The sequence below is a fragment of the Pseudomonas sp. TJI-51 genome, from assembly GCF_000190455.2.
Lineage (GTDB): Bacteria > Pseudomonadota > Gammaproteobacteria > Pseudomonadales > Pseudomonadaceae > Aquipseudomonas > Aquipseudomonas juntendi.
The window spans coordinates 1-41289 of record NZ_AEWE02000007.1 but is presented as its reverse complement, the minus strand read 5'-3'; the positions used below and the strand labels follow the sequence as shown (position 1 = coordinate 41289).

At 62.0% G+C, this 41289-nt stretch carries 37 protein-coding genes; 6 read left to right on the top strand and 31 right to left on the bottom strand.

The annotated features are described in order from the left end of the window. Positions 1 to 58: 58 nt before the first annotated feature. Positions 59 to 1063 carry an amidohydrolase family protein gene (locus G1E_RS01810; protein ID WP_047149581.1) on the bottom strand — a complete coding sequence of 335 codons (1005 nt, stop codon included), beginning with the start codon at positions 1061 to 1063 and terminating at the stop codon, positions 59 to 61. Between the two features lie 117 nt (positions 1064 to 1180). Here G1E_RS01810 and G1E_RS01805 point away from each other — a divergent pair, with 117 nt between their 5' ends. Next, entirely contained in the window at positions 1181 to 2044 is an 864-nt protein-coding gene (locus tag G1E_RS01805) for a pirin family protein (protein ID WP_009684695.1), read from the top strand. A 103-nt stretch (positions 2045 to 2147) separates the two neighbouring features. On the opposite strand, the gene G1E_RS01800 is transcribed toward G1E_RS01805, so the two are convergent. The 4 genes from G1E_RS01800 to G1E_RS01785 all read right to left on the bottom strand — a co-directional run bounded on the left by G1E_RS01800 (position 2148) and on the right by G1E_RS01785 (position 5866). Then, on the bottom strand, positions 2148 to 2873 hold the full coding sequence (locus G1E_RS01800) for a dienelactone hydrolase family protein (protein ID WP_009684696.1): 726 nt from the start codon (positions 2871 to 2873) through the stop codon (positions 2148 to 2150). Positions 2874 to 2936: 63 nt separating this feature from the next. Further along, complete coding sequence (htpG, locus tag G1E_RS01795; protein ID WP_009684697.1) at positions 2937 to 4841, bottom strand: molecular chaperone HtpG; 1905 nt, start codon at positions 4839 to 4841, stop codon at positions 2937 to 2939. A 69-nt stretch (positions 4842 to 4910) separates the two neighbouring features. Beyond that, a complete protein-coding gene (locus G1E_RS01790; protein ID WP_009684698.1) occupies positions 4911 to 5393 on the bottom strand; it encodes a PaaI family thioesterase in 483 nt (160 codons plus the stop codon). Then, positions 5390 to 5866: a PaaI family thioesterase gene (locus G1E_RS01785; protein ID WP_009684699.1), complete on the bottom strand. Its 477-nt coding sequence runs from the start codon at positions 5864 to 5866 to the stop codon at positions 5390 to 5392. Before G1E_RS01785 ends, G1E_RS01790 begins: the two co-directional genes overlap by 4 nt. A 152-nt stretch (positions 5867 to 6018) precedes the next feature. On the opposite strand from G1E_RS01785, the gene G1E_RS01780 reads away from it, so the two are divergent. After that, positions 6019 to 6282: a hypothetical protein gene (locus G1E_RS01780; protein ID WP_009684700.1), complete on the top strand. Its 264-nt coding sequence runs from the start codon at positions 6019 to 6021 to the stop codon at positions 6280 to 6282. 65 nt (positions 6283 to 6347) lie between these two features. On the opposite strand, the gene G1E_RS01775 is transcribed toward G1E_RS01780, so the two are convergent. The 11 genes from G1E_RS01775 to sdhC all read right to left on the bottom strand — a co-directional run bounded on the left by G1E_RS01775 (position 6348) and on the right by sdhC (position 20402). Next, a complete protein-coding gene (locus G1E_RS01775) occupies positions 6348 to 7097 on the bottom strand; it encodes a DUF599 domain-containing protein (protein ID WP_009684701.1) in 750 nt (249 codons plus the stop codon). A 217-nt stretch (positions 7098 to 7314) separates the two neighbouring features. Further along, positions 7315 to 8628 (bottom strand): branched-chain amino acid transport system II carrier protein, encoded by a 1314-nt coding sequence (brnQ, locus tag G1E_RS01770; protein WP_009684702.1) that lies wholly within the window; start codon positions 8626 to 8628, stop codon positions 7315 to 7317. Between the two features lie 421 nt (positions 8629 to 9049). Beyond that, entirely contained in the window at positions 9050 to 9934 is an 885-nt protein-coding gene (sucD, locus tag G1E_RS01765) for a succinate--CoA ligase subunit alpha (RefSeq protein WP_003254203.1), read from the bottom strand. Then, positions 9934 to 11100 carry an ADP-forming succinate--CoA ligase subunit beta gene (gene sucC, locus G1E_RS01760; RefSeq protein WP_003254205.1) on the bottom strand — a complete coding sequence of 389 codons (1167 nt, stop codon included), beginning with the start codon at positions 11098 to 11100 and terminating at the stop codon, positions 9934 to 9936. The genes sucD and sucC overlap by 1 nt, the downstream gene beginning before the upstream one ends. Before the next feature lie 172 nt (positions 11101 to 11272). Continuing rightward, positions 11273 to 12709, bottom strand: a complete 1437-nt coding sequence (gene lpdA / locus G1E_RS01755; protein WP_009684703.1) for a dihydrolipoyl dehydrogenase — start codon at positions 12707 to 12709, stop codon at positions 11273 to 11275. Positions 12710 to 12805: 96 nt separating this feature from the next. Next, positions 12806 to 14041: a 2-oxoglutarate dehydrogenase complex dihydrolipoyllysine-residue succinyltransferase gene (odhB, locus tag G1E_RS01750; RefSeq protein ID WP_047149580.1), complete on the bottom strand. Its 1236-nt coding sequence runs from the start codon at positions 14039 to 14041 to the stop codon at positions 12806 to 12808. A 42-nt stretch (positions 14042 to 14083) separates the two neighbouring features. Continuing rightward, complete coding sequence (locus G1E_RS01745) at positions 14084 to 16915, bottom strand: 2-oxoglutarate dehydrogenase E1 component (RefSeq protein WP_029886713.1); 2832 nt, start codon at positions 16913 to 16915, stop codon at positions 14084 to 14086. Between the two features lie 246 nt (positions 16916 to 17161). Continuing rightward, entirely contained in the window at positions 17162 to 17866 is a 705-nt protein-coding gene (locus tag G1E_RS01740) for a succinate dehydrogenase iron-sulfur subunit (RefSeq protein WP_009684708.1), read from the bottom strand. 11 nt (positions 17867 to 17877) lie between these two features. Continuing rightward, positions 17878 to 19650 carry a succinate dehydrogenase flavoprotein subunit gene (gene sdhA, locus G1E_RS01735; protein WP_009684709.1) on the bottom strand — a complete coding sequence of 591 codons (1773 nt, stop codon included), beginning with the start codon at positions 19648 to 19650 and terminating at the stop codon, positions 17878 to 17880. Between the two features lie 3 nt (positions 19651 to 19653). Then, positions 19654 to 20022 (bottom strand): succinate dehydrogenase, hydrophobic membrane anchor protein, encoded by a 369-nt coding sequence (gene sdhD / locus G1E_RS01730; RefSeq protein WP_008091903.1) that lies wholly within the window; start codon positions 20020 to 20022, stop codon positions 19654 to 19656. Beyond that, positions 20016 to 20402: a succinate dehydrogenase, cytochrome b556 subunit gene (sdhC, locus tag G1E_RS01725; RefSeq protein ID WP_008091902.1), complete on the bottom strand. Its 387-nt coding sequence runs from the start codon at positions 20400 to 20402 to the stop codon at positions 20016 to 20018. The genes sdhD and sdhC overlap by 7 nt, the downstream gene beginning before the upstream one ends. Before the next feature lie 352 nt (positions 20403 to 20754). Between sdhC and gltA the strand changes: the two genes are divergently transcribed. Beyond that, positions 20755 to 22044 (top strand): citrate synthase, encoded by a 1290-nt coding sequence (gene gltA / locus G1E_RS01720; protein ID WP_029886714.1) that lies wholly within the window; start codon positions 20755 to 20757, stop codon positions 22042 to 22044. 124 nt (positions 22045 to 22168) lie between these two features. On the opposite strand, the gene G1E_RS01715 is transcribed toward gltA, so the two are convergent. The 13 genes from G1E_RS01715 to G1E_RS01655 all read right to left on the bottom strand — a co-directional run bounded on the left by G1E_RS01715 (position 22169) and on the right by G1E_RS01655 (position 35488). Continuing rightward, positions 22169 to 23629, bottom strand: a complete 1461-nt coding sequence (locus tag G1E_RS01715) for an efflux transporter outer membrane subunit (protein ID WP_047149579.1) — start codon at positions 23627 to 23629, stop codon at positions 22169 to 22171. An 11-nt stretch (positions 23630 to 23640) separates the two neighbouring features. After that, positions 23641 to 25773 (bottom strand): glycosyltransferase family 2 protein, encoded by a 2133-nt coding sequence (locus G1E_RS01710; protein WP_047149578.1) that lies wholly within the window; start codon positions 25771 to 25773, stop codon positions 23641 to 23643. A gap of 1 nt (position 25774) precedes the next feature. Then, a complete protein-coding gene (locus tag G1E_RS01705; RefSeq protein WP_009684715.1) occupies positions 25775 to 27016 on the bottom strand; it encodes a hypothetical protein in 1242 nt (413 codons plus the stop codon). Next, complete coding sequence (locus tag G1E_RS01700; protein ID WP_225785725.1) at positions 27013 to 28206, bottom strand: HlyD family secretion protein; 1194 nt, start codon at positions 28204 to 28206, stop codon at positions 27013 to 27015. Before G1E_RS01700 ends, G1E_RS01705 begins: the two co-directional genes overlap by 4 nt. Before the next feature lie 329 nt (positions 28207 to 28535). Next, positions 28536 to 29141, bottom strand: a complete 606-nt coding sequence (locus tag G1E_RS01695; RefSeq protein ID WP_009684717.1) for an START domain-containing protein — start codon at positions 29139 to 29141, stop codon at positions 28536 to 28538. Between the two features lie 33 nt (positions 29142 to 29174). Beyond that, positions 29175 to 29429, bottom strand: a complete 255-nt coding sequence (locus G1E_RS01690; RefSeq protein ID WP_009684718.1) for a YkgJ family cysteine cluster protein — start codon at positions 29427 to 29429, stop codon at positions 29175 to 29177. Between the two features lie 132 nt (positions 29430 to 29561). Next, positions 29562 to 30017, bottom strand: coding sequence for a hypothetical protein (locus G1E_RS01685; RefSeq protein WP_009684719.1), 456 nt, complete (start codon positions 30015 to 30017; stop codon positions 29562 to 29564). 64 nt (positions 30018 to 30081) lie between these two features. Beyond that, a complete protein-coding gene (locus G1E_RS01680; protein WP_009684720.1) occupies positions 30082 to 31524 on the bottom strand; it encodes a PLP-dependent aminotransferase family protein in 1443 nt (480 codons plus the stop codon). Between the two features lie 196 nt (positions 31525 to 31720). Then, entirely contained in the window at positions 31721 to 32533 is an 813-nt protein-coding gene (locus G1E_RS01675; RefSeq protein ID WP_009684721.1) for an OmpA family protein, read from the bottom strand. Further along, positions 32530 to 32883 carry a DUF4398 domain-containing protein gene (locus G1E_RS01670; protein ID WP_009684722.1) on the bottom strand — a complete coding sequence of 118 codons (354 nt, stop codon included), beginning with the start codon at positions 32881 to 32883 and terminating at the stop codon, positions 32530 to 32532. Before G1E_RS01670 ends, G1E_RS01675 begins: the two co-directional genes overlap by 4 nt. A 9-nt stretch (positions 32884 to 32892) precedes the next feature. Then, on the bottom strand, positions 32893 to 33714 hold the full coding sequence (locus G1E_RS01665) for an ABC transporter substrate-binding protein (RefSeq protein WP_009684723.1): 822 nt from the start codon (positions 33712 to 33714) through the stop codon (positions 32893 to 32895). Positions 33715 to 33808: 94 nt separating this feature from the next. Then, positions 33809 to 34738, bottom strand: a complete 930-nt coding sequence (locus G1E_RS01660) for an electron transfer flavoprotein subunit alpha/FixB family protein (protein ID WP_009684724.1) — start codon at positions 34736 to 34738, stop codon at positions 33809 to 33811. Beyond that, a complete protein-coding gene (locus tag G1E_RS01655; protein WP_009684725.1) occupies positions 34739 to 35488 on the bottom strand; it encodes an electron transfer flavoprotein subunit beta/FixA family protein in 750 nt (249 codons plus the stop codon). A 532-nt stretch (positions 35489 to 36020) separates the two neighbouring features. Between G1E_RS01655 and G1E_RS01650 the strand changes: the two genes are divergently transcribed. After that, the gene (locus G1E_RS01650) at positions 36021 to 37703 is read left to right on the top strand and encodes an electron transfer flavoprotein-ubiquinone oxidoreductase (RefSeq protein ID WP_080709229.1); all 1683 of its coding nucleotides are present in this window, start codon (positions 36021 to 36023) and stop codon (positions 37701 to 37703) included. Positions 37704 to 37761: 58 nt separating this feature from the next. On the opposite strand, the gene G1E_RS01645 is transcribed toward G1E_RS01650, so the two are convergent. Together G1E_RS01645 and G1E_RS01640 are read right to left on the bottom strand one after the other, a co-directional pair. Continuing rightward, positions 37762 to 39087, bottom strand: coding sequence for an MFS transporter (locus G1E_RS01645; protein ID WP_009684727.1), 1326 nt, complete (start codon positions 39085 to 39087; stop codon positions 37762 to 37764). A gap of 58 nt (positions 39088 to 39145) precedes the next feature. Further along, complete coding sequence (locus G1E_RS01640; protein WP_009684728.1) at positions 39146 to 39625, bottom strand: response regulator; 480 nt, start codon at positions 39623 to 39625, stop codon at positions 39146 to 39148. 296 nt (positions 39626 to 39921) lie between these two features. On the opposite strand from G1E_RS01640, the gene azu reads away from it, so the two are divergent. After that, the gene (azu, locus tag G1E_RS01635; protein WP_009684729.1) at positions 39922 to 40371 is read left to right on the top strand and encodes an azurin; all 450 of its coding nucleotides are present in this window, start codon (positions 39922 to 39924) and stop codon (positions 40369 to 40371) included. Between the two features lie 135 nt (positions 40372 to 40506). Next, positions 40507 to 41289, top strand: a 783-nt coding sequence (locus G1E_RS01630) for an efflux RND transporter periplasmic adaptor subunit (RefSeq protein ID WP_047149577.1), incomplete at its 3' end; no start/stop codon positions are given.

Here is a 41289-nt window from a genome sequence, read left to right as displayed (position 1 = left end):
GCCCTGATGCGATCCCTGTGAGCTGGCTTGCCTGCGATAGGTCAGTACTGGTAAACCCTTACTTCTGCCTGGGCAACACAGCCAGGAAGTTCTCCTTGGCTACCTTGTTCGCCACCCCCTCCGGCAACGCATCCAGAAACGGCTTGAACCCGTGCATCTGCTCGCCCAGGCTGCCAAACTGCCCCACCACATCCGACCCCAGCATGAACCGCTCCGGGTACTTCTCGACCAACGCCAGCCATTCCTTGCGCGGCACACCCTTGTCATCCAGCAGATACGGCTGCAGCACACTCCACGACAGATCGACATACAGGTTCGGGTAATCCTCAAGCAACCGCGTCAGCACTGGCAGTAAAAAGTCCATCTGCGTCTGATGCCGGTGTATCTCCATGCTGCTGCCAGCATGGGCCCAGATGAACCGGGTGTGCGGGTGATTGCGTAGCGGCTCTTCGATTTCTGCCAGGTACAGCGGGTTGCGCTCGCGCTTGGAGGTGATGTTGGAGTGCAGCAGCACTGGCAGGTCGCGCTCAGCGGCCAGGTGATAGATCCGGGTCATGGCTTCGTTGTTGGCGCGCGGCGTTTCGCCACTGGTCAACGCAGTCAGGTCATCATGGCGGGTAAACACCTCCCCGATGCCCTGCCATAGCCCCGGGTACAGATCGAGCATACGCTCGATATGGCTGACGGCGTTCTTGTCCACCGGGTTGAACCCGCTCAGGAACGGGTGGAAGCGTTTACGCTGCTGCGGTGGCAACTGCTGGAGCGCGGCCGCCACATAGGTGTCGGTGGCGCTGTACCAGTAAGCATCGGCATCATCACCGGCGTAGTAACGCGGGCGCTTGGGCTCGTCTTCGTGCCACTTCTTGGCCACCGGAATGCCGGAAATCATCGACTGGTCAACGCCTGCCGCATCCATCGCCTTGAGCAATGCCGGCATCCCTTCGCTTTCCTGGAAGAAATCCACATAGTGCAGGTGGGCGTCACTGTAGCGGTAGTCACGCGCCTGTACCGCTTGGCACAAGCAAGCGGACAGTAACGCGCAGGCCAGCGCTTTGGCATTCATGGGCAGCTCCCTTCTCCTGGTATCAGACAAGGTAGACCGGCCGGTGCAGAAGACGGTTCAGGCACAGCAGGCAAACCGTTATGCTTGGGCATTGCCCCCTTGCCTGGAGCCCTTCTCATGAGCAGCACGCTGATCATTCGCCCCCGTGCAGAGTCGGTCGAGGGCCAGCCGATTCTGCGCCCGCTGCCAGCGGCGCAGCGCCGCAGTGTCGGCCCGTTCGTATTCTTCGATCACATGCTGAAAACCGCCTACGCCCCCGGGCGCGGCATGGACATCCGCCAACACCCGCACATCGGCCTTTCAACCCTGACTTACCTGTTCGAAGGGGCAATTCAGCACAAGGACAGCCTGGGCTCGGACCAGTTGGTGCTGCCCGGCGACGTCAGCTGGATGACGGCCGGTCGCGGCGTGGCGCACGTCGAGCGCACCCCTGCTGACGCCTTGGCCAAAGGGTCAAGCCTGCACGGCTTGCAGGTTTGGCTGGCCTCGCCACGTGAGCATGAACAAGGCGCGCCCAGCTACAGCCATCATCCTGCGGCCAGCCTGCCGGTCAGCGACAGCCTGGGGGTGCGCATCTGCATGATTGCCGGCACCGGGTTCTGCCTGGCGTCACCGGTGCCGGTGCTGTCCCCTACCCTCTATGCCCAGGTACAGATGCAAACGGCGACTACCTTGCAGGTGCCGAACGAGCACGTGGAGCGGGCGCTGTACCTGTTGGAGGGCGAACTGCAGATGAACGGCGAGGATGTGGCGCCGTGCAGCCTGGTGGTGCTGCCGGAGGGCGAAGAGGTGACGCTGTGTGCGCAAGGTGAATGCCAGCTGGTACTGATTGGCGGCGCGCCGCTGGATGGGCCGCGGCGGATGAACTGGAACTTTGTCGCCAGTGACCCGGCGCTGATCGAGCAGGCCAGGGCCAAATGGGCTGCGGGGGATTGGCCGGTCGTGCCGGGGGAGAGCTCGAGGATCGAGTTGCCTCGCTGATTGGGGCCACTTTGCGCCCCTTCGCGGGCTTGCCCGCTCCCACAGGGTGAGAGTTGGGAACGGGCAAGCCCGCGAAGGGCTGCACAGCAGCCCCACTATGCGATCAGCGCTGGAACACTTCAGTCAGCAGGTTATGCATCGAACGGAACGCCCGCTCCGAGGTGCGCCGGTCATACTGCATCTTGCCCGGCACATTGGCGCCAGGGTCGGTGAACGAATGCACGGCCCCGCCATAGCTGAGCAACTGCCAGTCGACCTTGGCCGCATTCATCTCGTCCTCGAATGCCGGCAGCTGCTCTTTCGGCACCAATGGGTCCGATGCACCGTGCAGCACCAGCACCGAGCCCTTGATGCGCTTGGCATCCTCGGGGTTCGGCGTGTCCAATGTGCCGTGGAACGACACTGCCGCACGCAAGTCGGCGCCGCTGCGCGCCAGCTCCAGCGCACAGCAACCCCCGAAGCAGAAGCCGAAGGTGGCAACTTTGCCAGGCTCCAGCAGCGCCTTGGACTGCCCCAGCAACTGGGCCAGGGCCTCCTGCATGCGCTTGCGAAGTTCGCCGCGGTCGTTCTTGAGCGGCATCATCGCTGCGCCCGCTTCGTCCGCATTGGACGGGCGCACCGACTGCCCATACAGGTCGGCGAGCAACACCACATAGCCCTTTTCGGCCACTTCCTTGGCGATGCGTTCGGCACCTTCGCCAATCCCCATCCAGTTCGGTGCCATGACCAGGCCCGGGCGCCCCAGCGCCCCGGGCTCGTAGACCAGGCGGCTTTCGTAGGTTCGGCCGGACAGGTGATACACCAGCGATTCGACGATTACTTTGCTCATCAGGCACTCCATTGGCACTCGTCATAAAAAAGCCCGCCGAAGCGGGCTTTCCTCTGCATCAACTCAAGCAGACAGCTCGACCAGCAGCTTGTTCAGGCGACGAACGTACGCTGCCGGGTCTTTCAGGCTGTCCCCGGCCGCCAGGGCCGCCTGATCGAAGAGGATATGCGACAGCTCGGCGAAACGGTCTTCGCTCTGCTCGTTGTCCAGCTTGTCGATCAGCGGGTGGCTTGGGTTGAACTCGAAGATCGGCTTGGACTCCGGCACTTTCTGCCCACTGGCCTCGAGGATCTGGCGCATCTGCAGGCCAAGGTCCTGCTCACCAATGGCCAGGATCGCCGGGGAGTCGGTCAGGCGGTGCGACACGCGGACTTCGGCCACGCTTTCACCCAATGCACCTTTCAGGCGCTCGACCAGGCCTTCCTTGTCCTTGGCGACTTCTTCCTGGGCTTTCTTGTCCTCTTCGGAGTCCAGCTTGCCCAGGTCCAGGTCGCCGCGGGCGACGTCGACGAAGGCCTTGCCGTCGAATTCGTTGAGGTAGCTCATCAGCCACTCGTCGATGCGGTCGGTCAGCAGCAACACTTCGATGCCTTTCTTGCGGAAGACTTCCAGGTGCGGGCTGTTCTTGACCTGCGCGTAGGACTCACCGGTGAGGTAGTAGATCTTGTCCTGGCCTTCCTTGGCGCGCGCCAGGTAGTCGGCCAGGGCAACGCTCTGCTCGCCGCTGTCGTCGTGGGTGGAGGCAAAACGCAGCAGGCTGGCGATCTTCTCTTTGTTGGCGAAGTCTTCGGCCGGGCCTTCCTTCAGCACCTGGCCGAAGTTTTTCCAGAAGCCCTTGTACTGCTCAGGCTCGTTCTTCGCCAACTTCTCCAGCATGTCCAGCACGCGCTTGGTCAGCGCGGTCTTCATCGAGTCGATGATCGGGTCTTTCTGCAGGATTTCACGCGACACGTTCAGCGACAGGTCGTTGGAGTCGACCACACCTTTGATGAAGCGCAGGTACAGCGGCAGGAACGACTCGGCCTGGTCCATGATGAACACGCGCTGTACATACAGCTTCAGGCCGCGTGGCGCTTCGCGCTGGTACAGGTCGAACGGCGCGCGGGCCGGCACATACAGCAGCGAGTTGTATTCAAGCTTGCCTTCGACCTTGTTGTGGCTCCAGGCCAGCGGGTTCTCGAAGTCGTGGCCGATGTGCTTGTAGAACTCCTGGTATTCCTCGTCCTTCACGTCGCTGCGCGAACGGGTCCACAGGGCGCTGGCACGGTTGACGGTTTCCCACTCTTCGGCCGGCTGCTCTTCACCTTCGGCAGCCGCCTGCTCTTTCGGCAACTGGATAGGCAAGGCGATATGGTCGGAGTACTTCTTGACCACGTTGCGCAAACGCCAGCCATCGGCGAACTCCTGCTCGTCCTTCTTCAGGTGCAGGACGATGCGGGTACCGCGCTGGGGCTTGTCGACAGTGGCGACTTCGAACTCACCCTCGCCACGGGACGACCAATGCACGCCTTCGGCAGCCGGCTGGCCGGCGCGACGGCTGTACACGTCAACCTTGTCGGCAACGATGAACGCGGAATAGAAGCCCACGCCGAACTGGCCGATCAGGTGCGAGTCCTTCTTCTGGTCACCGGTGAGGTTCTTCATGAAGTCGGCAGTGCCGGACTTGGCGATGGTGCCCAGGTGGGTGATGACGTCTTCGCGGCTCATGCCGATACCGTTGTCCTCGAGGGTCACGGTACCCGCCTCCTTGTCGAAGCTCAGGCGAATCTTCAGGTCGGCGTCGCCTTCCAGCAACTCTGGCTTGGCCAGCGCCTCGAAGCGCAGCTTGTCGGCGGCGTCGGAGGCGTTGGAGATCAGTTCACGCAGGAAGATCTCCTTGTTCGAATACAAGGAATGGATCATGAGGTGCAGCAGTTGCTTTACCTCGGTCTGGAAGCCAAGCGTTTCTTTCTGAGTCTCCACACTCATGGTCTTCAAAACTCCGATCTGATTGCAATGGCGCCTGGCGGGCGGTACAGCCTGCTTTAACGGCGGATGTCATGCAGATGGGGGCTGCCCGGATGATTTCAAGGGCTTTTGCGGTTCGATCTTGAAATGCGCGCGGGCCGTGGCAATCGGCGACTGGCGGTCGCCCTGCCAGGCGGTAATGGCCACGTTGGTCACCCGTCGCCCCTGGCGCCACAATTGGCACTGGGCGTAGGTATCGCGCAACAGCCCGGCGCGCAGGTAGTCGATGGAGAAATCGATGATCTTCGGAATGCTGGCGCTGTCGCTGTAGATCAGCAGGTACAGCGCTGCCGACAGCTCCATGAAGCCGGCAATCACCCCGCCATGGATAGCGGGCAAGAGGGGGTTGCCGATAGTGTCCGGATTGGCCGGCAGGCGGAACAGCAGGTCATCCCCCTCGCGCTCGCATTCGATGCCGATCAACCCCGCGTAGGGAATCAATGCCAGCAAGGGGCGGTAGTCACCTTGCGCGTGTGCTGCATTGAGTTGCTGGCGAATGGACGGCGGAATCATGACCCGCCCTCCTTCAGGCTGCTGCCGAAGCGGATGCCGCCTTTGACCTGCGGGCCCAACCGCATGAACGTACCCACCACCTGGCAGATCGGCCGCTCGGGGTCGTCCTGGTAGGCGCTGCCACGGGTGAAGATCACGTCGCGGGTCACCCGGTAACACTGGGCATGCCCATGGATGTCCTTGCCCGGTACCGACGGGTGCATGTAGTCGATGCGCAGATCCAGGGTCGGGCATACCTCGAAGCGCGGCAGTGCGCATAGCGTGGCCATGCCGCAGGTGGTGTCCATCAGCGTTGTCAGCGCCCCACCGTGTACGGCACCGGTTTGCGGGTTGCCGACAATGGCCGGCGACCAGGGCAGGACCAGCGTCATGCCAGTTTCATCCGCCTGTGCCACACGCATCTGCAACAACTGGCAGTGTTTCAATGCCGAAAGAAAACGCTCGGCCATGGACATCAAGGTCGCATCACTCATAGGCTGTTACCACGTCCCTTCCAAACGGCATAGGTGGGTTCAAAAGTCCATGTAGAACGGGGCGTTATATATCTGAAACCTTCGTTGAACTTATTCCAAGTGGCTGCACTCGAAGGAACAAGTCACTTATCACACCAAGGAGAAACACCCCCATGCGTAAACCATTTGCTTTTGCTCTGATGCTGGCTGCTGCCATGGGCCTGGCTGCTTGCGATAAAGCGAGCGAAGACAAAGCCCAAGATGCGCAGGAACATGCCGAGCAAGCCCAGGAAAAGATGGGCGAAGCTCAGGATAAAATGAACGACGCCGCCAAGGAAAACGCCGAAGCTGCCAAAGATCAGGCTGAAGCCGAGCAAAAGGCTGCCGAAGAAGCCGCCCCGGCTACTCCGGCGCCGGCAGAACCTGCCAAGCAGTAATCAGCCCGATAAAAAAACCCGACGTTGTCGGGTTTTTTTTTGCGTTGAATTCACGGTTAATCGTTTCAGTTCACTGCTACACCACCCTCTTTCAATGGCTCGCTGCTGACACTATCCGTGGGGGTAAAGACCATCACCTCCAGCACATCGGAATGGAACTCCCGCCGGTACAAGATCAATACAACACCCACACTCATGCCCATGAACAACCACGGGCTGATGAACCAGCTCAACATGGCCATGCCGAAGTAATAGGAACGTAAACCAAGGTTGAACTGGTTGGCCGCCAGCGACAACACCCGTGCTGCCCGCGAGGCGAACGCCTTGCGTTCCAGTTCGTTGACCTGCCGTTCGCCAATCATCGGTGCCGAGCCAACCAGTACGGCAGCAAAGTTGTATTGGCGCATGCACCAGCTGAAAGTGAAGAAGGCGTACACGAAGACCATGGCCAGGCACAACAACTTGATCTCCGACATGCCCTGCGAAGTCTGCTGCACCAGCGGCAGGTCGGCCAGCAGCGACAGCGCCCTGTCGGAGGCCCCCAGCACGGTGAGGATACCGGCCAGGATGATCAAGGTGCTGGAGGCGAAGAACGACGCGTTGCGCTCCAGGTTGCCGATCACGCTGGCATCGGCAATACGGTTATCGCGCAGCAACATGCGCCGCATCCAGTCTTCACGGTACAGGTGCAGCACGCTGGCCAGGCACGCGGTGTCGCGCCCTTTCCAGATCGCATACCGGGTATAGCCACCCCAGCACAGGGCGAACCAGGCGACGGCCAGCAGGTTGTTGAGGTTGCTTTGGATGAAATTCATGCAGGATTCCCGAAAAGGCCAGGTGCCTGAAGGATAGGGACCGGGTTTCGACGCTGGCAAGCGGCAAAAGGCACACATTCCTGCTGAAATTCGTACTGCCGGTGTGGGCCAGAAAAAAGCCCCGCATCGTTGCCGATACGGGGCTCTGCAGCTTGCACCTTGGGCGGGCACCCTTCGGCTTGTGGCCGGTGCCGCCCCCAAGGCTTGGCCCGGCGCGTCAGGCCAGCGCTTCGCGCGGCTTGCCCAGCATGCGGTCGCAGGCGACGGCGCCCATCAGGGTCACCACCGATGGCACCAGCCAGGCCATGCCGGCATCGCTCAACGGCAGGTGCGCCATGAAGTCCGGGAGCATATGGGCAAGGCTGCTGCCCTTGATCGCATCGACCATGCCGAACACCAGCGACACCAGCATGACCGGCGCCAGGATACGGGTCGGCGAATGCCACAGGTCTTTCACGAAACTCAGGCCGACTACCACGATGCAGGGCGGGTAGATGGCGGTAAGTACCGGGATCGAGAACATGATCAACTTGGTCAGGCCAAGGTTGGAAATCAACAGCGAGAAGCCAGCCAGGATCACCACCAGGGCGCGGTACGACAGCGGCAGGATCTGGCTGAAGTACTCGGCGCATGCGCAGGTCAGGCCCACCGCAGTCACCAGGCAGGCCAGCGCGATCAGCACCGCAAGGAAGCCGCTGCCCAACGAACCGAAGGTGTGCTGTACGTAGGCATGCAGAACGGCCGCGCCATTGGTGGCATCTGCCGCGATATCGTGGCTGGTGGCGCCCAGACGGAACAGGCTGATGTAGACCAGGGCCAGGCCGACACCGGCGATCAGGCCGGCGATGATGGCATAACGGGTAATCAGCTTCGGCGACTCGACACCGCGCGAGCGGATGGCGTTGACGATGACGATACCGAACACCAGGGCCCCCAGGGTATCCATGGTCAGGTAGCCATCGGAGAAGCCTTTGGAGAAGGCCGCGGCCGAATAAGCCGGCTGCGCGTCACCCATGCCCCCTGCCGGCAGGGCAAAGGCGGCAATGCCCAGTACGGCCAGGGCGATGATCTTCAGCGGCGCCAGGAAGCGGCCCACGGTATCGAGCAACTTGCCGGGGTACATCGACACGGCCAGCACCACAGCGAAATACACCAGGCTGTAGATGAACAGCGCCAGCGGGCTTTCCCCGGTCAGCGGAGCAACACCCACTTCGAACGAAACGGTCGCCGTACGCGGGGTAGCGAACAGTGGGCCGACCGACAGGTAGCAGACAGCCGCCAGCAAGCCGCCGAAGAATTTGCCGATCGGGCTGCTCAGGGCATCCATGCCACCACCGACCTTGGCCAGGGCGACCACGGTGATGACCGGCAGGCCTACGGCCGTGACCAGGAAGCCCAGCGCCGCCATCCACACATGGGGGCCGGACTGCAGGCCGACGATAGGCGGGAAGATGATGTTGCCTGCACCCACAAAAAGCGCAAACGTCATAAAGCCAAGCGCCAGGATATCCTGGCCTTTGAGAACTTTCATTTTAAGGTAGTACCACACTGCTGAAATCGGGATTCGAGAGGGGATTTCCCTTTGGATGAGGGGAAATGCTGCCCGGCTTGATAGGCCAGACCCGTTTAGCGTGTCGTTCCCTTTTGGGGTACGGGCACAGAGTGAGCGCGTAATGTAACCGTTTTGTCAGTCAAACGCACTGGAACAGTGCTGCTTGTCCGATGTGCGTACATGTTTGTCGTCTGTGCGACCGAAGACAGAAGGAATTATCCTCGGTTTAAACGCTGCGTCTGTGTGAAAATTCCTATCAAACCCATCGAAAAATCTACAGTGCCTGTTCTGGCCTCTTCGCGGGCTTGCCCGCGAAGAGTTCGGCACAGGAATACAGAACCCCACAAACGACAAAGGCCACCCGAAGGTGGCCTCTGTGCGCGTGGGGGGTGTAGCGGTATTACTTCTTGGCTTCCCAACCGGTCAGCTCGGCCAGGGCCTTGCCTATGTCGGCCAGGGAACGCACGGTTTTCACACCCGCGTCCTGCAGGGCTGCAAACTTCTCGTCTGCAGTGCCTTTGCCGCCAGAAATGATGGCGCCAGCGTGGCCCATGCGCTTGCCGGCAGGTGCGGTAACACCAGCGATGTAGGAAACGACAGGCTTGGTCACGTGGGCCTTGATGTAGGCCGCTGCTTCTTCTTCAGCCGAACCGCCGATCTCGCCGATCATGACGATCGCTTCGGTCTTCGGGTCTTCCTGGAACAGCTTCAGGATATCGATGAAGTTGGAGCCCGGAATCGGGTCACCGCCGATACCGACACAGGTCGACTGGCCGAAGCCGGCGTCGGTGGTCTGCTTCACAGCTTCGTAGGTCAGGGTGCCGGAGCGCGACACGATACCGACCTTGCCTGGCAGGTGGATGTGGCCTGGCATGATGCCGATCTTGCACTCGCCCGGGGTGATGACACCTGGGCAGTTAGGGCCGATCAGGGTCACGCCCAGCTCGTCGCACTTGACCTTGGCATCCAGCATGTCCAGGGTTGGAATGCCTTCGGTGATGCAGACGATCAGCTTGATGCCGCCGAAGGCTGCTTCCAGGATCGAGTCCTTGCAGAAAGGAGCCGGTACGTAGATGACCGAAGCATCAGCGCCGGTAGCTTCCACGGCTTCCTTCACGGTGTTGAACACCGGCAGGCCCAGGTGGGTGGTGCCACCCTTGCCTGGGGTTACGCCGCCGACCATCTTGGTGCCGTAGGCGATGGCCTGTTCGGAGTGGAAAGTACCCTGCGAGCCGGTGAAGCCCTGGCAGATGACTTTGGTGTCTTTATTGATCAGGACGCTCATTACTTGCCCTCCGCAGCTTTGACAACTTGTTGAGCAGCGTCGGTCAGGCTGGTTGCCGCAATGATGTTCAAACCGCTTTCTGCCAGTACTTTAGCGCCCAGTTCGGCGTTGTTGCCTTCAAGGCGAACGACGACCGGAACCTTGACACCGACTTCTTTCACTGCACCGATGATGCCTTCGGCAATCATGTCGCAGCGAACGATGCCGCCGAAGATGTTGACCAGAACGGCCGCGACATTGCTGTCGGACAGAATGATCTTGAACGCTTCGGTAACGCGCTCTTTGGTAGCACCGCCGCCAACGTCGAGGAAGTTGGCCGGCTTGCCGCCGTGCAGGTTGACGATGTCCATGGTACCCATGGCCAGGCCGGCACCGTTGACCATGCAGCCGATGTTGCCTTCGAGGGCAACGTAGTTCAGTTCGAACTTGGCAGCGTGGGCTTCACGGGCGTCGTCCTGCGACGGGTCGTGGAAGGTTTTCAGCTTAGGCTGACGGTACATGGCGTTGGCGTCGATGTTGATCTTGGCATCGAGGCAGTGCAGGTCGCCATCGGCCTTGATCACCAGCGGGTTCACTTCCAGCAGTGCCAGGTCGTGATCCTTGAACAGCTTGGCCAGGCCTACGAAGATCTTGGCGAACTGTTGAACTTGCTTGCCTTCCAGGCCCAGCTGGAATGCCAGCTCGCGACCCTGGAACGGCTGTGCGCCGACCAGTGGGTCGATGGTGGCCTTGAGGATTTTCTCAGGCGTTTCGTGAGCGACTTTCTCGATGTCCACGCCACCTTCGGTGGAGGCCATGAACACGATGCGGCGGCTCGAACGATCGACTACAGCGCCCAGGTACAGCTCTTTGGCGATGTCAGTGCAGGATTCGACCAGAATCTTGGAGACGGGTTGACCGTTGGCATCGGTCTGGTAGGTAACCAGATTCTTGCCCAACCACTGTGCAGCGAACGCCTTGGCGTCTTCCTTGCTGCGAACCAGCTTGACGCCGCCCGCTTTACCGCGACCACCCGCGTGAACCTGGGCTTTGACTACCCACTCGTTCCCGCCGATCTTGTCGCAGGCTTCTGCAGCTTGCTCAGGGGTATCGACTGCGAAACCCTTGGAAACTGGCAGGCCGTACTCAGCGAACAGCTGCTTACCCTGATACTCGTGAAGATTCATGCTTTTTACCGTCTTCGTTAGGTACTGCGCTTCGGCGCTGCGCCATTACTGGCGCCGCGCCACCTGTGACCGTTGACCCCGGGTTATCCCATGTGATCCGGTCCGGCGGACGTTCCGCGGTGAGTCATGCACGCAAGACTCACGACGGGCTGCCCGCCGTGGTTTCTTATGATTAACGCTTCTTACGGTTGGCCACGTGAATGGCGCCGCCATTCACAGCCAGCGCTGCTTCATGCAGCGCTTCGGACAGGGTTGGATGGCTGAAGACCATCATGCCCAGGTCCTCGGCACTGGTGCCGAATTCCATTGCGATTGCGCCCTGCTGCACCAGTTCGGCAGCCGATGGGCCAATCACGTGTACACCCAGCACGCGGTCGGTCTTGGCGTCGGCGATGACCTTGACGAAACCACCGGTGTCGTTGGCCGCCATCGCACGGCCGCTGGCCGCGAACGGGAAGGTGCCTACGTTAACCTCAACACCCTCGGCCTTCAAGGATTGTTCGGTCTTGCCGACCCACGCGATTTCCGGGTGGGTGTAGATCACCGAAGGGATCAGGTCGTAGTTCATCTGGGCCTTGTGGCCCTTGATGCGCTCAACCACCATGATGCCCTCTTCCGAGGCCTTGTGCGCCAGCATCAGGCCACGCACCACGTCACCGATGGCATAGACGCCCGGCACGCTGGTCGCGCAGTGGTCGTCGACGTAGATGTAGCCACGCTCGTCGATGGTCACGCCGCTGTCGGAAGCCAGCAGGTCGGTGGTCACCGGACGGCGGCCGACCGCAACGATCAGCTTGTCGAAGGTGATCTTCTGCTCGCCTTCGGCGTTGGTGTAGGTGACTTCGACTTCGTCGCCGTTGACTTTCGAGCCGGTCACGCGCGCGCCGAGCTTGATGTCCAGGCCTTGTTTGGTCAGGGTCTTCTGGGCTTCTTTCGACACGGCAGTGTCGGCAGCCATCAGGAAGGTGTCCAGGGCTTCCAGCACGGTGACTTCAGCACCCAGGCGAGCCCATACCGAGCCCAGCTCCAGGCCGATGACGCCAGCACCGATCACGCCCAGGCGCTTGGGTACGGCCTGGAATTCCAGGGCGCCGGTGGAGTCGACGATGACGTTCTGGTCGACAGGCGCTGGCGGAATGTCGATCGGACGCGAGCCGGAGGCCAGGATAACGTTCTCGGCTTCGATCACTTCGGTGGTGCCGTCAGCCTTGGTGACTTCGACCTTTTTGCCCGCCAGCAGCTTGCCGTGGCCCTGGATCGAAGTAACACCGTTGGCCTTGAAAAGGGTGGCCACGCCACCGGTCAGGTTCTTGACGATGCCAGCCTTGCGGCCAACCATCGCGGCAACGTCCATCTTCACTTCACCGGTGGAGATGCCATGCACGTTGAAGCTTTCTTTGGCTTCCTTGTACTTCCAGGAGCTGTCCAGCAGGGCCTTGGAAGGAATGCAACCGACGTTCAGGCAGGTGCCGCCCAGGGCCAGCTTGCCCTCGGCGTCGGTGTACTTCTCGATGCAGGCAGTCTTCAGACCGAGTTGTGCGGCCTTGATGGCAGCGACATAACCGCCAGGACCTGCACCGATTACCACTACGTCGAATTTCTGGGTCATAAAAGATTCCTTTTGAGCTTCAAGCAGCAAGCTGCAAGCTGCGAGACAGACAGGCTTCGACTTGAAGCTTGCCGCTCGCAGCTTACAGCCGCGCGATTAGATGTCCAGCAGCAGGCGAGACGGATCTTCCAGCAGGTTCTTGATGGTGACCAGGAAGGTTACCGCTTCCTTGCCATCGATCAGGCGGTGATCGTAGGACAGCGCCAGGTACATCATCGGGCGAATCACCACTTGGCCGTTAACGGCCATCGGGCGCTGGATGATGTTGTGCATGCCGAGGATCGCGGCCTGCGGCGGGTTGACGATCGGGGTCGACATCATCGAACCGAAAGTACCGCCGTTGGTGATGGTGAAGGTGCCACCGGTCATCTCTTCGATCGACAGCTTGCCGTCACGGGCCTTCTTGCCGAAGGTGGCGATGCCGTTTTCGATTTCGGCCAGGCTCATCGATTCGGCGTTACGCAGTACCGGTACCACCAGGCCACGGTCGCTGGACACCGCGACGCCGACGTCGGCATAGCCGTGGTAGACGATGTCGTTGCCGTCGATCGAGGCGTTGACCGCCGGGAAGCGCTTCAGCGCCTCGGTGGCAGCCTTGACGAAGAACGACATGAAGCCCAGGCGCACGCCGTTGTGGGTCTTCTCGAACAGGTCCTTGTACTTCGAACGCAGGGCCATGACTTCGGTCATGTCCACTTCGTTGAAGGTGGTCAGCATGGCCATGCTCGACTGGGCTTCTACCAGGCGCTCGGCGATCTTGGCACGCAGGCGGGTCATCGGGACGCGCTTCTCGGTGCGGTCGCCAGCAGCGGTGACCACCGGGGCAGCAGCAGCGGCAGCAGGCTTGGCAGCCGGCGCAGCGGCAGGTGCCGACTTCTTGTTGGCAACCGCTGCAACCACGTCTTCCTTGGTGACGCGACCACCTTTGCCGGTACCGGCAACGCTGGCCAGGTCGATGCCGTTTTCTTCGGCCAGCTTGCGCGCAGCCGGGGCGGCGACCGGGTCGTCTTCACCAGCATCGGCAGGGGCCGCCGCGGGGGGGGNNGCGGGTGCAGCGGCAGGTGCAGCGGCGGCAGCAGGTGCGGCAGCAGCGCCGCCTTCAACGATCGAACCCAGCACCTCGTCGGACAGGACGGTGTCGCCCTCGCCCTTGACGATGTCGCCCAGCACGCCGTCAGCGGTAGCCAGCACTTCCAGGACGACCTTGTCGGTCTCGATGTCGACGATCAGCTCGTCACGCTTGACGGCTTCGCCCGGCTTCTTGTGCCAGGTGGCAACGGTGCCATCGGCAACCGATTCCGGGAAGGTTGGGGCTTTGATCTCGATAGCCATTATCTGTATTTCCTTAAATTCGGTTTCAGGTGCGCGAAGGCGTTAGACAGTGAAGGCGTCTTGCAGCAGTTTTTCCTGCTGTTCGGCGTGCTTCGAAGCGTAACCACAAGCAGGCGCGGCGGAAGCGTCGCGGCCGGCGTATTCCAGGACCAGCGCCTTGTTGTGGCGGCCCAGGATACGGCGCATGTGGTGCTGGCTGCTGTACCAGGCACCCTGGTTCATCGGCTCTTCCTGACACCACACGGCATGCTTGAGGTTGGTGTACGGCGCCAGGATTTCGACCAGGTCATCCTCCGGGAACGGATACAACTGCTCGATACGCACGATGGCGATGTCTTCGCGGCCCTCGGCACGGCGTTTCTCCAGCAGGTCGTAGTAGACCTTGCCGCCGCACAGGACCAGGCGTTCGACCTTGGCCGGATCGAGGTTGTCGATTTCCGGGATCACGGTCTGGAACGAGCCTTCTGCCAGGTCTTCCAGGGTCGAAACGGCCAGCTTGTGACGCAGCAGCGACTTCGGTGTCAGCACGATCAGCGGCTTGCGCAGCGGGCGAATGACCTGACGACGCAGCAGGTGGTAGATCTGCGCCGGCGTGGTTGGCACGCAGACCTGGATGTTGTGCTCGGCACACAGCTGCAGGTAACGCTCCAGGCGCGCGGAGGAGTGCTCCGGGCCCTGCCCTTCATAGCCGTGCGGCAGCAGCATGGTCAGGCCGCACAGGCGACCCCACTTGTGCTCGCCGCTGGTGATGAACTGGTCGATGACCACTTGCGCACCGTTGGCGAAGTCGCCGAACTGGGCTTCCCAGATCACCAGCGCGTTCGGCGTGGTGGTCGAGTAGCCATACTCGAAGGCCAGCACGGCTTCTTCCGACAGGAAGGAGTCGTACAGCTCGAACATCGGCTGGCCCGGGAACAGGTTCTTCAGCGGTACGTAGGTGCCGGCATCCTTCTGGTTGTGCAGCACTGCATGGCGGTGCGAGAAGGTGCCACGGCCGATGTCCTGGCCGGTCATGCGGATCGGGTGACCTTCGAACTGCAGGGTGGCGTAGGCCATGGTTTCTGCATAGCCCCAGTTGATCGGCAAGCCACCGGCCTGCATCTTCTGGCGGTCTTCGTAGATCTTCGCCACCTGGCGCTGGACGACGAAGCCTTCCGGGATTTCCAGCAGCTTGGCCGACAGGTCCTGCAAGGTCTTGAGGTCGAAGCGGGTGTCGTGACGCGCAGTCCAGGCATGGCCCAGGTAGGGGCGCCAGTCGACGAACAGCTCGCGGTTCGGCTCCTTGACCAGGCTTTTCACCACGTGCAGACCGTTGTCCAGCGCGTTGCGGTACTCGTCGATCTTCGCCTGGGCACGCTCGGCATCGATACGGCCAGCCTGGATCAGCGACTCGGCGTACAGCTCGCGGGTGGTACGCTGCTTGGTGATCTGCTGGTACATCAGCGGCTGGGTGCCGCTCGGCTCGTCGGCCTCGTTGTGGCCGCGACGGCGGTAGCAGACCAGGTCGATGACCACGTCACGCTTGAACTGCATGCGGTAGTCGATGGCCAGCTGGGTGACGAACAGCACTGCTTCCGGGTCATCGCCGTTCACGTGCAGGATCGGCGCCTGGATCATCTTGGCCACGTCGGTGGCGTACTCGGTGGAGCGCGCGTCCAGCGGGTTGCTGATGGTGAAACCAACCTGGTTGTTGATCACGATGTGCACGGTGCCGCCGGTCTTGAAACCGCGGGTCTGCGACATCTGGAAGGTTTCCATGACCACACCCTGGCCGGCGAATGCAGCGTCGCCGTGGATCGAGATCGGCAGCACCTTGTCGCCAACGGTGTCGTTGCGGCGGTCCTGACGGGCGCGCACCGAACCCTCGACCACCGGCGAAACGATTTCCAGGTGGGACGGGTTGAACGCCATGGCCAGGTGCACTTCGCCACCGGAGGTCATCACGTTCGAGGAGAAGCCCTGGTGATATTTCACGTCACCGGAGCCCAGCTCGTTCATCTTCTTGCCTTCGAACTCGTCGAACAGCTCGCGCGGGCTCTTGCCGAAGGTGTTCACCAGCACGTTCAGACGGCCACGGTGGGCCATGCCGATGACGACTTCCTTGGTGCCGTAGGAGCCGGAACGCTGGATCATTTCGTCCAGCATCGGGATCAGGCTCTCGCCACCTTCCAGGCCGAAGCGCTTGGTGCCTGGGTACTTGGTGCCCAGGTATTTTTCCAGGCCTTCACCGGCGGTAACGCGCTCGAGCAGGTGGGCCTGCACGTCAGCGGAGTATTCCGGACGGCCGCGCACGCTTTCCAGGCGCTGCTGGAACCAGCTGCGCTGCTCGGAATCGACGATGTGGGTGAACTCGGCGCCAATGGTGCGACAATATGTCTTCTGGAGTGCATCCAGGATGTCGCGTAGGCTCGCCTCCTCTTTGCCGATGAACAGGTCGCCGGCACGGAAGGTCGTATCAAGATCGGCATTGGTCAAGCCGTAGTGATTGATCGACAGGTCTACGGGCGCAGGGCGCTGCCACAACCCCAACGGGTCGAGCTTGGCAGCCTGATGGCCGCGCATACGATAGGCCTGGATCAGTCGCAGAACTTCAACCTGCTTCTTCTCGTGTTCACTGCTCACGCTCCCGGCAGATACCGGTTGGGCGCGGCGCTGGTTCTTTGCCAGCAGTACGAAATGGTCGCGGATTGTCGAGTGCGATACATCAGTAGCGGTGCTGCCGTCGGCTGGCAACTTCTGGAAGTAAGTGCGCCACTCTTCTGGCACAGCGTTAGGGTCGTGCAGGTAGAGCTCGTAGAGCTCTTCCACATATGCAGCGTTACCACCTGAAAGGTGGGCGCTATCCCACATGCGCTGCATCACGCTTTCTTGCATGCTTGGTCACCCTCGATTAGGGGACTGATCGGCGAGAGCCGAAGCAAACCTGGAAAAGTCCGAAAACAGCGACTGAACCACGCCACCTGGATCCTGCTGATTTTCCGGGTACCAGCCCGGAAAGCCCCTGCTGGTCTCATATCTTCATAGGTAATGAGCGCGGGCTTTTTGGGCCCTTGCTCGGGTTTTACCTCAGTGCGGGCTCACCGCCCGCACCTCGGCTTACTGCAGGTACAACACGGTGTATCAGGTGCCGCTTTGCAGCAGCATGTTACGTACGTGGCCGATTGCCTTGGTCGGGTTGAGACCTTTCGGGCAAACGTTCACGCAGTTCATGATCCCGCGGCAGCGGAATACGCTGAACGGGTCATCCAGGGACGCCAGGCGCTCCTGAGTCTTGGTGTCGCGGCTGTCGGCCAGGAAACGGTAGGCCTGCAGCAGCGCGGCCGGGCCCAGGAACTTGTCCGGGTTCCACCAGAACGACGGGCAGGAAGTCGAGCAGCAAGCGCACAGGATGCACTCGTACAGGCCGTCCAGCTTTTCGCGGTCTTCCGGCGACTGCAGGCGCTCGATGGCCGGGGCCGGCGTGTCGTTCTGCAGGAACGGCTTCACCTTCTCGTACTGCTTGTAGAAGATGCTCATGTCGACCACCAGGTCACGAATGACCGGCAGGCCTGGCAGAGGGCGCAGAACCAGCTTGTTGCCCTTGACCACCGCCGACAGCGGGGTGATGCAGGCCAGGCCGTTCTTGCCGTTCATGTTCATGCCGTCGGAACCGCACACGCCTTCACGGCAGGAACGACGATACGAGAAACCTTCGTCCTTTTCCTTGATCAGGGCCAGTACGTCCAGCACCATCAAGTCCTTGCCGCCGGTATCGACGTCGAACGACTCCATTTTTGGCGCCGAATCGGTATCCGGGTTGTAACGATAAACTTCGACTTTCAACATAGCAGCCACCCTTAGTAAGTCCGGACTTTTGGTTCGAAGGCTGGAACAGTCTTCGGCGCAAAGTTGACGCCACGCTTGGCAACGCGCTTCTCACCCGGGTAGTACAGGGTGTGGCACAGCCAGTTTTCGTCGTCACGGTCTTCGAAGTCTTCACGGGCGTGAGCGCCACGGGACTCTTTACGGGCTTCGGCCGCGATGGCGGTAGCTTCGGCGACTTCCAGCAGGTTCTGCAGCTCCAGCGCTTCGATACGCGCGGTGTTGAAGGCCTGGGACTTGTCGTTGATCTTGACGTTGGCGATGCGCTCACGCAGGCCGGCCAGTTGCTCGATACCCTTCTGCATGTATTCGCCGGTACGGAACACACCGAAGTAGTTCTGCATGCAGCTCTGCAGCTCGCGCTTCAGGCTGGCTACGTCTTCACCGGAAGTACGCTCGTTGAGCTTGTTCAGGCGGTTCAGGGCAACATCGATATCGGTGTCGCTGGCGTCGAGGTGCTCGATACCGTCGCTCAGTGCCTTCTCCAGGTGCAGGCCGGCAGCACGGCCGAATACCACCAGGTCGAGCAGCGAGTTGCCGCCCAGGCGGTTGGCACCGTGTACCGATACGCACGCAACTTCGCCTACGGCGAACAGGCCAGGGATGATGTGATCCTTGCCTTCTTCGTCCATGGTGATGGCCTGGCCATGAATGTTGGTGGCAACACCACCCATCATGTAGTGGCAGGTCGGAACCACCGGCACCGGCGCGACAACCGGGTCGACGTGGGCGAAGGTCTTGGACAGTTCGCAGATACCTGGCAGGCGGCTGTGCAGCACTTCTTCGCCCAGGTGGTCCAGCTTCAGCAGCACGTGGTCCTTGTTCGGGCCCACGCCGTTGCCGGCGATGATTTCCTTGACCATGGAACGGGCGACCACGTCGCGGCCGGCCAGGTCTTTGGCGTTCGGCGCGTAACGCTCCATGAAGCGCTCGCCGTGGGCGTTGATCAGGTAGCCACCCTCACCACGGCAACCTTCGGTGACCAGTACACCGGCGCCGGCGATGCCGGTCGGGTGGAACTGCCACATTTCGATGTCCTGCACCGGAACGCCTGCACGCAGGGCCATGCCGATACCGTCACCGGTGTTGATCAGGGCGTTGGTGGTGGAGGCGTAGATACGACCGGCACCGCCAGTGGCCAACACGGTAGCCTTGGACTTGATGTACATGGTTTCGCCGGTTTCGATGCAGATCGCGATCACACCAACGAAAGCGCCTTCCTTGTTTTTCACCAGGTCAACGGCGTAGTACTCGTTGAGGAAGGTGGTGCCGGCCTTCAGGTTACCCTGGTACAGGGTGTGCAGCAGCGCATGACCGGTACGGTCGGACGCCGCGCAGGTGCGGGCGGCCTGGCCACCTTTACCGAAGTCCTTGGACTGGCCACCGAACGGGCGCTGGTAGATACGGCCGGTCTCGGTACGCGAGAACGGCAGGCCCATGTGGTCCAGCTCGAACACGGCAGCCGGGCCTTCCTGACACATGTATTCGATAGCGTCCTGGTCACCGATGTAGTCGGAACCCTTGACGGTATCGTACATGTGCCAGCGCCAGTCGTCGTTCGGGTCGGCCGAAGCGATGGCGCAGGTGATGCCACCCTGGGCGGATACAGTGTGCGAACGGGTCGGGAAGACCTTGGTGACTACGGCAGTCTTGTGGCCGCCTTGAGCCAGTTGCAGCGCAGCGCGCATGCCGGCGCCGCCGCCACCGATGATGATGGCGTCGAAAGAAATGGTTGGAATGCTAGCCATGAATCAGATACCCCAGAGAATCTGCACACCCCAGACGAAGTAAGCGAACATCGCAACGCCGCATACCGCCTGGAACAGGAAACGAATCGCAGTTGCCGACTTGCCGAACGACATAGGCGTCAGGTAGTCGGTAGCAATGGTCCACATGCCGACCCAGGCGTGAGCGCCGAGGGCAACGAGGGCCAGCAAGCTGAAGATTCGCATCGCGTTGTTGGAGAACAGACCATGCCACTGGGTGTAGTCGATGCCTGGGTGGGCGACCACGTAGCCGATCAGGAAGATGAAATAAGCCGCGAGAACGACCGCAGATACGCGCTGCGCCATCCAGTCATAGAGGCCCGAACGCGACAGGTTCGTGACATTGGTTACCATACCCAAACTCCCACCAGAACGATCAGCACCACGGAGATGACGATCACGATTTTCGAGCCCAGCTTGCCGCCTTCCAGCGTCTCGCCGATGCCCATGTCCATGATCAGGTGACGAACACCTGCCACGAGGTGATAAAGCAGGGCAGACAACAGCCCCCAGGTCACGAACTTGGCCAGCGGGCTGGTCAGACACGCCTTCACCTCGCCGAAGCCTTCCTCGGAACCCAGCGATTTGCCCAGTGCATAAAGCATGATGGCAAGGCCGATGAACAGGATGACGCCGGAGATACGGTGCAGGATGGACGTGTACGCAGTGACAGGGAGCTTGATGGTCCTTAGGTCTAGGTTTACAGGTCGTTGGCTTTTCACGGCTTTTTTCACACTGAAGAGCCCCTAGCGAATCAGGGCAAAGTTGTTGGTAAGTGTACTGGTCAGGTACCCACCACCCAGGGAACGGCGACCCCCAGCAGTTCGGGCTTGCAAGCCCCTGGCGGTCGGGTGCCGAGTATAGACAGTTAGGCTGCTTATGACAACGTGACGGGGTAGCCCAAATAGCGCATTGCCTTTAATGAGCAAAAGGCGTAAATGGGCGAGAATTTCGGGAAAAATCAGGCTTGAATGCCTGATTCAACAAGCCTTTAGGCAAATTGACATCTGAATTTATCCCTCTATAGTGGTGCGGGCCCTGCGTGGGGGGTCTGTCTGATGATTTCAAGCATTAATAGGAGGCCACATGGCTGACAAAAAAGCGCAGTTGGTCATCGAGGGCGCTGCCCCCGTCGAGCTGCCCATTTTAACCGGCACCGTTGGTCCTGATGTAATCGACGTCCGCGGGTTAGGGGCCACTGGTCACTTCACCTTCGACCCTGGTTTCATGGCGACCGCCTCGTGCGAGTCGAAGATCACCTACATTGACGGCGACAAAGGGATCCTGCTGCACCGCGGCTACCCGATCGAACAGCTCGCCGAGCAATCCGACTACCTCGAAACCTGCTACCTGCTGCTCAACGGCGAACTGCCGAATGCCGAGCAGAAGGCGCAGTTCGTCAGCACCGTGAAAAACCACACCATGGTTCACGAGCAGCTGAAGTCGTTCTTCAACGGTTTCCGCCGCGACGCCCACCCGATGGCGGTCATGTGCGGTGTGGTCGGTGCCCTGTCGGCGTTCTACCACGACTCCCTGGACATCAATAACCCGCAACACCGCGAAATCTCCGCGGTGCGCCTGGTCGCGAAGATGCCGACCCTGGCGGCGATGGTTTACAAGTACTCCATGGGCCAGCCGATGATGTACCCGCGCAACGACCTGTCGTACGCGGAAAACTTCCTGCACATGATGTTCAACACCCCGTGCGAGATCAAACCGATCAGCCCGGTACTGGCCAAGGCAATGGACCGGATCTTCATCCTCCATGCCGACCATGAGCAGAACGCCTCCACCTCCACCGTGCGCCTGGCCGGCTCGTCGGGTGCCAACCCGTTCGCCTGTATCGCCGCGGGCATCGCTGCCCTGTGGGGCCCGGCGCACGGCGGTGCGAACGAAGCCGTACTGACCATGCTCGATGAAATCGGCGATGTCTCGAACATCGACACCTTCATCGCCAAGGCCAAGGACAAGAACGACCCGTTCAAGCTGATGGGCTTCGGTCACCGCGTCTACAAGAACCGTGACCCGCGCGCCACCGTGATGAAACAGACCTGCGATGAAGTACTGCGCGAGCTGGGCATCAAGAACGACCCGCAGCTGGAACTGGCCATGCGCCTGGAAGAGATCGCACTGACCGATCCGTACTTCATCGAGCGCTCGCTGTACCCGAACGTCGACTTCTACTCGGGGATCATCCTCAAGGCGATCGGCATTCCAACCAGCATGTTCACCGTGATCTTCGCCCTGGCACGTACCGTGGGCTGGATTTCGCACTGGAAGGAAATGCTCTCCAGCCCGTACAAGATCGGCCGTCCGCGCCAGCTGTACACCGGCGAGCAGAAGCGCGACATCGTTGCCCTCGGCGACCGCAAGTAAGGCTTGATCGGGTAACGCTTCAGCCCCCCGGCCAGCCCTTGGGCCGCGCGCACGCCTGGTGTCGCGCGGCCCAAGGGCTGGCTCATGCCCTCCCCCGGCGATACGCATCAGCCACCCAGGCCAACTAGCGTGCGACTTGCGCAGCACTGCCCACGATTGCCGTCGGCCCTGGTGACCAGCCACCCCCGAGCGCCTTGAACAGGTTAACCTGGTTGATCTCGCGCGCCAGCTCCAGCTCCAGCCAACGCTGCTGCGCACCGAACAGCGAGCGCTGGGCGTCCATGGTCGAGAAGTAGCTGTCCAGACCTGCCTCGAAACGCAGCCGCGACTGCCGGTAGGCTTGTTCATAGTCCTCGACCAGCTGCCGCTGGGCCGCGACCTGCGGCAGCATCTCCTGCCGCGCATTCAACGCATTGGCCGCTTCACGGAAGGCGTTGAGCACGGTCTGCTCGTAAGCAGCCACACGCTGGTCGTATTGGGCCCAAGTGGCATCCACCCCTGCCCTGCGCTGGCCGGCATCGAGCAATGTCAGCGAACCGAGCGCCGCCAGGTTCCAGAACTGAGCCGGGCTTGTCAGCAGCCGCGAAAAGTCCCCACTCAGGCTACCCAGCGCGCCTGTCAACGAAAAGCTGGGGAAATAGGCGGCCCGCGCACTGCCGATTTCTGCATTGGCAGCGCGTAGCTGAGCCTGCGCCGCCCGAATGTCGGGCCGCCGCTCAAGCAGGCTTGAAGGCACCCCGGCGGGTACATCGGCTGTCGCCATCTGCGCCCCAAGCTGGCCCTCCGGCAACAGCCCGGCCGGGACCGTTTGCCCTACCAGCACCCGCAACGCATTGAGGTTCTGCGCCACTTGCATCCGGTAGGTACTGACTTGCACGGCAGCAGTGTTGGTGATGGCATCGGCTTGGTGGACATCGATGCGTGCGGTCGAACCCAGGTTGAAACTGGAACGCAGCAATTGCCCGAAATGCTGCTGGGATTCGAATGTGCGCTCTGCCAGCCCAAGCAAGCTCTGATTGGCCTTGAGCGTCAGCCAGGTCCCGGCCACTTCGCCGATCAAGGCCATGCGTGCAGCCTGGTAGTCGGCCAGCGTGGCATGAAAGCGCGCCTCGGCCGCATGGGCCTGGCTTCGTGCCCGGCCGAAGAAGTCCAGCTCATAGGCCGTGAACCCCACGGTGGCCTGGAAGGTGTTGGCCACGCTGCCGGCGCTGGAGCCGCCCCCGGGGGTTTGCTCCAGCGCCGGCAACTTTGCGCGCCCGGCATAGGTGTCGACGCCCAGGCTGGGGTACAGCGCTGCCGCGGCGCCCTGATAGCCTGCCCTGGCCTGCGCCACGCTGGCTGCGGCTTGCTGCAAGTCACGGTTGTCGACCAGGGCCAACTCGATCAACCGGCGCAAGCGGCTGTCACTGACGAACGCTCGCCAATCCGGGTCGAAAGCGTTTCGCGGATCACAGCAGCCCGCCTCGACGCTATCCGGCCAGCCGGTGTCCATGGGGGACGCCGGTGTCTCGTAGGCAGGCTCGAGCGAACAGCCGGCCAAAGACAGTTGAGCGGCCAACATCACACACTGCAGGGGTCTAGTCATGGGCCCTTCCCTCACCAAACGCTGTTCATCAAGGCACGCAGTTGAGCCAGCACGCCGAGAAGGCCGCTGGAAGCCTGCAGGGCAGCCGGCTGGGCGCTGCGGCGCTTCACAGCCACCCGCGCGCTGGCGATGGGCGCCTGCCGCGGCCGGCGCACCAGCCGCAGGCGCCAGTCGCCTTCGCCCAGCAGCGCCCGGCGCAGCAAGGTGAAGAACGCAGTGGCGGGTTGCGCCGTGCTGGCCACATTGGGATTGGCCTGGCTGAACAGCCTGGTGATCAGCGCGCGCCGCTGCGCCTCATGCACCGATACGAAGCGCAGCCCCAGCCGTTGGCTGCCATCCCGGCGTACCACCTCTGCCCCCAGCCAGCCCACCTTGTCCACCCATACCTGGCCACGCCTGCCGCACGGCACCTCGCCGACCATGGCGCCTTCGAACGCCGCCCCGCTGATCGAGATATCGACCAGTTGCCCACCCAGCGTACCGGCGCCCAGGCGCAGCTGGGTGGGCCGAGCAAACGGAAAGCGCTCCTCGCCGTGTAGCCGCGGCCGATCAACGCAGGCCACCAGTGTCGCCAGGTTGTACAGCAGCACCAGCACCGTCCAGCTCAGGTTGAACACCATATTGCCGTCCAGTCGGCTGGCAGTGCTGATCGCCGTGATTGCGCCGACCTGCGCCAACACACTCAAGGCCAGGAAAAACCCAAACAGCTTCCAGTGCACTTGGGTCTGGGAGCGGTCCAGGCCTTTGGCCGTCACCTTGAAAGGCCGCCCGAACGGGCGAATCGCAGCACTGATCAGGGTCGCGGTCACCGCCAATGCGCAAACGATCTGCGTCACCTCGGTGAAGATCGGCAGTGAGCGCCGCCCGGTCACCCAGGTGCTGTAACCCCAATAGGCGATCAGCGCCGGCATGCCGAAGGCCAGAAACGCTGCCGGCGTTGCATAGAAACCGGCAATGCCGAAATACCAATACAGCACCGGCGACACCAGCATCATCAGGATGAAAGGCTTGGAGCACCAATGCAGCAGGCCGTGCAGGTAATGCAGGCGATCGTTCAGGCCATAGCCGCGACCGAACAGCGGCCCCTGGCGCAGCAAGGCCACCTGGATCGTCCCCAGGCACCAGCGGCCGCGCTGGTTGATGTACTCGGTCAGGCCCTCGGCAGACAGCCCGATGGACAAACGCTCGTTCAGCCAGCGGGTGATGTAGCCCATCTGCATCAGGCGGTAGGACGTGTAGATGTCCTCACAGACCGACCCCGTGGGAAAACCACCCATGCGCTCGACCAGATCACGCCGCACCACGAACGAAGTGCCCACGCAGAACGCTGCGTTCCAGGCATCCTTGGCAGGCTGGAACACATCGAAGAATACCCGTTGCTCATCCACCCAGCTGTTTGCCGACCCCAGGTTATGCTGGATAGGGTCCGGGTTGTAGTAGAACTGCGGGGTCTGCACCAACCCGACCTCAGGGTCCTGGAACAGCCCCAAGGTCCGCAGCAGAATCGGCCGCTGCGGGGCGAAGTCTGCATCCAGCACCAGTATGTACGGCGCGTTGGTACTGGCTGCCGACTGGCGCAGGCCGTTGTTCAGGTTGCCCGCCTTGGCGTGCAGGTTGTCATCGCGCCGCGTGTAACGCACCCCCATGCTCGCGCAGTAGTCGCGCAGCCAGTCCCGCCGCGTGTCATCCAGCACCCAGAGGGTAAAGTTGGGGTAGTCCATGGCCTGCGCGGCAATGATGGTCTTCTCCAGAACCTCGAGCCCTTCGTTGTAGGTGCAGATGAACACATCGACCGCCGGCGCCTCGGCCCCCATCGCGCGCAAGCGCTGCTCGCCAGCGTCCGCGGCGTGGCGGTGATCGCTGCGCCGGCACATCACCACGATCGAAAACAAGGTATAGGCAATGCCCAACAACTCGAAGAACAGGAAGCCATAAGCCCATACCGTGGCGAACCCCGCGCGGCTGTCAGGCAAGGTGTCGGCGAAGCGCCAGGCCACGTACCTGACCAGCAGTGCCGCGGTCAGCGCGCCGAACAGCAGGCGCGCCAGCCATTGCTCGCGGTGGGCCATGCAACTCAGCAGGACCACGATGGCCAGCGTCCACAGGTTGATTTGCAGCAGTTGTGTCGAGTCCAGTGCTTGCATGTCAGTGGGCCTTGTAATCGCCAGTGAAAGGGTTGACGCCGGTGGCAGCGATCGCCGCCCATGCCGTGGCGCCCAAATGGGGCAGGTGGAAGTACAGGAAATCGTCATGGGTCGAGTCCGGCCCCACGCTCAGCCCCGTGCTGACCTGTGCCTCCGGGGTGGCGTACAGCCAGCCATCGCCAGCCTGTTGCGCCAGCAACAACGGCCACAATGGCTGCGCCAGGGGCGCCAGGCCGCGAAGGCTGGCAACGGCCGCCACCTGCGCCGTGCCTTCGGTCCAGATACCGTCAGGGTCCTGCTTGAAGCCATAGCCCTGAGCGAAACCATGGGCCCGCTCCACGAACGTCAGTGCCTGCAGCCACTGCTGCGGTGCGTCGGCAATGGCAATCAGCGGCCAGATCTGCGCATCCAGGCCCGACTGCTGCGTCTGCGGTGTTCGGCCATCGGGCAAGGTACCGATCAGGAACCGGCCTTGGCCGGCATCCCAGTGGGCCTCGACGAAGCCGCGGGCGATGCGCGCCTGCCGGCCAGCTTCGCTATCGTTGTCCAGCCGCGCCAACGAGGCCCAGGCTGCCGCCAGATCGACGTTATGCTCAGTGGACTTCCAGGTTTGCACCTGCGGGGCAGCGGCGAACCCGTAAATGCCCCCGTTGAAGCCTGCCGGTGGCCCCTTGTCGAAGGTGGTGCGCCGGGCCCAGTCGAGCACCTTTCTGCTCGCCTGCAAATAACGCGCTTCACCGCTGTGCCGATAAGCCTCCAGCAACGCCAGCGCTGCCCACGCCTGATTACCGGTCGCACTGCCCACCTGGTACGCATCCTGGCTCCATGCAGCACGCTCATCGCTCCAGTAGCCCGGCAGCCGCACAGGCGCGGCCTGCAGCGGGCCAGCGGCGTAGGCATTGCGCACCCGGCCATCGCGGTACTCAGGGTCGTGATCGATGGCATAGGCCAAAGCGTCGGCAATTTGTCGGGCAGCTGGCGCATTGCCGCAGGCAAACAAGGCGATGCTGGCCAACGCGTTGTCGTAGGTGAATGCCACGCCTTGCAGCACGCCAGGCACGGCAGGCTGCCCCGGTTGCTGCGGATAGCTGGCCAGCAGCAACGGCCCTTGGCCTTGAGCCGCCACCGCCTGCCCGATGCCTGCGCAGGTCATGTGCTGCAGGCGGGCCCGAGGCTCCAGGGCCATGGCCTGGCTGCCCAGCACCAGCCCGAGCACACCGGCAAAAAGCACCCAGCCGTTCATCGCGATACCGTCGCGGTCACCCAGTTGCCAGGGTTGCAGGTCAACAGGCGTTCATCGGCCGGCAAGTTGTTGTCGAACGTACCTACCACATAGACCGAGTTCTGCTCGGCATAAGGAAACGGCACACTGTAATTGCTGCTTTGTACATCGGTCGGGCTGGACAGTAACTGCACGACTTTGGCTTTCAGCGGTTGCGCGACACCGCGGATAGATACTTGCAGTTCGCTATCCCGGTCGATCCGGCTGGCCATTCGCTCCGGGAATACCGCAATAACATAACTTTGACTGCAATTGGTAGCGCGCAATAGCGTTGCACCCGCCCGTACTTGCGTGCCTTGCGGGGCGATCAACTCTTGCACGGTGCCGGATGCATACGCCACCACATTATAAGCCGCCATCATCTGCACCCGGTTTTGCTCACTTTCTATCAACTGGTCGAGGTGGGAAAGTTCCTCTTCGAGGGTTACCCGGTTGCGCTCCAGATTATCCAGGCTAAGTTTCAGCGTGGTCATCTGCGACTTGAGGTCGAACATGCGCAATTGCTCGGGGTCCAGGTACACCTGGTCCTTGGCCGCATTAAGATCACCATCGTTGATGTGCACCCGCGAGCGAATGGTCTCGGCATCGGCCTGCAACGAGGCCAGTTGCGCCCGGGAACTGGCCACGACGGCCTCGCTCACCGCGCCCTGGCGAAACAGCTCAAGGTTACGTGCCAGTGTTTCCCGGGCATCGGCCAGGCGTGCGCCAGCCGCCCCGCTCTCAGCCTTCAGGGCCTTCTGCGCGTAGCGCTTGCGCACCTCATAGGCATCCTGGTACTGCTGGCTGGTGATCTCCAGTGCGTTGTAGTACTTGCGGTCGTGTTCGGCCTGGCTGGCCATGGCCGCCAATTGCTGCTGCAAGGTGAGCCGGCGTGTCTGCAAGCCCAGCAGCGTTTCCTGTTCCGCCCGGGGGTTCTCGATGGTTGCGATATCCTGGCCCGTGGTGAACGTGGTGCCTGGCTGAATGTTCAAGGTACGCACCACGCCATCGATGGGCGTGGTCAGCAGAATGACCGGTGCATTGAGAATGGCCCGGGTTGCCGATGACGACAATAACGGCATGAACAATGTCGAAAACAGCAACCAGCCCATGAAAGCCAATACACCGTACCCGGCGATCCGGGGCAATAACGAAAGTCGATTAGCATGCACGATGATATCTCCCACACACGCGGCGGATGAAAATCAATAGGCAAGTGCTCGCCCTTGCACTGACCGAGGACAAAACGGCCCGCAAGCGCAGAGGTACAAGTGGGTAAGGCGTAGGTCTTGAAGTTATAAAGCAGAAGAAAAACGCAGCACGTTTTTTATAGTTGGCGTGAGCACGAGAGGGGGCAGGAAATGGCTCACTGAGTTTGAATCTAAGCCCAAAAATTTATGCTGTCAAACTTCCAGCAACGCTCAAATAATGGCGTTCTTTTATTGACGCCGGTGCCACCTGTAGCGCCATCACCTGAAGGCGCTACAGGCAGTGCGAGGCCTCAGTTTTTCTCAGCCCGTTCACGCAGCTGTTTGAGGGTATTGAACGGCGAATCCACCACGAACTTGTTGGCGACCATCGCCGGCACGCTACCACCCGGCTCGGTATGCACCTGGTAGGTCACTTCGGTGGTGTCGCCCTTGGGCACCAGCTTCCAGAACCCTTCGACTTTAGCCACCCGCACGAAGCCCTTCTCTTCCGGCAGGTAGGTCGGCTCTTCTTTCAGGTTGCGGGTGACGCTGCCATCAGCCTCCTTGACAGTGGTGATATGCAGCACCGAATCGCGCGGCGTCACCGGCCATGGCGTATTGAACTGGGTGTAGGTCCAGCTCTGGTTACCTTCATGCTTGAGCAGCTTCTGCGATTTGCATTCGTGGATCCATGCACATGCCCCGGCCGCGTCTTCCTGCAGTGCCTCGACCTTGGCCAGCGGCGCCTTGATCACGGTCACCCCGCGATAGGCCTTGTACTTGGAGCCAGCGACTTCGCTGAGGGACACCTTGATGCCTTCCTCGTCCTTGGCCACTTGCCAGTTCTCGGCCCAGGCCGCCGGCGAAAGCAGAACACCCACGCCACACAGCAGTGCAATACGCTTTAACGATCTCATCATGTTTATCCTTGTTGTCGAAGATCCAGCCTTTCACGCCGCCGTCATCTGCTCCCACCAGCCAAGAATCCTGATCGCTTCGTCACGGTCACTGCCACACACCTCGACATCTGCCTTGAACCCGCCACACACTGCTGGCCGCTCAGGCTTGCCGAACAGGTCGCAGAGGTTGGCCGCCGTCAGGTGCAGGCAGCGCTCGCCAGCTGGCTTGCCATTGGGCATGCGCGGCATGGCAGAGGTGATGGACGGGGCAATGCAGCAGGCACCGCAGCCCTCACGGCAGTTCATGGCGATTCACCAAACTCAGGACTCCCTGAAACAAGTAACGGGACGAACGCCCCTGGATAGTACCCGCCCAAACAGGTGTTTGAAATTGCTGGCACGATGAAAAATGACATGACCCGGCAGTCAGTTTGCCCCTTACTGCCGGAACTCGAAATCGATGGCCGCACCTTCCACTTCACGGCGGCTGTCATTGCGCAATTGCAGCTGCATTTCATTGTTGATCAAGCGGCCATTGAGCTGGAACGGGCTGTCGTCGGCTTCCGGCTTGTCCCGGAACATAGGGGGCAGCAGCGGTTTGCGGCGCTGGATCGGCGAAGGTGTCCCTATGTCTGGCTCAAGGTTGTCGACCAGGTCGGTGGGCAGGCTCAAGTCCAACTTTGCTTTGGGCAAAGGCTTGGCAACTGCCTTGCTTCGCGGTTTTGCTTTCTTGGCAGGGGCTTTGCGGACTACCGGCTTCTGCGCAGGCTTGGCGGCGTTTTTTGTCTGTGCCTGCTGGGCCTGCGCCGGCTGCGCAGCGAAGGCCAGGCCCGCGGCGGCGCAGCACGGGGCCGCAAGGCACAGAATCAGAACAAAACGACGTAATGCATTCATGGCAAATGGACAGACCCGCTGTAAAGGCTCGTATGCTCCCTGTTCCGCGGGCTGCTGGCAACCCTCACAAAAGTGTGAGCGCAGGCTCGCGGCACAGCTGCTGCGCCAGCAAGCCCAAGGTCATGACCGCCCGCTCGGCCTCCTTGTTCCACGGAATACCGCAGTTGAGGCGGATGCAGTGGTTGAATTGTTCCGTGTTACTGAATATCAACCCCGGAGCAATACTGATGCCCTGCTCCAACGCACGCACATGCAGCTCTTGCGTATTCACCCGCCCAGGCAGGCTCACCCAGAGGATGAACCCCCCGGTAGGCCGGGTCATCTGGGTACCTTCGGGGAAGTGCTGCTGCACCGCCAGCTGGTAGGCACTGAGGTTCTTGCGGTACTCCTGGCGGATATAGCGCAGCTGCCGGTCGTAGCCGCCATTTTCCAGGTACGCTGCCACACCCATCTGGGTCACGCTGCAGGCTGAATGGGTGGTGAAAGTTTGCAGGCGCTGTATCTCGTCCTGGTAACGCCCGGCGATCATCCAGCCAACCCTCACCCCGGGAGACAAGGTTTTGGAGAAGCTCGAACAGTAGATCACCCGGTCCAGCCGATCGAAGGCTTTCAGTGCCTTGCTCTTGCCCTGCTCGAACATCAACTCGCCATAGATGTCGTCCTCGATGATCTGGATATCGAAGTCCGACGCCAGGCGCAGCAGTTGCTTTTGCCGCTCTTCCGGCACCGTACCGCCCAGCGGGTTGCTCAGCCGCGCAGTCAACACCAAGGCCTTGATCGACCACTGGTTTGCCGCCAGTTGCAAGGCTTCGAGGCTGATCCCCGTGGACGGGTCGCTGGGGATCTCGATCACTTTCAAACCCAGCAGGTCCGCCAGTTGCAGCAAACCGTAATAGGTCGGCGACTCGGCGGCAATCAGGTCCCCGGGGCGGGTCAGCACCCGTAACGACATCTGCAGGGCATCGACACAGCCGTGGGTCACGATCACCTCTCGCGGGTCGACGATCACACCGGCATCGCGCATGCGAATGGCAATTTGCCGGCGCAGCGGCTCGAACCCTGGGCTGAACATATAGCTGAAGGCGCGCGGGCTGTGGAAGCGTGTCACTTTGGCGATTTGCTGGTGCAGCGCGCGCACTGGCAGATAATCCACATGGGGCACGGCAGCACCGAACGGGAACACACCGTCGCGGCGGGCCTCGGTCAATACCTGCTGGATGATGCTGGCACGTGTGACCAGGCCTGGGCGCTCGACCCTGGCGATATCCGGAGTCGGGGCGGTCAGGGCCGGGGTCTGGTGCACATAGTAGCCGGACTGCGGCCGCGCACGGATCAGGCCCTGGTCTTCGAGGTTGGCGTAGGCCTGCAGCACCGTGGCATGGCTGACGTTGAGCTGCGCGCTCATCTTGCGTACGGAGGGTACCCGCTCGCCTGGCTGGTAGACGCCGCGACGAATGTCATCGGCCAGTTGCTGGGCGATACGCTGGTACAGCAGCAGGTTGGTCATGGCGGGATCTCGACGCGCGGACGGGCTCGTTGTTCTTGTGCGACTCACTGACAGTAGAGGATACCGTAACAGTCAAGAAGTGTACCGGGACAGATGGTTGGACCGCCACTGCATCTTCAGCGCCTGTGAGATCCAGCGCCGCGCGGGCGGCGCGCGATCTGATCGGCGCCGACCGCACCGAGCCGAACACTCACGCTCAACGCGCCGGCGCGAGCCTGCCCTTGTCGTCGGAAAACACAATCTCGACCCGGCGGTTCTGCGCCCTACCCCGCTCCGAGGCATTGGCCTCGATCGGGTACTGGTCGCCGTAGCCTTCGACCTGCAGGCGCTTTTCGTCGACACCAAGGTCCACCAGCATGTCGGCAACGGACTGAGCCCGGTCGTGCGACAGCTTGAGGTTTTCTTCAGGTGTACCCGTGCTGTCGGTATAGCCCTCGATGCGTACCACCCGGTGTGGGTTGAGCTGCAGGAACTGCACCAGCTTGAGCACGGTTCGGCTGGCGGTGTTTTTCAGGTTGGCACTGCCGGTGTCGAACAGCACGTCACCCAAGGTCATTACCAGGCCGCGGTCGGCTTGCTCCGAGGCCAGCGCGGCAATTTGCGCCTCGACCCATTTGCCTTGCTGCTGCACGCTGGCCAGCTTGGCCTCGCGCAAAGCCAGCTGCAAACGCTGGCGCTCCAGGTCCAGCTTGGCCTGGCGCTCCTGGTTCAGCGCCAGCTTGGCATGCTCACCGGCAATCTCGCTGTAACGCTGGCTGAGGTAAGCGTAATGGCGCACATCGGAGCCGGTGCCGATGTAGCTGGACAAGCGCTCGGCGCGCGCCAGCGACTCGCCTGCACGAATCACGTCACGCGGCGCGCTGCGCAGCACGTCGGAATCGTCCTTGACCTTCTGGAAGGCGGCGCTGGCTTGCTCAAGCGCCGCGCTGCTGCGCTGGCTGGCGCAACCCTGCAGGCCTGCCGCCAGGGCCAGCACTGCCAGTACGGCGAAGGGTGCGTGACGGTTCATGGCTGCACCTCCAGCTGCTTGCGCAGGCGCTGCACCCGCGACTGCAACAACTGCAACTGCTCTTCACTCTTCTGGTTCAGCACCTGGGCCTCGGCAAAACGCGCGTCCAGTTCCGCCTGCTCGGCGCGCATGCGCGCATCGCGGTAGTCTTCGGTCAGCATGTTGGTCCTGGCCCGCGCCAGCTTGTCTTCGGCCAGTTTCAGCGATTCGGCCTGGTCGGTTGCACCGACGGCCCTGGCCTGCTCCAGCGCCTGTTCGGAAATACGCATCTGCTCGTTAGGGGCCGGGTCATTGGCGCAGCCCGCCAGGCCAAGCACGGCCAGGGCAAGGATCAGTGGTTGGGTTCTCACGCAATCTTCCTAGTGTTTGGGGGCGTCCGCCGGTACTTGCAGCTGCGCTTTCCAGCGCTCGACATTACGTTGCAGTACCGCTTCGGATGCACCGGAGATCGGCAATTCTGTCAGTTTTTTCGCCAATTGCCCACGCAACCAACTGTCATTGCACGCGGAATTGTGCGACAGCGCCAAGTACAAGCCTGGGCGGTCGACCGGCAAACCCCGCGCAATCAGGTCATTGCTCATGCCCAGGCTCTGGGCCATGGCCATACCGGCATAACGGCCGGCCAGCACGTAATCCACCTGGCCGAGCACCAGTTTCTGGAACGCTTGAGTAAGGTTCTGCGCAGGCACCAGCTTCAGTTGCGCCTTGGCGAACGCAGTAAAGGCCGGCGTCAGGCGCGCCCGCTCGGACAAACTACCCTGGTAGCGGGCCAGGTCGGCCGGGCCATCGATGGTCAGTTGCGCATCGTGCCGCGTCCACACCAGGTACTCGTTCAACTGCAACGGGGGGTGGATATAGTCCAGCGCAGTCAGTTGCTCCACCTGCATCGGCGTGTCGATCAGCAGGTCCATGCGGCCGCTGCGAACCTCTTGCAGTGCCTGTTCGCGACGCCCGGCACTGAGCACCTCCACCTTCACCCCCAGCTCGCCAGCCACCTGACGCAGCAGGTCGACGTTGGCACCGATCAGGTGCTGCGGGTCTTTCGGGTCCTGCCACGAATAGGGCGGCGCATCAGGGCTGCCGGTTGCTACCAGGCGTTCGCACTTGCCTGCCGCCATGGCCGGTGGCGCAACCAAGACCGCCATGCATGCCAGCACCCTGCCTGCTTTACGCAGCACCATTGCTCACTCCTTGTATCGCGATTGACCCGTAACCGGCCATAAAAAAACCCGGCCCTGTAACGGGGCCGGGTTCTTTATAAGTGAAGCAGGCGGATCAGACCAGCTTTTCCAGCTCTGGCACCGCTTCGAACAGGTCCGCGACCAGCCCGTAGTCAGCCACCTGGAAGATCGGCGCTTCTTCGTCCTTGTTGATCGCAACGATCACCTTGGAGTCCTTCATGCCGGCCAGGTGCTGGATCGCACCGGAAATGCCCACGGCGATGTACAGCTGCGGCGCGACGATCTTGCCGGTCTGGCCGACCTGCATGTCGTTGGGCACGAAGCCGGCGTCGACGGCGGCGCGCGAGGCACCCACGGCAGCACCGAGCTTGTCGGCCAGGCTGTACAGGTGGCTGAAGTTGTCACCGTTACCCATGCCACGGCCGCCGGAAACGACGATTTTGGCGGCAGTCAACTCTGGGCGGTCGGACTTGGCCAACTCTTCGCCAACGAATGCCGAGATACCAGCATCGTGCGCGGCACCGACCGCCTCGATGGCAGCCGAACCGCCTTCGGCGGCCACGGCGTCAAAGCCGGTGGTACGCACGGTGATCACCTTGATGGCCGCGCTCGATTGCACGGTGGCAATGGCGTTACCGGCGTAGATCGGGCGCTTGAAGGTGTCGGCGGACTCGACCGAGATGATCTCGGAGATCTGGTCGACGTCCAGCAGCGCAGCAACCCGCGGCAGGACGTTCTTGCCATTGGTGGTGGCCGGGGCCAGCACGTGGCTGTAACCCTTGGCCAGCTCGACGATCAGCGGCGCCACGTTCTCTGGCAGCACGTGGGCATAAGCTGCGTTATCGGCAACCAGGACCTTGGCCACGCCAGCGATCTTGGCAGCGGCTTCGGCAACGCCGCCAATGTTCTGGCCAGCGACCAGTACATGCACATCGCCACCGATCTTGGCGGCAGCGGCAACGGTGTTCAGGGTGGCCGGGGCTACGGCACCGTTTTCGTATTCAGCGACAACCAGGATAGTCATTTAGATTACCTTCGCTTCGTTCTTCAGCTTCTCGACCAGTTCGGCCACCGACTTGACCTTGATACCCGCGCTGCGGGCAGCCGGGGCTTCAACTTTCACGGTTTTGTTGGTGGAGGCGAGGGAAACGCCCAGCGCGTCTGGCGCATGGGTTTCCAGCGGCTTTTTCTTGGCCTTCATGATGTTCGGCAGCGACGCGTAGCGTGGCTCGTTCAGGCGCAGGTCGGTGGTGACGATCGCAGGCAGGTTCAGTGCAACCGTCTGCAGGCCACCGTCGATTTCACGGGTGACATTCAGCTTGTCGCCGGCCACTTCCACCTTGGAGGCGAAGGTGCCCTGGGCGTAGCCGGTCAGCGCAGCCAGCATCTGGCCGGTCTGGTTGTTGTCGCTGTCGATGGCTTGTTTGCCGAGGATGATCAGCTGTGGCTGCTCCTTGTCGACAACCGCCTTGAGCGCCTTGGCCACGGCCAGGGAGTTCAGTTCATCAGCGGCTTCGACCAGGATGGCGCGGTCGGCGCCAAGGGCCAGGGCGGTGCGCAGTTGTTCCTGGGCAGTGGTCGGGCCGACCGAAACGACCACGATCTCGCTGGCAACGCCCTTCTCTTTCAGGCGTACGGCTTCTTCCACGGCGATTTCGCAGAAGGGGTTCATGGACATCTTGACGTTAGCAAGGTCGACGCCGGAGTTGTCCGCTTTGACGCGAACCTTGACGTTGTAGTCGACCACTCGTTTGACAGCTACAAGAACCTTCATGGATTCCTCGTTACTCTCCGGTGAATAGATAGTCGCCTGGGGCAAAGCCCTGCGATGCGCGTGGGTACAAGGGCACCTCTAAAAACGTACCGGGAAGCGGCATCTTCACAGTGACCGAACAGTCTTGTTCGGACCATTGCGACAAATACTCACGGGTCATTTCCTGTCGTGGCGTGTAAACTCCACTACAAACCGGCCTAAGCCCGCAAAACCCTGCTCCACACCTGGTCTTTAGAGGTGTACCTGCGCCCGGCTGCAAGCCTACGGCGAACGTAAAACCGCTCGTATCTTGACCGTAACACCCAATCCGGTCAATACGGCAAATCGGTCACCCTCCAGCCGCACGCCTGTGATTTTACTGGCCTGCGGCAAATTCAAACAAACGTTTGTATTGGACCCGCCAAGTGGTGTAGATATAATGCGCGGCCAAGACAAAACGGTGTAGTCCGTCAGTTGCGCAGCTACAGTTTCGCTCCCGTGACGAGCCACTGCGCGCATGCACCCATAAGACCCAGCAACAGCACGAGCCTTGATGAGTAGGAGAGAACCTGTGGAACGCGAATACATGGAATTCGACGTGGTCATCGTCGGCGCCGGCCCGGCGGGCCTGTCCGCCGCCTGCCGCCTGAAGCAGAAGGCCGCCGAAACCGGTAGCGAAATCAGCGTCTGCGTGGTGGAAAAAGGCTCCGAAGTCGGTGCTCACATCCTCTCCGGTGCGGTGTTCGAGCCCCGCGCGCTGAACGAGCTGTTCCCCGACTGGAAGGCACTGGGCGCGCCACTGAACACCGAAGTGAAGCGCGACGATATCTACGTGCTCAAAGACGCCGGCAGCTCGACCAAAGTGCCCGACCTGTTCGTGCCCAAAACCATGCACAACCAGGGCAACTACATCATTTCGCTGGGCAACCTGTGCCGCTGGCTGGCCCAGCAGGCCGAGAACCTGGGCGTGGAAATCTACCCCGGCTTCGCCGCCCAGGAAGCCCTGTTCGATGAAAACGGCGTGGTCCGCGGCATTGTCACCGGCGACCTGGGTGTCGACCGCGAAGGCAAGCCAAAGGACGGCCTGTATACCCCCGGCATGGAACTGCGCGCCAAGTACACCCTGTTCGCCGAAGGCTGCCGTGGCCATATCGGCAAGCAGCTGATCAAGCGCTTCAACCTCGACAGCGAAGCCGACGTGCAGCACTACGGCATCGGCCTGAAGGAAATCTGGGAAATCGACCCGGCCAAGCACGAGCAAGGCCTGGTGGTGCATACCGCTGGCTGGCCGCTGGACGTGATGGCCAAGGACAACACCGGTGGCTCGTTCCTTTACCACCTGGAAAACAACCAGGTGGTGGTCGGCCTGATCGTCGACCTGTCCTATGCCAACCCGTACCTGTCGCCCTTCGACGAATTCCAGCGCCTGAAGCACCACCCGGTGATGAGCCAATACCTCGAAGGTGGCAAGCGTATCAGCTACGGCGCCCGCGCCATCTGCAAGGGCGGCCTGAACTCGCTGCCGAAGATGGTCTTCAACGGCGGCGCGCTGATCGGTTGCGACCTCGGCACCCTGAACTTCTCGAAGATCAAGGGCAGCCATACCGCGATGAAGTCCGGCATGCTGGCCGCCGAAGCGGTGGCTGACGCCCTGGCTGCCGGGCGTGAAGGTGGCGACCTGCTCGACGGCTACGTCAGCGCGTTCAAGGCCAGCTGGCTGTACGAAGAGCTGTTCGCCAGCCGCAACTTCGGCCCGGCACTGCACAAGTTCGGCCCGCTGCTGGGGGGGGCTTTCAACTATGTCGACCAGAACTGGTTTGGCGGCAAGCTGCCGTTTACCCTGCACGACACCAAGCCGGACTACGCCTGCCTGAAGCTGGCGGCCGACTCGCAGAAAATCGACTACCCGAAACCGGACGGCAAGCTCAGCTTCGACAAGCTCAGCTCGGTATTCCTCTCCAGCACCAACCATGAAGAGGAACAACCCTGCCACCTGAAGCTGACCGACCCGAGCATCCCGATCGCCAGCAACCTGCCGCTGTACGATGAGCCCGCCCAGCGTTACTGCCCGGCCGGCGTGTACGAAGTGGTCACCCAGGAAGACGGCAACAAGCGGTTCCAGATCAACGCGCAGAACTGCGTGCACTGCAAGACCTGCGACATCAAGGACCCGGCCCAGAACATCACCTGGGTCACCCCTGAAGGCGCTGGCGGGCCGAACTACCCGAACATGTAAGCCCGCCCCTGCAGCAAGAAAAAGCCCCCTGGCCTCGCGGCCCGGGGGCTTTTTTCGTTCATTTGTCGACGCACATGATCGGCATCGGCTCCGCCGCGAACGCGGAAGGTTGCCGGCGGCCAAAGTAGCGGGCAGTGAGCAGCCCCACCGCGCCCATGACCAGACAGAAGCCAACGCACACCCATGGGCTCCACGGCATCAAGGCTATCAACGCCAGGGGCGTAGTGCTGGCCCACAAGGCGTAGGCCACGTTGTAGGTGAAGGAAATACCCGATACCCGGATCTGTGCCGGAAACAGCCCGACCATGACCGACGGCACCACACCCACCACCCCACAGCAGAGCCCGGCCAACGCGTAAGCCAGCCACGTCATGCCCCACTGCCCCACCAGGCTCGCATACAACGCAGCGATGCCCAGCGGCAGCAGCGCGCTGTAGATCATCAACGCCCGCCAGGCGCCCAGGCGGTCGACCAGCAGGCCGGCAAGCACACAACCGATGTTGAGAAAGACGATGCCTACGCTGCTCAGCGCGAACGTGTGCGCGGCAGACATGCCGAAGCGCTGCTGCATGACCGTCGGCGTAATCACCACCAGCACCACCACCGCCGAGGTCAGCACGCAGGTCAGGAGCGCAGCCGGAATCAACGCCCCACGATGCGCGCCCAGCACCTGGCGCAACGGGAATTTCACCGGCTGCTCCTTGCGCTCGCGCAGGGCCAGAAATACCGGCGTTTCACTCAGCCAACGGCGCAACCACACCCCGATCACGCCAAACACGCCCCCGAGCAGGAACGGGTAACGCCAGGCGTAATCGAGAATTTCCTCGGCGCTGAAAGCCTGGGCCAACAGCGTCGCGGTCAGTGCCCCCAGCAAATAGCCAAAGGTCAACCCGGCCTGCAGGAAACCCAGGGCATACCCCCGCCGCCCCGGCGGTGCGTGTTCGGCAACGAATGTCCAGGCACTGGGTACCTCGCCGCCGACCGCAGCCCCCTGCAATATGCGCAACGCCAGCAAGATCAGCGGCGCGGCGTAACCAATCTCGGCATAGGTCGGCATTACCCCGATCAGCAGGCACGGCAGCGCCATCATCAAAATGCTCAGGCTGAACACCCGCTTGCGGCCCAGGTGGTCGGCGAAGTGAGCCATGACGATGCCGCCCAGCGGCCGCGCCAGGTAACCGGTGACGAAAATCCCGAAGCTTTGCAGCAGGCGCAACCACTCCGGCATTTCCGGCGGGAAGAACAGCTGGCTGAGGGTCAGCGCGAAGAACACGAAAATGATGAAATCGTAGATTTCCAGCGCGCCGCCCAGCGCCGCCAGGCCCAGGGTCCGGTGATCGCCGCGGCTGAACCGGGGCGGGCGAGCGGTATCGATGGCAGTCATGGCAGGGTCCGCAAGATCGGCAAAGCGCAAGAGGATAGCAAATACCCGCCGGCCGCCCCTAACGGCTGAACACCGTTTGGCCGAAGTTGCGGTGCCTGCGGGTATGTGCGGTGTTGCCCGACAGGCCCGGCGGCAGTGCCAGGGTGCCGATCAGCAGTGGGCTGTCGATGAGCGCCATGAAGGTCTGCAAGGCCTCGTTGTCCGGCACCTGGGGCAGGCTCACGTTGACCGCCTGGCGTTCGCTCGGCGGCACGCTGGGGACCTTGAGGTGCGGGGTGTGGTACAGCAGGGCATGCTGGATCTGCGTGCTGACCCCACAGAAACGCGCCAGGTCGACGCCGACATGGCTGGCCAGTTCGATATTGCCCAGCAGCAGGTTGAACGGCTGCAACGCACTCTGCACCAGACGCTGCAGCTCTTCAAAGCTCTCCACCGGGGCGATCCGGTAATAGCCCAGGCCATTAAGCAGCCGTTCCAACTGCAGGCGCTGGTACGGGTGCTCGTCGGCGATCAGGATGCGCAGCGACTTGTTGATCATGTTGTGGCCCGGGCAAGGGTAGAGATATAGGGCACGCTCCCTGACCATACTGCGCCAGCAACAGGCGTCCACCAGGGCTGCTCTTGGAGGGGTCTTTCTAGATAGTTGTCGGGAACCGGCGAGAAATCAAGTGGCCAGCTCGCAGAATTTTCACGCGCAAAGCGCAATCGTTCCCAACAACTTGGTGGTAAGGCAGCACCCAGGTTAAATCCGGCGACTTCGCATTCGTCTTTGGGTGAACCCTTGGACGCCGGTATTCAAGGCCGGCGTCGTCCGTACCTCGATGGAGATAGCCCATGTTTCGCACTGCCGTAGCCCTGGCTGCACTGACGCTGTCAGGCTTTGTTTTCGCCGACGAGCAATGCTCGGTGACCATCCAAGGCACCGACCAGATGACCTACGACCTCAAGACCATCCACGTGCCGGCCAGCTGCAAACAGTTCACCGTTACCCTGAAGCACCCCGGCAACCTGCCCAGGAACGTAATGGGGCACAACTGGGTGCTGACCCGCAAAGATGACCTCAAGGGCGTGGCCGACGACGGTGCCAAGGCCGGTGAGGGCCATGACTACATCCAGCCGGGTGATGCCCGGGTGCTGGCGCACACCAAGCTGATCGGCGGCAACGAGCAAGCGTCCGTCACGCTGGATACCAAGGCACTGAAACCGGGTGACAACTATGTGTACTTCTGCTCCTATCCCTTCCACGCCACGGTCATGAAGGGCACCCTGACCTTTGGCGGCTGAACCCCGTTGACCAGGCCGGAGCAGCACCGTAGCGGGCTGCGCCCGGCCCCTTGGCCCCGCCCCGCGCAGGGTCCTAAATTTCGCCCCACCACCCTCGTCTAACCGGCAGCCTTCCCTCACTGGCCGGACTTTCGCATGAGTTACTTTCGCAAGAGTTACCTTCGCCTGACCCGCCGCGCTGCAATCGTCATGCTCTGCCTCATTCCCCTGGCTGCAGCGGCGGCCTGGCAGCTGCTGCCCAATGACGCCGAGCAGCGCCCCTTCGTGCGCGTCGCGCGCGGCAACATCGAATCCAGCGTCACCGCCTTGGGCACCCTGCAGCCTCGCCAGTATGTGGACGTCGGCGCCCAGGCCTCCGGGCAGATCCGCACCCTGCACGTGGAAGTGGGCGACACGGTCAAACAGGGCCAACTGCTGGTCGAAATCGACCCCTCCACCCAGCAGGCGCAACTGGACGCCGAGCGCTACGCCATCCAGACCCTCGAAGCCCAGGTCAAGGAACAGCAGGCCGAACACCTGTTGGCCAGGCAGCAACTGCAACGCCAGCAGCGCATGGCCGCCGATGGCGCCACTCGCGACGAAGACGTGCAAACCGCCCAGGCCAAGGTGCTGACCACCCAGGCGCGCATCCACAGGTACCAGGCGCAGATCCTCCAGGCCCGGGCCAGCCTGCGCAGCGCCGAGGCTCAACTGGGCTACACGCGCATCTTCGCCCCCATGAGCGGCACCGTGGTGGCGGTCGACGCCCGTGCAGGCCAGACGCTCAACGCCCAGCAGCGCACGCCGTTGATCCTGCGCATCGCACGGCTGTCGCCGATGACCGTCTGGGCCGAGGTGTCGGAAGCCGACATCGGCCAGGTCAAGCCAGGTATGCAAGCCTACTTCACCACCCTCAGTGGCGGGGGGGGGGGGGCGGGG

Coding starts and splice junctions, on each gene's coding strand:
- G1E_RS01780 (WP_009684700.1), top strand. CDS start 6,019: ATGCGTAAACCATTTGCTTTTGCTCTGATGCTGGCTGCTGCCATGGGC.
- G1E_RS01745 (WP_029886713.1), bottom strand. CDS start 16,915: ATGCAAGAAAGCGTGATGCAGCGCATGTGGGATAGCGCCCACCTTTCA.
- G1E_RS01640 (WP_009684728.1), bottom strand. CDS start 39,625: ATGATCAACAAGTCGCTGCGCATCCTGATCGCCGACGAGCACCCGTAC.
- brnQ (WP_009684702.1), bottom strand. CDS start 8,628: ATGAAAGTTCTCAAAGGCCAGGATATCCTGGCGCTTGGCTTTATGACG.
- G1E_RS01665 (WP_009684723.1), bottom strand. CDS start 33,714: ATGGTGCTGCGTAAAGCAGGCAGGGTGCTGGCATGCATGGCGGTCTTG.
- G1E_RS01660 (WP_009684724.1), bottom strand. CDS start 34,738: ATGACTATCCTGGTTGTCGCTGAATACGAAAACGGTGCCGTAGCCCCG.
- htpG (WP_009684697.1), bottom strand. CDS start 4,841: ATGAGTGTGGAGACTCAGAAAGAAACGCTTGGCTTCCAGACCGAGGTA.
- sdhD (WP_008091903.1), bottom strand. CDS start 20,022: ATGGTAACCAATGTCACGAACCTGTCGCGTTCGGGCCTCTATGACTGG.
- G1E_RS01775 (WP_009684701.1), bottom strand. CDS start 7,097: ATGAATTTCATCCAAAGCAACCTCAACAACCTGCTGGCCGTCGCCTGG.
- G1E_RS01655 (WP_009684725.1), bottom strand. CDS start 35,488: ATGAAGGTTCTTGTAGCTGTCAAACGAGTGGTCGACTACAACGTCAAG.
- G1E_RS01790 (WP_009684698.1), bottom strand. CDS start 5,393: ATGATTCCGCCGTCCATTCGCCAGCAACTCAATGCAGCACACGCGCAA.
- G1E_RS01705 (WP_009684715.1), bottom strand. CDS start 27,016: ATGAACGGCTGGGTGCTTTTTGCCGGTGTGCTCGGGCTGGTGCTGGGC.
- G1E_RS01810 (WP_047149581.1), bottom strand. CDS start 1,063: ATGAATGCCAAAGCGCTGGCCTGCGCGTTACTGTCCGCTTGCTTGTGC.
- G1E_RS01650 (WP_080709229.1), top strand. CDS start 36,021: ATGAGTAGGAGAGAACCTGTGGAACGCGAATACATGGAATTCGACGTG.
- lpdA (WP_009684703.1), bottom strand. CDS start 12,709: ATGACCCAGAAATTCGACGTAGTGGTAATCGGTGCAGGTCCTGGCGGT.
- G1E_RS01740 (WP_009684708.1), bottom strand. CDS start 17,866: ATGTTGAAAGTCGAAGTTTATCGTTACAACCCGGATACCGATTCGGCG.
- G1E_RS01785 (WP_009684699.1), bottom strand. CDS start 5,866: ATGAGTGATGCGACCTTGATGTCCATGGCCGAGCGTTTTCTTTCGGCA.
- azu (WP_009684729.1), top strand. CDS start 39,922: ATGTTTCGCACTGCCGTAGCCCTGGCTGCACTGACGCTGTCAGGCTTT.
- gltA (WP_029886714.1), top strand. CDS start 20,755: ATGGCTGACAAAAAAGCGCAGTTGGTCATCGAGGGCGCTGCCCCCGTC.
- G1E_RS01645 (WP_009684727.1), bottom strand. CDS start 39,087: ATGACTGCCATCGATACCGCTCGCCCGCCCCGGTTCAGCCGCGGCGAT.
- sucC (WP_003254205.1), bottom strand. CDS start 11,100: ATGAATCTTCACGAGTATCAGGGTAAGCAGCTGTTCGCTGAGTACGGC.
- G1E_RS01805 (WP_009684695.1), top strand. CDS start 1,181: ATGAGCAGCACGCTGATCATTCGCCCCCGTGCAGAGTCGGTCGAGGGC.
- G1E_RS01715 (WP_047149579.1), bottom strand. CDS start 23,629: ATGACTAGACCCCTGCAGTGTGTGATGTTGGCCGCTCAACTGTCTTTG.
- sucD (WP_003254203.1), bottom strand. CDS start 9,934: ATGAGCGTCCTGATCAATAAAGACACCAAAGTCATCTGCCAGGGCTTC.
- G1E_RS01710 (WP_047149578.1), bottom strand. CDS start 25,773: ATGCAAGCACTGGACTCGACACAACTGCTGCAAATCAACCTGTGGACG.
- G1E_RS01685 (WP_009684719.1), bottom strand. CDS start 30,017: ATGAATGCATTACGTCGTTTTGTTCTGATTCTGTGCCTTGCGGCCCCG.
- G1E_RS01800 (WP_009684696.1), bottom strand. CDS start 2,873: ATGAGCAAAGTAATCGTCGAATCGCTGGTGTATCACCTGTCCGGCCGA.
- G1E_RS01695 (WP_009684717.1), bottom strand. CDS start 29,141: ATGAGATCGTTAAAGCGTATTGCACTGCTGTGTGGCGTGGGTGTTCTG.
- G1E_RS01680 (WP_009684720.1), bottom strand. CDS start 31,524: ATGACCAACCTGCTGCTGTACCAGCGTATCGCCCAGCAACTGGCCGAT.
- G1E_RS01675 (WP_009684721.1), bottom strand. CDS start 32,533: ATGAACCGTCACGCACCCTTCGCCGTACTGGCAGTGCTGGCCCTGGCG.
- G1E_RS01690 (WP_009684718.1), bottom strand. CDS start 29,429: ATGAACTGCCGTGAGGGCTGCGGTGCCTGCTGCATTGCCCCGTCCATC.
- sdhA (WP_009684709.1), bottom strand. CDS start 19,650: ATGGCTAGCATTCCAACCATTTCTTTCGACGCCATCATCATCGGTGGC.